This is a genomic window from Streptomyces sp. NPDC019396, from assembly GCF_040632375.1.
GTDB lineage: Bacteria > Actinomycetota > Actinomycetes > Streptomycetales > Streptomycetaceae > Streptomyces.
On record NZ_JBEYBS010000033.1, the window covers coordinates 1 to 53,473 of the forward strand.

Here is a 53,473-nt window from a genome sequence, read left to right on the forward strand (position 1 = left end):
TGCCCCAGCGCCATCCCGGCCAGGCAAGCCGTCAACGTGAGCTGAACCGTCGCCGCCGACGCGTCCAACGCCCCCGTCACCTGAGGCAGCGCCGGAAGGTACATATCCATGGAGAGCGGTGGAAGCGCGGTGAGCCCGCCGAGCACAAGGGTGACGAGGAAGCCCGCACGCCGCGCGGCGACGGCACCGCTCTCACTCTCCGACATCGACAGCTCCTGTCCGGCTTGTCCGTGGTGGGAAGTCGCCCCCCATGTTCTCAGCTCAAACGAAGATACGAACCACCCGGATATGAACCAGTCAGGCCGAGTGCTCAGGCGGGCTTGACTCCGGGATCGCCCGCCTCGGTGACGAAGTCCGTGTGGCGGGCAGGTTGACGGCGAAGGCGAGCGCACTGGCGGCGGCGGTGACGGTGAGGAAGCGGCGGCGGCCCAGGTGGCGGTGGAAGTGGTGGGCGGCGGCGCGGGTTTCCGCCGAATGCTGGTGTTCGGGGGTCATCGACCCCTCCCGAGACGGCTGTTGTCCGTCGCACTGGAGCGAGGGGCGCTGACCCAGGGTTGTCGGGTACACCACATCCACATGTCGGTCGGATGAGATCCGGTCGCGTGCCTCTGCCGTACGCTGCGGGCTCATGGAGGCAAGGCGGAAGAGTGCCGTGGTCACCGGCGCTGGTTCGGGTATCGGCCGAGGTGTCGCGCTCGCCCTCGCGGCTGCGGGCTGGTCCGTCGCACTGGCGGGGCGGCGGGCTGAGCCACTGGAGGAGACCGCGGCGATGGCCGCGTCCCGGTCGGACACGGTGGACGTGCTGTGCGTGCCGACCGATGTCACCTCACCGGAGGCCGTCACCGACCTGTTCACGGCGGCCAGGGAGAGTTTCGGCAGGGTGGATCTGCTCTTCAACAACGCGGGCACGTTCGGCGCGCACGGGGTGCCGGTCGACGAACTCCCCTACGAGGCATGGCGTTCGGTCGTGGACACCAACCTGAACGGGGCGTTCCTGTGCGCGCAGGCCGCGTTCCGCGCCATGAAGGAGCAGGACCCGCAGGGCGGCCGGATCATCAACAACGGATCCATCTCCGCCCATGTGCCACGGCCCCTGTCGACCGCGTACACGGCGACCAAGCACGCGATCACGGGCCTGACGAAGTCCCTTTCCCTGGACGGGCGCCCGTACCGGATCGCCTGCGGTCAGATCGACATCGGCAACGCGGCGACCGACATGACCGAAGGCATGCGGACCGGGATCCTCCAGGCGGACGGTCGTACCGCGGTCGAGCCGGTGATGGACGTGGCCGACGTGGCACGGACCGTGCTGCACATGGCGGAGCTGCCACTGGAGGCGAATGTGCAGTTCGCGACGGTCCTGGCGACGAACATGCCGTACGTCGGACGCGGCTGAGGGCTGCTCCCCGGGTCCTCCAGACCTCCGGTTCCTCGTGCGCATCCGGTGCGTCATCCGGGAGGCCGGCCTGTGGGTCCCGGGCCCGTGAGTCCGGCACGGCGATCCGGGAACATCCGTTGATCACGTGAGGTTCCCCCCACATGACAACGACGCATGACCAAGCCGTACTTCGCTACACCGCGTTCTCCAACGACCCCGAGGGCGGCAACCCCGCGGGCGTGGTGCTGGACGCCACCGGCCTCGACGACGCCGGGATGCTGCGGATCGCCGCCGAGCTCGGTTACTCGGAGTCCGCGTTTCTGACCCCGCCGCCCGCGGAGCTCGCCGGGGAGGGAGGACGGGCTTACACGATCCGCTATTTCAGCCCCAGGGCCGAGGTGCCGTTCTGCGGGCACGCCACCGTGGCCACCGCCATCGCGCTGGCAGAGCGGACCGGTCCGGGCGAGGTGGTGTTCGCGACCAGGTCCGGGACCGTCCCGGTGACGGTGACCGAGGAGGACGGCGCGCTGCTGGCCACGCTCACCAGCGTCGAGCCGCGGGTGGAGGACGTCACCGACGCCGATCTGGCCGAGGCGCTGGCGGCGCTCGACTGGCCGACCGCCGACCTCGACCCGGCCCTGCCCCCGCGTATCGCCTATGCCGGTGCCCGGCACCTGGTCATCGCCGCCGCGAGCCGCGCCCGGCTCGCTGACCTCGACTACGACTTCGACCGCCTCACCGCCCTGATGCAGCGCCTGGACCTGACCACGTTGCAGCTCGTGTGGCGGGAGTCCGGCACCGTGTTCCATGTCCGCGACCCCTTCCCGGTCGGCGGCGTGGTCGAGGACCCGGCGACGGGCGCGGCGGCGGCCGCGTTCGGTGCGTATGCCCGTGAGCTGGGCCTGGTCACCGAGGACGCCGTGCTCACCCTCCACCAGGGCGAAGACCTGGGCCGCCCCGGCGTGCTCACCGTGACGCTGCGTCCGGGGGAACCCCGGATCCGTGTCGGGGGCACGGGAGCGCGCATCGGCTGACCCTCCCGGCCGGGCGGCCGGGGCTGGCCCGGGCCGTGTACCGCCGCCCGGCCTAGTATGAAATGCGGGGGTTCGGGGGTGTATGCCGCCAGACGGAGGAGGACCCGTGACTGAAGCACGCAAAGGTGCCCCGGCCCGCATGGAGTCCCCCCGCTATCTGCCGATCTCCGAGCACGGCCTGATCGGCGACCTGCGCAGCGCCGCCCTGGTGGGCACCAACGGCACCATCGACTGGTACTGCTGCAGCCGCTTCGACGCGCCGAGTGTCTTCGCATCCATCCTCGACGCCGAGCGGGGCGGCAGTTTCGAGCTCGCGCCGGACGTACCGGCCAGGACCAAGCAGTTCTACTTCCCCGACACCAATGTGCTGATCACCCGCTTCTTCGCGGAGGACGGGGTCGGCGAGGTCCAGGACTTCATGCCGGTCACCGATGACGGCGTCGAGGCCGACCGCCACAGGCTGATCCGCCGGGTGGTCTGTGTACGGGGCACCCTGCCGTTCCGCGCCGTCGTGGCGCCGCGCTTCGGCTACGGCGCCCAGCAGCACACCGTGCGCACGGACGGCGGCTGCCCGGTCTTCGAGTCCCCTGCCTTCAGCCTCGCCCTCACGGCCAGCGTGCCGGTGGAGACCGACGGCCGGGATGTGTGGTCGTTGTTCAAACTGAGCGAGGGCGAGACAGCCGTCTTCGCCCTCGACAGGGTCGGCGGCGCGGTCGAGCCCCGGGGCTGCGCCGTGGCCGAGGCCGAGCAGTTGTTCGATGCCACGGTCCGCTACTGGCGGCAGTGGCTTTCGAAGTCCCGCTACCGCGGACGCTGGCGCGAGATGGTCCACCGCTCGGCCCTGACCCTCAAGCTGCTCACCTACGCCCCGACAGGCGCCATCGTGGCCGCGCCGACCACCAGCCTGCCGGAGCAGATCGGCGGCGAGCGCAACTGGGACTACCGCTACGTCTGGATCCGCGACGCCGCCTTCTGCGTGTACGCGATGCTGCGACTGGGCTTCACGGACGAGGCACGGGCCTTCATGGGCTTCCTCAACGACCACGTCTGCGTTTCGCGCTCCGCCGCGGGCCCCCTCCAGATCATGTACGGGGTCGACGGCCGCAAGGAACTCCCCGAGGTGGAGGTCCCCCACCTCGAGGGCTATCTGTGCTCCGCTCCCGTACGGGTCGGCAACAGTGCCGTCGACCAGCTCCAGCTCGACATCTACGGGGCGCTCGTCGACTCCATCTACCTCTACGACAAGTGGGGCGAACCCATCTCCAGCGCGCACTGGGACACCGTCTGCGAGCTGGTCGACTGGGTCTGCGAGCACTGGGACCAGCCCGACGAGGGCGTCTGGGAGACCCGTGGCGGACGCAAGAACTTCCTCTATTCGCGCCTGATGTGCTGGGTGGCGATCGAACGCGCCATGCGTATCGCCCGCCACCGGGGCCTGCCCGCCGACATGGCCCGCTGGGGCACCCAGCGCGACCGTATCTACCGCCAGATCATGGCCCGGGGCTGGTCCCCCGAACGCAAGGCGTTCGTGCAGCACCAGGAGGGCGACGTCCTCGACGCCTCGGTCCTGATGATGCCGCTCAGCAAGTTCATCTCCCCGACCGACCCGAAGTGGCTCTCCACCCTGGACGCCCTGGGCGACGAGCTGGTCTCCGACTCCCTGGTCTACCGCTACGACCCCCAGGCCAGCCCCGACGGCCTGCGCGGCGAGGAGGGCACCTTCTCGATCTGCTCGTTCTGGTACGTCGAGGCCCTGACCCGCGCCGGCCGGCTGGACGACGCCCGGCTGGCCTTCGAGAAGATGCTGACGTACGCCAACCACCTGGGCCTGTACGCCGAGGAGATCGGCCGCACGGGCGAGCAGAACGGCAACTTCCCGCAGGCGTTCACCCATCTCGCACTGATCAGCGCGGCGTTCAACCTGGACAAGGCACTGGGGTGAACGCGCCCGGCGGAAAAGGCGGCAGACGAGTCGGGCTGTACGCCGGGGACTGCCAGCGCAGCTCTATGAGCTGCACAAACGTACAGAGGCGGCCCTTCCATGGCTACCTAAATGGCTACGTACGGAGTCGTCCCGCGCCGGAGGGCTCGCTCGTTCCCTGCCGTCGCGCCGACAGTGCGCAACGGCCCCGGTGTGTACACACCGGGGCCGCCCTTCCGGGTCGGCTGCACGTGAGAGTGCACCGGCCCACTCACCATGCTATGCCTGTGCCGCCTTTCCGGCAGAAGGGATTCTGGGTGATGCGGTCCTTGGTCTGCTCAGACACGCGGAGGTCGTCGCGCAGCTTCGCCCCGGGTGACGCCGAGGAGGCGATTGCCCTCCGTGGTCTCGTACAGGGTCTTCATGATCGCTTCGCGGTAGTTCTTCCGCTCGTGGAGTGGTGCCATGATTCCGCCGACTCGTGCCGGGCACCGTCGAGGGTCCTTGACTCAGATTTCGTCCGTCTGTGTGCGGTCCTGCTCGGAGGACTGACTGGTTGCCAGCCAGGACCGCGCCGGCTCTGCCGCGTGCGTGGTGTCCACGGTGAGGTGGAGGCGGGTTCCGCCGTCGCTGCCGGCGGGGTAGCTGCGCTGTTCGGTGGCGGCGAAGCAACGGCGGAGTACCTCTGCGACCCGACGGGCGGCCTCGGGAGACGCGGCGACGATGCGTACCTCGGTACGCCCGCCCGAAGGTGGTTCCGGTGGCTTCATAGTGGCCTCGTTCGTCGGGGCGATGTGCCGGTGGGCGGGCGCCGTCGCGCCGCACCCACCGCCCCCGGTCAGGAGAGGGCCATGCGTCATCCGGCGGCGCCCTCTTCGGGTCGCTTGCGCCGAGGAGTGGCGCCGGGCGATCCGGCATGCTCTGCCGGCCGTCGGCCCTTTCGGCTCCGCCGGCCGATTCCCGGCATGGCGTCGCCGTAGCGGAATGCCGCGATCCGTTCGTCGTGTTGGCCATTGAGCAGGTGGATCAGCAGCACTCCTATGCCGATCATGACGATGATCACGGACACGGTGATGGCGATCTCCATGACCTCACATCCCTCGGGCGGAACTCACGGGTCCGGGCGGGTCCGGGTTCTCAGCCGCAGCTGAGGCGTGCCCGCCTTCGGTCTCCCACTCCTCTTCCCGGTCAAGCGACTCCTGCACCTCACGTGAGGTGTCCTCTCTCGCCATCAGAGCGCTGGCGGTGGCGAGCCCGCCGGGGGTCGCTGCGGCGGCCATCAGTCGGGCGGCTGCAGCCGCATCGGTCTCCGGCGGGATCACCAGCAGATCCCAGCGACCTGCAGTGTAGGAGAGAAGGATCAGCTTGTGCGGGTCCTGCCCGTCGGCGAACCATCCCACGTGCACCTTGCGCCCGGCCACGGCCACCTTGCGCGGGATCACGGACCAGTGGGTCGGGTTCACCGTGACACGCGTGATCCGGCCCCAGCACGCGTCCAGCACGTCGACGAGGGCGGGGAGTTCACGGGAAAGATCGCGAGAGCGAGGCCACCAGGCGCCGTCCAGGAGACCCGGGGCGGACCCCGCCGGGGTCAAAGACAGACGGGCCAGTGGTGAGGTCACGCGCTCACTGAAAGTCAAACGGTCGATGGTCGCGGTCATGGCGCGGACCTGTCCCCGGGGCTCGTCTTCGAGACGTCCCGGTGTCGTTGCTCCCCGAGAACGACACCGGCGTGGGAGCCAGTGTGCGAAGTACTCCCGGTGCCTCCACTGTACTCCGGGCACGGTCCGGTGAACCCGCACGTGACCAGCGAGCTTCGATGGGAACCCGGGATCTTCGGCGCGCAGGTGAGCCTGGGCGTGGGCTCACGGAGTACGGTGAAACCGGCAGCCGCCCAGACGTCATCCCAGCGATCAGCGAGCGCATGCCAAACCCCCACAGACGGGTGAGTAAACCATGTCCGACGCCGACCCCCCGCGTGAAGCGAAGCTTCTGCCGGACGCGATTCACCATGCCGTGAAACCTGGAACAGCCCTCCTGCGGCTGGAGACCACGCGTGCCCGTCAGGGAGTTCTCGACGGTGCATGGTGGCCGCGTTCCCACGACATCGGCACTGAGCTGCCCAGCCTGATCACCGCGCTGACCGAGCACCTCGGACCCGTCACGCGCGTCGGCCTGGACTCCAATGCCTGGGAAGAACTACCGACACGCCTGATCATCGACGACCGGGTCGTGCACATCGACTCCTTCCCGGTCGGTGACGACACCGTGCTCATCACTCGAGGCGATCGAGACCACTTCTCCCTGCTGGTGGTCCCACCGGACACGACTCCCGACGCGGCACGCGCCGCGATGGCCCGGGCCGTCAGCGCCGACGACAACACGGCCGAGCAAATCCTCATCGACACCCGCACCGGCCGGACCCGCCCGGTCGCCAAGGAAGACCCGCAGACGGGCCAGGAACGCCGCGATACGAGGTGATGCAGATGGCCCTCTTTCTCCTCATCATCGTGGCGACCGTGCTGGGCATCATCGGAGGGGTGGCCGAGGGACTGTTCTGCTGGTCATCGGCGTGATGATGCCGCTGGGATACACCGTGTCCGGTAACCGGTGGCTGAAGCTCCAAGACAGGGTGGCGGAGCTGTCGCACGTGCCCAAGAGGTTCTGGGGGCGGTCACTCGACGTGGCTGGCGTGGCTGATGTCCGGGGCACTCGATGAGTTCTACGCCGATCTGCGCTGGCCCGGCTGGAAGGAGGAGGTCCGGGCGCTGAACCGCAAGCACGGCCTTTCCGTGTTCCCGCCGTTATGGTCTGCCGACGCGCGCCAGGACATCTTCGCTATCAGCCGTCGCGCCGTGCCCATAAGAGAGCTGCTGGGCGTCGCCCGGGATTCATGCCGACAGTTCGACGGAGTTGATCCGGGCTTTCTTGGCGACGTGTGAATCGGTCGTTCTGTCCAGTCGGCGGTAGCTCTCGGGGCGCCCTTCCGTGCCACAGGGCTGTTGGAGAGGTACAGGCGGAAGACGCTCGCCTCGCACCGCAACGTCATAACCGGAGCAAGCCAAGACCCCTGCGCAGAGGGCACTTGCCCAGGCGGGACTGCTGACTCGGCCCGTTCCGGCCCCCTGATCCATGGCTACTTTCATGGCTACGTACGTAGCCGCGAGGTCCCGTTTGGACCGGTGCGAATCGGGTCTGGGGACATCGCCACGCCCCGCCAAGAGAGAGCCTCTGCCCTGGAAAAGCCCAGTTCAGAGGCTCTATGTACGGCCCTCCACCCCCTTGCCAGGGTGGGAGCGGCAGACGAGTCGGGCTGTACGCCGGGTTCTGTCGCCCGGAGACCTCGCGGTCGCCGGGGAGACGGCCATCCATCTAGGGCCGGCGTTGCCACCGGCCTCGTGCGGTCTACCCGCGGACTCGGGCGGGCAGCCCTCGATCGTCCGCGCAGGAGCGCCAAGGCGCTCCCTCTTGACCTTGCTCCGGGTGGGGTTTACCTAGCTGTCCAGGTCACCCTGGACACTGGTGGTCTCTTACACCACCGTTTCACCCTTACCGGGGACCGAGGTCCCCGGCGGTTTGCTTTCTGTGGCACTGTCCCGCGGGTCACCCCGGGTGGCCGTTAGCCACCACCCTGCCCTGTGGAGCCCGGACGTTCCTCGGGAGGCTCCCCGAAGGGGCCCCACGCGGCCGTCCGCCCGGCTCGTCTGCCGTGGTGACCATGGTACCGGTCGGTGCGGATGCCCAGGCCCGCGGCTCGAAGGAACTCCGCGGTGTCCCGCCCGGAGGCGTTCACTTGACCTTGCCGCAGCGTCAGGGTTTCTACTGGGGCCATGCGGATCGGAGAGATCGCCGCGCTCGTCGGCGTCACCCCCCGGGCGGTACGGCACTACCACCACCAGGGCCTGCTGCCCGAACCCGTGCGCCAGGCCAACGGCTACCGGGACTACTCGGTGCGCGACGCCGTGCTGCTGGCGCGGATTCGGCGGCTGACGGAGCTGGGGCTCGGGCTCGACGAGGTGCGGGATGTCATCGCGGACGACGCGGGGCGGGAGCTGGTGGAGGTGCTGAAGGAGCTGGACGAGGACCTCGCGCGGCAGCAGGAGCAGCTCGGCGAGCGGCGGCAGCGGCTCGGGATCCTGCTTGAGCAGGCGCGGGGCGGGCGGGTGACGGCCGAGGGGCCGCTTTCGCCGGAGCTGTCGGCGCTGTTCGAGAACGTGGACGAGGCCATGGCCGGGCGGCCCGCGTCCGCGATGGCAGCCAAGGACCGGCAGATCCTCGCCCTGCTTGACACCGTCACCCCGGGCGACGGGCGCGAGCAGCTGGTCGGGGCGATGCGGCGGCTGACCGAGGGGCCGGAGGCGGTGGAGCGTGTGTACGAGGTGTACGCGCTGCTCGACGCGCTCGCCGCCGCCGCACCGGACGACCCTGGCGTGGAGCGGGCGGCACAGGCGCTGGCGGCCATCATGCCCGACGAGGTGGCGGCGGGGATGACCCACGTCCCCGAGGGCGGGTTCATGGACGCGCTGTACGCCGACTTCTCCGCTGCCCAGGCCGCGGCCGTGCGCCGTGGACTGCACCTGGTCCTGGCACGGGTCCGGTGAGGCCGCTGCTCAGGGGCGTCGCCTACACGGTGATACCCGGCGAACTCGTGCTCGCGGTCTGCCTGTTGGCCGGAGTGCGGCTGCCCGTGCCGGTGCTGGTCGCGGCCGAGGTGGCCGTACTCCTGCTGCTCCTGGCCGAAGCCGCCGTCTTCCTGCGGCTGCGCTGCCAGGGCCGCACCTCCCGCCAGGCCCTCGCTGAGCTGGTCCCCCGCGCCGTGCTGCGGCTCATCGGGCATGAGCTGCGGCTGATGTGGAGCCTCGTGCTGTGGACGGCGCGGCGGCGGGACGGGGTGGGCCCCGGCGACCGGGCGTTCGGCCATGCCCGTGACGGGGCCGCCCTGCTCCTCGGCTTCGCGTTCGTCTGCGTGGTCGAGACCGTCGGGATGTCGTATCTGCTCGCCGACGTGCCCGTCGTCCACGAGATCATGCTGGTGCTCGACGTCTACACCGTCGCCTTCGTGCTCGGGCTGCACGCCGCGTCGGCCACCCGTCCGCATGTGCTCGGCGCGGACACCCTGCGGCTGCGCCGAGCCGCCCATGTCGACGTGCGCATCCCGCTGGAGAGCATCACCACCGTCTCGTACGAGCTGCTCTTCTCCCACGACAAGACAGAGGATGGCGTGCTCAACCTCGCCGTCGGCTCGCAGACCTCCCTCACTCTGGAGCTGTCCGAACCCGTCACGGCCGTCGGGCTGCTGGGGCGGGAACGCGAGGTCCGCACGGTGCGCTGCCACGCCGACGACGCCCGCGCGCTGCTCAGGGCCCTCGCGCGGGCCCGCACCCCGGCGTGAGCGGTACGAGGCACGACTACCCTGGCCCGGGGGCCGCACCCCGCACCCCCGCCGTCGCGTACGTACCCGAGGAGAACCACCGTGCTCGTGCTGTTGCCACCGTCGGAGGGCAAGGCCGCTTCCGGCCGTGGGGCGCCGCTGAAGCCGGAGTCCCTGTCGCTGCCCGGACTGGCCGGGGCGCGGGCGGCGGTGCTCGCCGAGCTGGTGGAGCTGTGCCGGGCAGACGAGGCCAAGGCCCGGGACGTACTCGGCCTCAGCGAGGGGCTGCGCGGGGAGATCGCGAAGAACACCCTGCTGGAGACGGCCGGGGCACGTCCGGCAGGGGAGATCTACACAGGCGTGCTGTACGACGCCCTCGGCCTCGCCACCCTCGACCCCGCCGGGCGCCGCAGGGCCCGCAAGTCGCTGCTGGTCTTCTCCGGGCTGTGGGGCGCGGTCCGTGTGGACGACCGCATCCCCTCGTACCGCTGCTCGATGGGCGTGAAGCTGCCGGGCCTCGGGGCGCTGGGAGCGCACTGGCGGACCCCGCTGGCCTCGGTGCTGCCCGAAGCCGCCGGCGACGGACTGGTCCTGGACCTGCGGTCATCGGCGTATGCCTCGGCCTGGCGCCCCAAGGGCGAGCTCGCCGGGCGCACGGCGACGGTGCGGGTGCTGCACTCCCAGGTGGTGGACGGAGTCGAGAAACGGTCCGTCGTCTCCCACTTCAACAAGGCGACGAAGGGCCGCATCGTACGCAGCCTGCTGGAGACCGGTACGGCGCCGAAGGACCCCGCCGGGCTGGTGGAGGCGCTGCGGGACCTCGGCTACTCGGTGGAGGCGAAGGCCCCGGAGAAGGCAGGCAAGGCCTGGGAGCTCGACGTGATCGTGACCGAGATCCACTGAAGGCCTTCGCGGGGACGCCCGGCGTTCGAGGGTGGGCACTCCGGGTGCCGCAGCGGAGTGCGGCACCCCGTGCACCCCGAACCCCGGGGCGCGAGCAGGCCCAAAGGGTGCGGGCACAGCGGACGTCCGCCCCGCACCCCGCCGGCGGCTTCAGCGCAAGTGCGAGGTCTCGTTCAGGAGCCGCACCGACGCGTTCCCGTCCGCGTAATACGACACCGCCGACAACGACGCCGCGTCCAGCTCCATCCGGAACAGCGCCTCCGGAGGCGCCCCCAGCGCCAGGCGGACGAGCTGCTTGATCGGGGTCACATGCGTGACGAGCAGGACCGTACGACCCTGGTACTCCGCCACCAGCCGGTCCCTCGTCGCGGCGACACGGCGGCCGACCGTGGCGAAGCTCTCGCCGCCGCCCGTGGGAGCCGCCTTCGGGGAGGCGAGCCAGGCGTCGAGGTCGGACGGGAACTGCTCGCGGACCTCCGCGAAGGTCAGTCCCTCCCAGGCGCCGAAGTCCGCCTCGCGCAGGCCCTCGTCCACGCGGACCTCGAGTCCGAGGCGGGCGCCCACGGCCGCGGCCGTCTGACGGCAGCGCCGCATCGGGGACGACACGATGTGCTGGATCCTGCCGCGCGCGGCGAACGCCGTCGCCGCAGCCTCGGCCTGGCGCAGTCCGGCCTCGGACAGCTCGGGGTCGGTTCCCCCACTGCCCGAGAAGCGCTTCTCGGGGGTCAGCGGCGTCTCACCGTGCCGCAGCAGCACGAAGGTGGCCGGCGGCCCCAGGTCCGCGGGGCCCCAGCCGACGGCCGGGGCGTCCTCGTCGGCGTCGGCCGGCGCCGTACGGACCGAAGCGACGGAATCGCCAGACGCGCCCGAAGAGACCGGCGCAGCGACAGCCGCACCGCGCCCCACCGCCACGCTCGCCTCCGACAGCGCCGCCCTGGCCTTCGCCGCACCTGCCGCCGCGTCACCGACGACCCGTGCCGCACCCACGTCAGTGGCCATCGCCGCCCGGGACGCGGAGGGCTCCCACCGCCGCCCCTGCTTCCCCGCGTCCATCGCCTCATTGGCCAGCCGGTCAGCGTGCTTGTTCTTCTCGCGCGGGATCCACTCGTAGCGGACCTGCCCTGCCGGGAGGATCCGCGCCGCCTCGGCTGCGAGCGGCTTCATGTCGGGGTGCTTGATCTTCCAGCGGCCCGACATCTGCTCCACGACCAGCTTGGAGTCCATCCGGACCCGCACCGACGCGCCGGGAGCCAGCTCCTTTGCCGCCGTGAGTCCGGCGATCAGGCCGCGGTACTCCGCGACGTTGTTCGTCGCGACACCGATGTACTCGGCGCGCTCCGCGAGCGCTTGCCCCGTCGCCGGGTCGAGCACGACCGCGCCGTAGCCGGCGGGGCCGGGGTTGCCCCGGGAGCCGCCGTCCGCCTCGACGATCAGCTCACGCATCAGAGGCTCGCGCATCAGAGGCCGGACTCCGGGGTACGGACGAGGATGCGGCGGCAGTTCTCGCAGCGCACCACGGTGTCGGGCGCGGCGGCCCGCACCTCGTTGAGCTCGGTGATGTTGAGCTCGATGTGGCAGCCCTCGCAGCGGCGCTGGAAGAGCCGGGCCGCGCCGACCCCGCCCTGCTGCCCGCGGAGCTTCTCGTACAGCTTCATCAGGTCGGCGGGCACGGTCCCGGCGACGACCTCGCGCTCCTTGGTGACGGACGTGGTGTCGCCGTCGATCTGCTCGAAGGCGGCGTCCCGGCGGCCCGTCGCGTCGTCCACCTTCGCCTGCACGGACGAGACCCTGCCGGTCAGCTCGGTGACCCGCTCCTGGGCGGACTCGCGGCGCTCCATGACCTCGAGGACGACGTCCTCGAGGTCGCCCTGCCGCTTGGCGAGCGAGGCGATCTCCTTCTGGAGGTTCTCCAGGTCCTTCGGGGAGGTGATCGCGCCCGAGTCGAGGCGCTGCTGGTCGCGGGCGGACCGCTGGCGCACCTGGTCGACGTCCTGCTCGGCCTTGGTCTGCTCCCGGGCGCAGTCGCTCTCCTCCGTCTGCGCGGCGACGAGCAGGTCGCGCAGCTGCGAGAGGTCCTTGTTCAGCGACTCCAGCTCGGCGTGCTCGGGCAGCGACTTCCGCTTGTGGGCGAGCTGCGACAGTCGTACGTCGAGGGCCTGGACGTCGAGGAGTCGGATCTGGTCGGCGGGCGCGGCGTTCAGTTGGGGGCTCCAGAGGTGTGGTGGGAGGACCAGGGGTCGGTGACCGTCTTCGAGACGTGGACCCGCAGGTCCCAGCCGTGGCGGTCGGAGATCTCGTCGAGCTGTGCGGCGGCCTGCTCGCACCAGGGCCATTCGGTGGCCCAGTGGGCGGCGTCGATCAGGCCGAGGTGTGACTGCGCTGACTGCTGTGTGGCCTCGGAGGCCGGGTGGTGGCGCAGGTCTGCGGTGAGGTACGCGTCCACGCCCGACGCCCGCACGAGGTCGAACAGGCTGTCGCCCGAACCACCGCTGACGGCGACCCGGCGCACGGTCGCATTGGGGTCTCCGGCGACCCGGATGCCCTGCGCGGTGGCGGGCAGCCGCTTGGCGGCGCGCGCGGCGAACTCCCGCAGGGTTTCCGGGTGGTCGAGTTCGCAGACACGGCCGAGCCCGGTCTCGGGGTCGAGCGGTCCGGTGACCCGGAGGTCGAGCGCGCCGGCGAGGGCGTCGGAGACCCCGGGGTCGGCGGTGTCGGCGTTGGTATGCGCGACATGCAGGGCGATGTCGTGCTTGATGAGGCTGTGCACGACCCTGCCCTTGAAGTGGGATGCGGCGACCGTCGTCGTACCGCGCAGGTAGAGCGGGTGATGGGTGACGATCAGGTCCGCGCCGAGGGCGATCGCCTCGTCGGCGATCTCCTGGACCGGGTCGACGGCGAAGAGCACGCGGGTCACATCGGCGTCGGGCTCTCCGCAGACCGTGCCGACGGCGTCCCAGTGTTCGGCCCGCTCAGGGGGCCAGAGGGCGTCGAGCGCGGCGATGACTTCAGACAGACGGGGCACGGAGGCAAGGCTACCCGCCCCCCGAGGCCGGCGGTCCTGTGCCTGCCTGCTGCGCGACCGCGGAAAGCACGCGCAGCACAAACGTCCCGCCACGCTCAGGCGAACGGAAACATGGCCACACGTATGTGTGAAGACAGCTCTCACGCATTGTTCGGCAGGAAGTCCGAAATCTAGCGTTCGGTGCCGTGGAGGTGACGAACCGATGACAGCGTGTGCCATCGAGGAGGCCGTATCCGGGGACAGCCCCGGGGGCGGCTTCGAGGACGGTTTCGAGGACGACGAAGCCGTACGGGAAGTCCTGCGGCTCCCGGAGACCCGGTTCACGCTCAGCGCGGACGGCTGCTACGCGGCGCGACTCGCGGGGACGGGAGAGGCGCGGTACGCGGAGCGGTGGACGCTCGACGGACCCGAGCCCTACATCGTCGCGCTTCCCCTCGGGCAGCCCGAGGAGCCCGACTCCGAGGTGGCGCCGATGGCCGACGGGCGCGTGCTGATCCGCCGGCGGATCGCCGGACGGCAGGCGTTCTCGCTGCTGTACCCCACAGGACCGGGCACGGGAGAGCTGCTCCTCGGAGTGGTGGATGCGCCCGCGATGGCCCTGGTCCCGCCGTCTCCCGACGGCAACTGCCTGTACGCCCTGGCTCCGGGCGAGCGGACGACGGCGGTATGGCGGGTGGCGGGCGGCGCGTTCGGCGCCGTGCGGGTCGCCGAGGTGCCGGGCCGCTGCTCGGGTGGGGTGTGGCTGGACCGCGGAGGCCGGATACTGGCGCTCGACCGGGAGCTGGGCGGGGTCACCAAGGCGGTGACGGTGGACCTGGAGCGCGGCGGTGAGGTGAACCCGCTGCTCCAGATCACCGAGGACAGCAACGACCGGCTGCTGCTCGCGGACCCGGAGAGCGGCCTCCTCCTGATCCGTTCGGACGCGGCGGGCCACGACCGCCTGGGCTGGGGCGTACTCGGCAGCCGCCAGCCGGTGCGGTTCCCCGAGTGCCTGCGGCTGGCGGACGCGGCGGTGACCCCGTTCGCCATCCAGCCCGGCCAGGTCCTCAGCCCGGAGAACTGCACCGTGGCCCTGCGGATCGACGCGGCGGCGGGCAGCTGGCTGGGGATCTGGCGGCCCGCGGCGCGGCGAATGGTCCAACTCGGCTCCCCGGATGGCTGGTTGCCGGGAGCCGGGACATGGACCCGGCAGGGCGAGCTGCGCCTTCCCTGCACGACGGCCCAGACGCCCTGCGCGGTGACCTCGGTACCGATGCCCGAGCTCCCGGACCGACCCCTCGCGCCCGCGGTCCCCGTCCCGTCGACGCATGCTGAACCCGCAGGTGGGGCAGGCTACGCAGGCGGCGGCACCGGTGCGCACGCCGTCGCCTGCAAACCCGTACCGCTTCAGCAGGCGGCCCTCGTAGGGCGTCTGACCCCTGGTTAGACTTTTTAGCCAGGGGCTACGCGCCCGCACCGTCCGGACGCGGACGGTGAGGTTCCCCGCGACAGGACACCAGCGATGAACGACGGGGTGAATTCCCACATGTCTGAAGCCCGAACCGACCCGACCCAGGCGCGACCGCAGGGGCCGGCCGCGGACCAGGCCGAAGCAGGCGGCGGCGCCGGAAAGCACCGAGGGGGTGCCGCGCCATCGGAGAGCTCGGCGACTCCGGCACACGGCCGCCACCGCCGTCCTTCGGGTGGCGGCGGTTCGGCGTAAGCGGGGAGGCAGGGGGCCATCACGGCGGTGGGAGACCACCGGCGGTGACGGCCCTTACTGCTGTGCGCGTACGCACCTGGGACATCACCATGAGCTCATGACTCAGGCGGCGGGGGCAGGCGCTTGAAGGGTGTCGCCTTCTCCGGGAGTCCGCCGTTGTCCTTGCAGCGAAGTTCCTTGGCGACGGCCAGGGTCGCGGCATGGAGGACAAGAAGCGTGGCTTCACTGTCGGCCTTGGAGATGTCCGTAAAGTTCCTCGGGTGCCTGTTCATCAGCTCGCCGGTGACAAGAATCGGCAGGGACATGGACCCGCTCAGCCTTGGACTGCTGCACTTGAACGTGACGCGGCTGCCGAGTGAAGTCACCCACGCTTCTTCCCGGCCCAGTTGGAACCTTTCCACCGAAAGCGATGGGGATGGCTCGCGCTGCTCCCGGGTCGGTTTCACGCTCGGTGAAGGCGAAGCCGGCGAGGGAGAAGGGGATTCGCGGGGCGGCCACGCGGCGTACTGCGCCTTCAGGTACATGCCCAGCGTAATGGCATACCGATTCGCCTCCGGGAGTGTCATATGACAGAAATCCACCCTGTCGGTGGTCCCCTCGACGGTGACGACGCGGGCGTCATCGATCAATGACTCCGCCAGACCGGCCACCCCTCCCTTGGGCACGGACTGAAATCGCTTCTCGCCCATCAGCGACTCCAGTCCGGTGGCCGCCTCACCCGTGAACACACCGTCACAGGCTTCCCGCGCCGTCACCATGGGACGCCCTTCAGGTGGGTCCTTGAACCCGCCACAGCCGGCCACCAAGAGACACAGCACCCACGCAGTGGACCCGTAAAGCGGCCTTCTTCCTATCGCCACGACGGCTCACTTATCCTTCTCGATCTCCGGATCATTGCCCAGCCTGTTCTCCCAGAAGCAACCGAGCCCATACCCCAGGTCAACATCGTCCACTAGGTCTCGGGGGAACTGATCACCTTCAGGGAAAACGCTCTCGTGCTGGTCCAGGAAATGCTTGACCGGAGACTTCGCCGTCTGGTCACCGCCTACCCAGACCTCTTCCGTCTTCTCCCCGGTCGCCTTCTCCGTCGCGTCCTTGAAGTCCTCTTCCGACTTGTGGCCCCAGTCGGTGATGATGTTGCCTGCGGTCGTCTCCAGCACACCGGTTCCGGTGTCGACCGCCAGAGGCACGAGAATCGCGGCAGTTCCAGCGGCAGCGGCCGTGGCCGGAAGGAAGGCGACACCCGCGGCGATCGCGGCGGTCGTGCCGAACTCGATCCACGCGCTGCGCTTCTCAAGGGACTTCTGGTAGTCCTCCAGCTTCTTGTCGCCTTCGGCCGCGATCTGATCGGTGCGCGACTGGTCCAGCGTTCCCTGTACTTCGGCTCCCACCTTCGCGGCCAGACGTGCGTCCGCCTTGCTGATCGACCCGTCGGCGTCGACGGTCGACTCGAGCACGCTGGCCGTGTACACGCCCTCCGCGATGGACAGAGTCGCGTACGCATCGGGGTGCTGCCCCAAGGTACTCAGGAACTTGCGTACGTCGTTCTTCTCGAACTCCGCGTGCCCTTCCGGGTTCTTCTCGGGGGCGAAGACACTGTCCTCGTCGCCGCCGTCCAGTCCCCAGTTAATGTCGTTGATATACCCCGCACCCATGCGCCCGAGGCTTTCCGCCATGGGCTCCTGCTCCTTCAGCAGGCCGGCGTCCTCTCCGTAGAGCGAGACGACCTCCTCCATGATTCCCACGGAGGTTTCGTCGCGGGCGACCTTGGGGTCGGGGGCGTCCCAGGGATACCCCAGCGTCGCCGACTCCAGTGCGTGGCCGAAGGCCTTGGACACGTAGTCGGTGTCGTCGACTCCGCCCTTCGGGAATGCCCCGAATTCGACGTCGGGGTGCGCCTTGTAGTCCTCGTTGGCGAAGTAGTCGAGGTAGTTGCCGATCTCCTCGCCGTCCGCGTTCTTCCCGAGATCGGGAGTGCCGCCTTTGACGGTGCCGTCCTCGTTGTAGAGGGTGGGTTCGGCGGAGAAGAACTGCTTTGACGCCTCCGGGCTGTGGCCGAGTGCTTCGAGGACGCTCACGACGGGGTCGAAGCCCGCGCCGTTGAGCCCGGAGGGGTTGTAGGCGTACGGGCCGGTGTCGCTGAACGCGACGCCGTTCGTGTCGAACCCGGCAGGGTTCTTCGCGTGGAGCTGGACGACGTGCTCGGCGATGGGGTTGAGGAACTTCGGGTCGTAGTTGCCGTAGCGGAGGATGCCGCCCAAGAGCTGGTATCCGTACGCCGTCCTGGGGGTGCTGAACGCGCCTCGGTCCTCCAGCACCAGCTGTTCGGTGCCGAGTTTCCGGAATTCGGCGCTCCAGGTCGGGGCGAAACCGGCGTCGTGGCTTGCGGTCGCAAGGCTGAGGCCGAGGTTCTGCTGGAGGGCCTTCACCCCGCTCAGGCGGGCCTTGTCGACCTCGTCGTCCGGGTAGACGCTGTCCGCCATCTGGCCATAGAACTCAAGCGTCTTCTGCGGGCCCAGAGCGCTGAAGAAGTTCCGCGTGAAGACCTTGGACGCGTGGTTGTCCTTGAGCAGCTCGTTGAGCTGGGCCAGCTCGGCGTTGCTGAGGCTCTTGCCCTTCGCCGCCAGGGCGGCGGCGCGAGCGGCTTCCTCCATGTCCAGGCTGGTGTACTTGGGGGCGGTGAAGTCCTGGCCGTCGGCCAGGTTCGCCGTGAGTGCGCGGTTCAGCGACTGGTCGATGTCGTCGCAGGTCTCGACGATGGCGTCGATCCGCTTCTGCCATGACACGACCGCCGCGCGCTCTTGGTGCAGGAGCCGTTCGTAGTCCGGGTCGCGGCGTGCCGTGTCGTTGTGTTCCAGCGAGTGGCGCGGGCCCACCTTGCCACTCGCGTTCACATGGACTCCGGCCCGTGGAGCCTCGTCGTCGCGGATGCTGACGAGTTCGTCCCTGGCGTGCTTGAACGCCGCGTATCCCTCGGCGAGCAGCCGGTGGATGCCCCTCGCCTCAGCGACCGCGTCCTCGCACTCCTTCGCGGACTTCGCGATGAACTGCCTGCCGACGCCCGCGTTCACACCCTCCCAGTCCGCCTTGTCGGCTTTGGCCTTCATGCCGCGCCGGGCGTCCTCGGCGAGCTTCTTCAGCCTGGTGACCATCTCGGACCAGTCGTCGACCGCTTCCTTGAGCTGGCTCACCGGCGCGTGGACGATGTTGTCGAACGTGAGCACGTGTCCGCCCCCGCCTACTTCAGGTAGTCGTTGAGCTTGGACACGGGCGTGAGGGAACCGGCGATCTCGGCGTCGTCCTTGGCGTGGGTCGCTTTGGTGTAGTCGAGGTGGTTGGAGATCCGTGCCAGGGCGTCCCGGAGGGTGCGGAGCTGCTTCTCCCACCGGTCATGGACCTTCAGCAGCCCGGAGCCACTGGCGAAGTGCCCGTTCGTGAGGGCGATCGCGGCGGTGAAGGTGGCCGGCCGCGCGTGGTCGCCGTCGACCCCGAGGCTGCCGTAAAGCTCGTAGGCATCGTGGCCGATCGCGCCCAGGTCGTCTCGGTTCACGCTCAGGTCCCGCGAAGCCTGCGGCCGGGCAGCAGTCAACCCCTCTTCGGACGTCACAGATCCCCCCGTTGTCACACAGCCGACTTGATCACGGTCTCAGTACGACTGCCGACCATAACGGAGAGTCGTCGGGTGACTACGTGGTCGCCGATGTTCTCCCCCAATCCTTCACTCAGTGGTCCCGATGCCGCTTGAGCCCCACCACTTCCGCCGCCGCGAACGTCTCGCCCTCCCTGGACTCGTAGTAGGGGGAGAGCAGTCCGTCCAGCTCCTCGTACGAGAACGTCTCCTTGACCGCGTCGAACTTCGCCGCCACCCTGGGCCGTTCGACCACCGCGACCATTCCTCCGTGGACCACGAGGAGCTGGCCGTTGACCCGTGCCGCGGCGGGGGAGGCCAGATAGCCGACGAGCGGGGCGACGTGCTCGGGGGCGAGGGGGTCGAGCCGGCCCTCGTCCGGTTCGGCGAAGCCGGCGAAGACGTCCTCCGTCATTCGGGTGCGGGCGCGCGGGCAGATCGCGTTGGCCGTCACCCCGTACTTGGCCAGGGCCAGGGCGGTCGAGGTCGTCAGGCCGACGATGCCGCCTTTCGCCGCCGCGTAGTTGGGCTGCCCCGCCGAGCCGGCGAGGAACGCCTCGGACGAGGTGTTGACGATACGGCCGTACACCGGGGCGCCCGCCGCCTTGGAGCGTTCGCGCCAGTGGGACGCGGCGAAGTGGGTGGTGTTGAAGTGGCCCTTGAGGTGGACCCTGATCACCGAGTCCCAGTCGTCCTCGCTCATCGAGAACACCATCCGGTCGCGCAGGATGCCCGCGTTGTTGACCAGGATGTCCAGCTTTCCGTACGTGCCGGTCGCCAGGCCGACCAGCTCGCGGGCCGTCTCGTGGTCCGCGATGTCGCCGAGGTGCGCCACCGCCTGCCCGCCGAGCGCGCGGATCTCCTCCGCGACCGCCTCTGCGGGGGCGGACGACGCCTCGCCGGAGCCGTCCCGGCCGGGCTGACCGTAGTCGTTGACGACCACGCTCGCGCCGAGCCGGGCCAGCTCCAGCGCCTCGGCGCGGCCGAGGCCGCGGCCCGCGCCCGTGACGATGGCCGAGAGGCCGTTCAGGGGATGTGACATGGGCCGGCCCCCGCTCACAGCTCGATACAGGTACGCAGGGCCTCACCCGTGCGCATCTGGTTCAGCGCCTCGTTGATCTCCGGCAGCTGCACCCGGTGCGTGATCAGTGACTCCAGGTCGATCCGGCCCGCCCGCCAGAGCGCGATGGCGCGCTCGTAGGAGCGGAGCACGTCCCCTCCCCCGTACATCGACGGCAGGATCCGCTTCTCGTCGAAGAACAGCTCGAACATGTTGAGCTGGAGGAAGTCGTCCATGGCCCCGGCGCCGACGATGCACAGGGTGCCGCCGCGCCGGGTGGTCTCGTACGCGGTCCTGGCGGTGGCCGATTTGCCGACGACCTCGAAGACGTAGTCGAAGCCCTCGCCGCCGGTGATCCGCTGCTTGGCGTCACCGAGCGCGTCCGGGGCGACCGCCTCCGTCGCACCGAAGCGCAGGGCCGCCTCACGCCGTGACTCCACCGGGTCGACGGCGACGATCTGCGCCGCGCCGCGCACCCGCGCACCCTGGATGGTGGAGATGCCGACGCCGCCGCAGCCGATCACGGCGACCGACGAACCGGCCTCCACCTGCGCGGTGTTGATGGCCGCGCCGAGTCCGGTGGTGACCCCGCAGCCGATGAGGGCGGCGATGTCATACGGCACGTCGTCGGGTATCGGCACGGCGCAGCCCGCGTCGACGACGACCTCTTCGGCGAAGGTGCCGGTGCCCGCGAATCCGAAGACATCACCGCCCGGGCGGCGGAAGTTGGGGGTTCCGGCGTTCATGAACCCGGCGAGGCACAGCTGGTTCTGGCCGCGCTTGCAGGCGGGGCAGACACCGCAGGCGGGCAGCCAGCACATCAGCACCCGGTCGCCCTGCCTGAGGCCCGTCACCCCGTCGCCGACGTCCGTGATCTCACCCGCGCCCTCGTGGCCGGGGACGAAGGGAGCGGGCTGCGGGAGGACTCCGTTCATCGCGGAGACATCCGAGTGGCACAGCCCGGTCGCCCTGATCCGGATCTTCACTTTGCCGGGACCAAAACCCACCGCCTCTACGTCATCGAGGACTTCGAGTTTGTCCTGGCCGATCTCGTGCAGTACGGCTGCGCGCATGGTGCGGCTCCCTTCAGGAGGGCCGGAGATCCGGAAAGAGGTCCAGAGTTCAGAGAGACCACAGAGGTCAGAGAGATCAGGGCGATCAGGGGAGTTCGACGAGTGTGTCCGCCAGCACCGGGGCGTCGTCGCGTTCCACCGCCGTCACCGACGCCTGGACCGTCGTGGCGTCCTTTCGCCACATCCGGATACGCAGGGTCTCCCCGGGGTAGACCACCCCGGCGAAGCGTGTGGCGTACGAGCGGACGCGGTTGACGTCACCGTCGAGCAGCGTGTCCACGACGGCCTTGAGCGTGATGCCGTAGGTGCACAGGCCGTGCAGGATCGGCCGGTCGAAGCCGGCGAGCTTGGCGAATTCGGGGTCGGCGTGCAGGGGGTTCCAGTCGCCGGAGAGCCGGTAGAGCAGCGCCTGGTCCTCGCGCACGGACCGTTGGACCACCGTGTCGGGCTCGCGCTCGGGCTTCTCCGTACGCGTGGAGGGTCCGCGTTCGCCGCCGAAGCCGCCCTCGCCGCGTACGAAGATCTGGGCGTCGCTCGTCCACAGCGGGCCGTCCGCGTCGGCGGCTTCGGTGCGCAGCACGAGGATCGCCGCCTTGCCCTTGTCGTAGACGGCGGCGACCCTCGAGGTGCTGGTGGCACGGCCTTTGACGGGGATGGGACGGTGCAGCGTGATCTTCTGGCCGCCGTGGAGTACGGCGGCGAGGTCCACGTCGATACCGGGGGCGGAGAGGCCTCCGACGACACCCATGCCCGCGCCCGCGACGGTGGCGAAGCTGGGCAGGACGTGCAGCCGTGACTCAAGGGTGTAGCGCAGCTCGTCCGGGTCGGTCGCCGCGCCCGGCCGGTCCTGGGGCGAGCCGGCGCCGAGGCCGAGGTGGTAGAGCTGGATGTCCTTGCGGTCCCAGCTGATCTCGGTGCTGCGCGGCTCTGCGGCGAGTGCCTTCGCGGGGTCGATGGGCATCGAGGTGCTGCTCCTTGGCTCCGTGTAGCGCAGTGGCTGTGGAAGACCTCGATGCGGCCGTCCGCACCGTCGGCCGCACCGAGGCCGTTACGGGTCCGGCCGCACCCCGCATCCGTTCTAGAACGCGTTCTAGGCCGGCTGGCCCTATGTATAACGCACCCCTGACGACTTGTGAAGGCTCCTGACGGAGCATCAGATCACGTGTCGTCGCCGCGCACCTCGGAGCACGTCCACCGCCGAGCCCTGTGCCGACGGAGCCAGAATGTCACGCACTGCCCCTGTCCGCGTGACACGGGAGAAACCCGTGACTGCCCGTCAAGTGCGCATGAGCCCTCCGCCTGCACCTCGGGCCGGGCGGTGGACCGCCGGGCCGCTGCGTACCCTGATGGCGGCCTGGTCCTGGCGGCCGGGGCCGGCTCCGCGGTGGTGGTACCGCAGCCCGCACGGGCCGTGCGGGCCGTCACGTACGCCTTCATCACCAACCGCATTGACACCCCGGTACCGTTGGTCGACACCGCCACCACACGGTCATGGCACCGCGGGCGGACTGACGGTGTCACCGCACAGCACCCGCGTCTGCATCACCGACGTCCGACGACTCGGTGGCAGTGTTCGGCACCGCCACCATCACGGGAGGCGGGACCCTCGCGATCCGTACGGCCCCAACCACCACCACGCCAGGCGGGCCGAGGCCAGACGCGAGCCCCGCACCACGGCCGCCCGGACCACGGCAACCGCCCCTGCCCACACTAGTAGCCCCACCAGTAGCGGAAGTCACTCGCGGCCGAGGGGCCGAAGCCTGCCGGATGATGCTGCGTCACCGTGCCAGTTCACAGCTCCCGGGCAGGGTTCGGTCCCTCGCCGCGCCCCCGGCCCAGAAGTATTGCATGGTGCAAAGGTTCGCCTCTAGGGGGCTTGTAGGCCCTACTTGGACGGAGCGACCGCCTTCTCCACGTCCGCCAGGGTCGCCGCGTCCACGAGGCCGGTGTCCTCAAGGACCTCCATGTGGTCGAGCACGGTCTGGTTGGCCTGCCGGGCGTGGCGGCGGATCAGGTCGTTCTGCGTGGCGGCCCTGACCTCGGCGATGGTGGCGAAGATCTTCCCGTGTGAGGCGCGCAGCAGGTTGGCGAAGAGCCGGTCGAACTCGGCGCCCTGCGCGTCCTCGAGCTGCTTGACCCAGCCCTGCTGCTCCTCCGTGGCCTGGTCGGGCAGCTGCACCCCCAGAATCCTCGCGTCCTCGCGTACGAGCTGGTCCAGCTTGCTGTGCCCCTCCAGCAGATGCAGACCCGCGCGCTTGACGGCCTCGCTGGAGGCCTGGGTCTGTGCGAGGCGGCCGGCCGGGATCTCCCACAGGCCCGCCTGACGGACCTTGACCAGGAACGTCTTGTCCACCTCGGTGACCGGCTGCGGTCCGGCCTGCGCCGCCGCCTGCGAACCATCCGCCTCCGTCGCTCCGGAACCGCCGGTATGGCCGGAACCGGAGTGCCCGTAACCCGAGCCCGAGCTGCCGGACTGGCCGTATCCGCCGTTCTGCGCCGTGACGCCGATCGGGCTCTGCGCGCCCGCCGCCTCGCTGTCACCACCGCGGGTCATGATCAGCACGGTCGCGATCACGGCGCAGACAGCCACGATGACGGCGATCGTCCGTATCGGGACACCGATCTCGGCGGAGTGTCGGTTCGGACGCATGGGGGTGCCTCCCGTTCGGCATGGAGCAGTGCTGCTGCTCGTGTTCGTTCATGTCGTCGGGAGCTGTGATGTCGGTGCGGCTGGCACGGCGCGCAGCCACCAGTACGGGCGTGGACGCCGCAGCGTTCACCGGGCCGAAGCCCGGCACGGTGAACGGCACGATAGAAAGGAGGCATGACCGACATGGGGCAGTCTCCGCAGTCTCTGCCGTCTCCACAGCTCATCCCCGGCATCGGCGGCGCCGACGACACCGATGACGTGGACGCGGTGACGCGTTCGGTGCTGACCGCCTCCCGGCTGCTGGTGGCGGTCTCCGCCCGTTCTCTGGCGGCCGTGGAGGAGCGGGTGACGCTCCCCCAGTTCCGGCTGCTCGTGGTGCTGTCCTCCCAGGGCCCCGCCAAACTCGTGACGCTCGCCGAACGACTCGGTGTGAACCCCTCCACAGCGATGCGCATGATCGACCGACTGATCGCGGCCGGACTCACCGCCCGCGAGCCCAACCCCGACAGCCGCCGCGAGACCGTGCTGCGGCTCACGGACGAGGGCCGGGCACTGGTCGAGGACGTGATGGCCAGGCGGCGGCAGGAGATCGCGGGGATCGTGACGCGGATGGCCCCGGAGCAGCGGATCGCCCTGATCGACGCGCTGACCGCGTTCAACGAGGCGGGCGGCGAACCGGACGCACCGGCCGGCCGCCTTGCCGCTGCCACCGGTTCGTACCCCCTGGGCTGGGAGGACACCCCGCTGCCGCAGGGCGGTTGAGCGACGGCGGCAGTCCTGCGGCCGCAGGTGAGTGGTGTGGATCAGGGGTTGCGCTGAAGCACGCCGGGGCGGGGCCCGTGACCTGTAGGGCGGGTCGTGCCCGGTGACGACTCCGCAGGGTCGTCACCGTTGCGGACGAGGGTGTGCATCCCGGCTTCAGGCCCGCAGCACCGTCACCACCGCCGCCCCGCCCAACCCGATGTTGTGCGCGAGCCCCGTCCTGGCCCCCCGCACCTGCCGCGGCCCCGCTTCTCCACGCAGCTGCCAGGTCAGCTCGGCGGCCTGGGCGAGACCGGTCGCACCGAGCGGATGGCCCTTGGAGATCAGCCCGCCGGACGGGTTGACCACCCAGCGGCCCCCGTAGGTCGTCGCCCCCGACTCGACCAGCTTCCCCGACTCGCCGACCGCGCACATGCCCAGTGCCTCGTACGTCAGCAGTTCATTGACCGAGAAGCAGTCGTGCAGCTCGATCACGTCGATGTCCTCGATACCGAGGCCCGATGCCTCGTACGCCTGCCTGGCCGCCGCCCGCGACATGGGCCGGCCCACGACATCGACGCATGAGCCGGAGGCGAAGGAGTCCTCGGTGTCGGTGGTCATGGCCTGCCCGGCGATCTCCACGGCTTTGTGGTGCAGCCCGTGTTCGACCACGAACCGCTCGGACACCACAAGCACCGCCGCCGCCCCGTCCGATGTCGGCGAGCACTGCAGCCGGGTGAGCGGCTGGTGCACGGGCTTGGCGGCGAGGATCTCGTCCACCTCGTACACCTCGCGGAACTGGGCGTACGGGTTGGCCGCCGAGTGGCGGTGGTTCTTGGCGGCCACGGCGGCGAGCTGTCTCGGTGTGGTGCCGTGGCGTTCCATGTGCTCACGTGCGGCGTTGCCGAAGATCTGGGCAGTGGGCGGGGTCATGTCGAATCCGTGCCGGGCGGCCATGATCCCGTAGTGGCGGGCCACCGGGGACGTCCTGAGGTCGCCGTCGCCGCCTCCCCCGCCGCCCAGCGAGCCGCGCTTCATCTTCTCGAAGCCCAGCGCGAGCACGCAGTCGGCTAGCCCGCCCGTGACGAACTGCCGCGCCATCATCAGGGCTGTCGAGCCGGTGGCGCAGTTGTTGTTGACGTTGTAGACGGGGATCCCGGTGAGGCCCAGCTCGTAGACCGCGCGCTGACCCGCCGTCGAGGGCTGGAAGCAGTAGCCGACGGCGGCCTGCTGGACGAGGGAGTACGGGACGGCCGCGTCGTCGAGAGCGGCGGCGCCCGCCTCCCGGGCCATGTCCCAGTAGTGCCAGTCCCGGGATTCGGGCTTCTCGAACCTGGTCATTCCGACGCCGACGATGTACGCCTTCATTTCCTTCTCCCGACCCTTCCGTTCAGTCTCGCGGCAGGCCGAGGATGCGCTCGGCGACGACATTGAGCTGCACCTGGGTGGTACCACCCGCGATGGTCAGACAGCGGCTCATCAGCAGGCCGTGCAGGGCTCGTTCACCCGGGCCCTCCCGCACGGCTCCCGCAGGGCCGAGGAGTTCGAGGGTGAGCTCGGCGACCTTCTGCTGATGCGTGGTCTGGATGAGCTTGCGTACGGAAGCGCCCGCGCCCGGCTCGAGGCCGTCGACCTGCCGCAGGGTCGTCCGCAGCCCGATGCAGGCGAGGGCGTGGGCCTCGGCGGCGAGCGCACCGACACGGGCGACACAGCCGCGTCCGTCACCACCCCCCTCGTCGTCCAGTCCCGGCACTCTGGCGATCAGCTCCTCAAGGCCCGTGTCGAAGGTCAGCTGGTCCGCCATGTGCACGCGTTCGTTGCCGAGGGTGTGCCGGGCGACGCGCCAGCCCCCGTTCACCTCGCCGACCACGGCGTCCGCGGGCAGCAGCGCACCGTCGAAGTACACCTCGTTGAACAGGGAGTCCCCGGTGATCTCCTTCAGCGGGCGGATGTCGATGCCGTGCGTGGCCTTCATGTCGATCAGGAAGTAGGTGAGGCCCTTGTGCTTCGGTGCTTCGGGGTCGGTGCGGGCCAGCAGGATCCCGTGGTCGGCCCACTGTGCGGCGCTCGTCCACACCTTCTGGCCGGTGACACGCCAGCGGCCGTCCGGCATGCGCTCGGCGCGGGTGCGCAGACTGGCGAGGTCGGAGCCCGCATCGGGTTCACTGAAGAGCTGGCACCACAGCAGCTCGCCGCGCAGGGTCGGCAGCAGGTAGCGGAGCTTCTGCTCCTCGGTGCCGTACGCGATGAGGGACGGCACCACCCAGGTGCCGATGCCGAGTTCGCTCAGCTCGACCCGGGCGGCCCTCAGCTCCTGTTGCACGGCGAGCTGCCGGACAGGACCGGCGCCGAGGCCGTACGGCGGCGCCAGGTGCGGGGCCGCGTAACCGGTGGGGGCGAGAGTACGGCGGGCGGCCCGGGGGTCGAGACCACGGGCGGCGGCGATGGCGGCGCGGGCCTGTGTCCGGTACGGCACGGCCTCGGCGGGCAGTTCGAGGCGCAGCTCGCGCCGGGCGCCGCCGGCGGCGAGCCGGGCCGCGCGCTGCCGGTGGGCGTCGCCGGGGCCGAGCAGCTGGCGGGCGACGACGGCCCGGCGCAGATGGACATGGGCGTCGTGCTCCCAGGTGAAGCCGATGCCGCCGAGGATCTGGATGCAGTCCTTGGCGCAGGTGTACGCGGCGTCGAGCGCGGTGGCGGCTGCGAGGGCGGCGGTGAGCCCACGGCCGGCAGAGTCCTCGTCGGCGGCCCGCGCCGCGTCCCAGGTCAGCGCCCTCGCCTGTTCGAGCCGTACGAGCATGTCGGCGCACAGGTGCTTGACGGCCTGGAACTGCCCGATGGGCCGCCCGAACTGCTCGCGCACGGCGGCGTGTTCGGCGGCAGTGCCCAGCGCCCAGGCGGCGGTCCCGCAGGCCTCGGCCGCGAACACCACGGCGGCGAGGTCGGTGACCAGCCCGGGGTCGATGTCCAGGACGCGTCCCTCGGGGACGCTGACGCGCACGGCGGTCACCTCGGCGGTGGGCCGGGTCGGGTCAGCGCTCTCGTGCCCGCGGATCGACAGCTCGGCGGCGTCCACCACGACCCATCCTGTGTCCGTGGCCAGCAGCACCAGGTCCGCCTGTCCCGCGCCGAGCACGGGAGGCGCGGTCCCGTCGAGCCGGTATCCCGCGCCGGTGCGTACAGCGGTGAGAGTCCCCGGACCGAGGGCGACGGCCCCGGTGCGCCGCCCGCTCGCGAGGTCACGTGCGAGTCCCCGCACCGGGTCCTGCACCCGCTCACCGCGCCCCGCCCGCGCCAGCACGGCGGAGGCCAGCACGCTCGGCAGATACGGCCCGGGGAGAGCTGCCCGCCCGGTCTCCTCCAGCACCACGGCGAGATCGAGCAGCGTGCCGCCCCCGCCGCCGCACTCTTCGGGCAGATGCACCCCGAGCAGCCCCTGCCCCACGGCCGCGTCCCAGTACCCTGGTCGCCCCCCGGCACCGGAACCCGGTGTGTCCAGCAGCTTCCGTACGGCTTCGGGGGGCACTGACCGCGCCAGCCAGCGGCGCACGGAGTCGGCCAACTCCCCGTGTTCCCCGGTGATTCCGATGCTTCCGGAGCGTGGTGTGCCCATGCCCGGCAGAGTAGAACACGTTTCATTCTGACGGAAGGTCAGAGGCGCTGATGTCGAACGGCCGCGACGGGGTGATGCGACTCGTGCTGGTTCCCGATGGCGCGAATCAGCTGAGATCAGTGTCCGGCCGGCGGCTGGGGCGGAACCGGTCCTCGATGGCCTGCAGTTTGTCCTGCTCGAGGGTTTTCGCCTCGGCCTTCCGCGCGTCCCGGGCCGTGCGGGCGGCCGCGGCCGCGGTGGTGGCGAGGCTATGGGCGGTGGAAGCGGCATTGGTGGCACGGTTCGCGGCGCTGGAGGCGATCGCGGCCTGGCGCTTGGCCTCCGCGGCCTCCGACTGTGCGGGTGGCACCGGCCTCCTGGAGATCATGGCCCGCGAACGAAAGTCAACGTCGGTGACCAGACCGCCTGCACCGGCACCCTCGTCGACCTACAGTGGGTCCTGACCGCGGCCACCTTCTGATGCGGCGGGGATGATCTCCGCTGCGGTTCGTGTCGGCGTTCGTCATGGCATGGAGCCTCGCCGCGAGAGCACGGCCCTCGTATCGGCGATGCCCCCCATCTAGGCGATGACCACCGACGCGTACGCACCGCCGGCGCGGTGAAAGTGGGTCCATGAACACTTTCATGGACAGCACGGAGATCGTTGTGCGGGTACGGCATGCGGACGGCCGGTGGTCGGCCAGGACGGTCTGGGTGGTGGTACTCGACGGGGAGGCGTACGTCCGCTCGGCCTTCGGACTGCGCAGCGCCTGGTACCGCCGGGTGCTGCGGCACGCGGACACGGAGGTGGAGGTGGCCGGGGCCCGGCTGTCCGTCACCCTCCAGCCGGTGGATGACCCCGAGCTCGTCCAGCGCGTCTCCGGTGCCTACCGGGCCAAGTACGGAATGAGCTGGCCCGGCCCCGTGGAGTCGATGAACGCGCACGAGGCCGCGGCCACCACCATGCGGCTAACGGATGTCGGGCAGGTCCCGCAGTTGCCTGCGTGAGGTGAGCCCGAGCTTGCGGAAGATGTTGCGCAGGTGCGCGTCGACCGTCCGCGGGCTGAGGAACAGCTTCGCCGCCACCTCCTTGGAGGTGGCGCCGTCGGCGACCAGGCGCGCGATGTGCACCTCCTGCATCGTCAGCTGGTCCGATGCCTTCGCCGTGCGGCTGCGGGCCTGTTCGCCCGTGGCGCGCAACTCACCGGCGGCGCGCTCGGCGAACGCCTCCATACCGAGGTCGGACAGCGACTCGTGCGCCAGCCGCAGCGCGGACCTGGCGTCACGCCGCCGGCCCTGGCGGCGCAGCCACTCCCCGTACAGCAGATGCGCCCGGGCCCGGTACACGGCCGGCGCGCTGCCGTCGAGCAGGCCGATCGCCTCCTGGTAGGCGGACTCGTCCTCGGTCACCAGGGCCCGCGCATAGGCCTCGACACCGAGACCCCACGCGTGCCGGCCGGCCTGCGTCCGCTCCGTGAGGGACGCGAGGGCCACGGCGGCTGCCTCGGTCTCGCCGCACCGCATGGCCGCCTCGACCAGCTCGGGCAGGGCGAGGCCCGCCGTGCCGACGGCGCCGTACTCGACCGCCTGCCGTGCCGCCTTCAGCGCGGCCGGATAGTCGGCCAGGCCGTTGCTGAGCACGGCCGTCGCCCACTGCACACTGAGGCTCATCCGCTGGTCCACCGACGCGAACAGATCGACGGCTTCCTTGCGCCGCCCGCGCAGCGCGGCCAGATGGAGGCGTGGGTAGACCAGCGGCGCCGCGCCGGTGGCGTCGGCGATCGCCTCTTCCTCGGAGATCAGCTCCATCGCCGCACCGAAGTCGCCCGTGTGCACGCTCGCGGTGGCCTGCATGGCCAGTCCGATGGGCAGCGCGTGGAAGGAGCCCGACTCCCGGCCGGCCGCGACGGCGCGGGTGGCGATGCCGTACAGGGAGTCGAAGTTCCACAGCTCGGTGGCCACCATGAATCCCAGTGACGGCCGCCTGGCCCACACCTCGTCGTCGGCGTCGCCGACGACCGGCCTGAGGATCTCCCCCGCCGCCGGATGCCCCTCGCTGACCAGGCTGATCAGGCCGGTCAGGACCGCTGCCGCGCCCGACACCGGCCCGCCCGGCGGTGGGGCCTTCCTGGCGGCTTCCACCACGTGGTCGAGGCCGCCGAGCAGAAGTCCCATCTCGATGGCGTCCAGATAGCACTCCCTCGACCGGGCGGGGTCGGTGGCCGCCAGCGTGGCGGCGGCACGCAGGAGATACGCCGTGGGGCCTTCGTCCCCCCGGCGGCGCACGAACGACAGCCTGCCGCGGAGCAGGTCGGCCCTGGCGGCCTGGCTCGGATCGCCGGTCCCGATGGTGGTGAGCAGGTCGGCCGCCGTGTCGAAGTCGCCCACCGAGAGCTTGGCCTGGACCGCGGCGAGGACCCGCTCGACGCGTTGGACGGGGCTGATCGTGAGCGCGGCCGAGCGTTCGAGGAAGGCCGCCGCAGCCGCGACACCGCCGCGTTCCTGGGCGCGGGTGGCGGAGGTTTCGAGCTCGGCGGCGACTTGCTCGTCCGGGCCCGCACTGGCCTGGGCACGATGCCAGGCCCGCCGGTCGGGGTCGGTGACCGGGTCGGTCACGGCGGCCAGCGCCTCGTGCGCCCTTCGCCGCTCGTCCGGTGCCGCGGCGCGGTAGGCGGCCGAGCGTGCGAGAGGGTGGCTGAACCGGATCCGGGTGCCGAACTCGACCAGCGCGGCGGACTCAGCGGCGGCGGTCGCGTCGATGCCCAGGCGTTCGGCCGCACGCCACAGCAGGCCGGGGTCGCCGATCGGGTCGGCGGCGGCGACGGTCACCAGCAGCCGGGCCGCCGGCGGCAGGAGTTCGAGCCGGGACCGGAAGCTCTGCTCGATCACGCCGGGTACCGACTCGGGCTGGGCGAATCCGCCCGCCATCCCGGCGAGCCCGGCGGTCCTGGGCAGCTCCACCAGCGCGAGGGGGTTGCCGCGCGCCTCGGCGAGGATGCGGTCGCGCACCCGCTCGTCCAGCGGGGCGCGGACCGCCGCGGTCAGCAGCGCGCGTGCTTCCGATTCGCCAAGGCCCTGAAGCGAACGGCCGGGCAGCTCGTCCAGTTCGGGCAGCCGGCTCGGCTCGCGCGCCGCGAACACGAGGGCGATCGACTCGGCCGAGACCCGGCGGGCCAGGAAGGCCAGCGCCTTGGCCGATGCCTGGTCCAGCCACTGTGCGTCGTCGACGACGCACAGGAGCGGGCGTTCGCGCACGGTCTCCACCAGGAGGCCCAGTGACGCGACGCCGACCAGGAACGGATCGGGTGCACCGCTGTCGAGGCCGAACGCGATCTCCAGCGCCTTGCGGTGCGGCGCGGGCAGCGCGGTCAGCCGGCCGGTGACGGGCGCGAGCAACTGGTGCAGCGCGGCGAACGGCAGCTCCATCTCGAACTCGGCGCCGGACGCCCGCATCACGAGGAACCCGGTCGCCGCCTCGTCCAGATGACGCAGCAGCGCGCTCTTGCCGATGCCTGGTTCACCGCGCAGGACCAGGGCGCCGCCCCGGCCCTCCCGTGCCGCTTGGAGGAGGGCGTCGAGCTGGCGTATCTCGTCCTGACGGCCGAACAGCACATCCGTATATGTCTCGGGCATGTCTGAAAACCTATGCGGTCGTACGCCACAGGGGAATTCGGGAACGACGGCAGGGGTGTTCGGGAAGGACCGCGGGGGCCACGCACGACAGCAGGGGGTCACGGACGACCGCAGAGGGTTCGCACACGACCACGGCCGCCTGCGGAACGACCGCAGTCGCCTACCGCTCTCCCGCAGGACGCCGTATAGGCGATGACTACCGACGCGAGCGGTGGACGCCCGCTGCGAGTGTCTAGCCATGACCCGCACCGCAACGCAACGGACCACCACCAGCTGGATACCGCTGGCGGTCTTGGCCACGGCCCAGTTCCTGGTCGTGCTGAGCACGTCGATCGTGAACGTCGCCCTCCCCCAGATCCGGGCCGGCCTGGACCTGTCGGACACGGGCCAGGCATGGACGGTCAACGCCTACGTACTCGTCTTCGGCGCGCTGCTGCTGCCGGGAGGACGCGCAGGCGACGTCTACGGCCTGCGACGCGTGTTCCTGCTCGGCACCGAACTGTTCGCCGCCTCCGCCCTGGGCGCGGCACTGGCGCCCACGGCGATCGTGCTGATCGCCTGCAGGGCGGTGATGGGCATCGGCGCCGCACTGCTGGCGCCCACGGCGCTGGCCCTTGTGCTCACGCTCTACTCCGGCAGGGAGCGGCGTGGCACCGCGCTCGGAGTGTGGGGGGCGGTCTCCGGTGCCGGCGGGGCGGCGGGCGTGCTGCTGAGCGGGCTGCTCACCAGCCTGTACGGCTGGCGTGCGGTGTTCGTCGTGATGGTGCCCCTCGCCCTGGCCGTCCTGGTGGCCACCCGACTGCTGGTCGGCGCCGACCGGCCACGCGGTGGAAGCCTGGACGCGCCGGGTGCGGTGACGGTGACGGCGGGGCTGGTCGCGCTCACCTACGGCCTGTCGGGCCCTTGGCCGCTCGCCGTGATCGGTCTGGCGCTGCTCGGACTGTTCGTGGTGCTCCAGAGCCGTGCCGCCGAACCGCTGCTGCCGGCGCGGATGAGCGTGGTGGCGGTGCCCAACGTGCTGATGGCCCTGCTGGGCGCGGTCTGGCTCGGCCTGTTCTACTTCCTGCCTCTCTACCAGCAACGCACGCTCGGGTACTCGCCCTTGGAGGCCGGGCTGACCCAGCTTCCCCTGGCCCTCATGATCACCCTCTCGTCATGGGTGACCGGGAAGGTCTCCGGCCGCGGAGTGCTCCCCGCGGGCCTGCTGGTCCTGGCGGCCGGACTGGCCTGGCTGTCCCGAACCCCGGCCGACGGCAGCTTCCTTGCGGACCTGCTCGGCCCGACGCTCCTCATCGGCACCGGGCTGGGTGTGGCTTTCGTCCGGCTCACCGCGATGTCCTCCACGGGTGTTCCGGCCGCCGACAACGGACTGGCCGGCGGGCTTGTCAACGCCACCCGGCAGATCGGCGGAGCCATCGGTCTGTCCTTCCTGACCCTGCTCCCCTCCTTCGGCGCGGCCTTCCTGGCCTGCGCCGCCCTGACTCTGCTCATCTCGGCTCTCTCCACGCGAAAGGCATGACCATGACTCTGGAAAAGCCCTACATCAGCGGCCACTTCACCCCCGTCACCGACGAGATCACCGGCCGCGAACTGAAGGTACGCGGCACCCTCCCGCCCGAGCTGAACGGCCGGTACTTCCGCAACGGCCACAACCCCAAGCCGGGCGTCACCCCCACCCACTGGTTCCGCGGCGAGGGCATGCTCCACGGCGTCCGCCTCAAGGACGGCCGGGCCGAGTGGTACCGCAACCGCTGGGTGCAGACCCCCTTCCTGGACGGCGTGCCGTTCACCGGAACCGAGCTCGAGGTCAGCGCCGCCGCCACCAACATCATCTTCCACGGGGGCCGTTACCTGGCTCTCCAGGAGGCCAACCTGCCCTGGGAGGTCAGCGCCGACCTCGACACGATCGGCGTCTACGACTTCGGCGGCAAGCTCACCAGCTCGATGACCGCCCACCCCAAGGAGGACCCGGAGACCGGCGAGCTGCACTTCTTCAGCTACAGCCCCTTCCCCCCGTACCTGACCTACTACGTGGCCGACGCCTCCGGCGCCATCGTCAGGTCGGAGGTCGTCGACGGCTCCGGACCCTCGCTCATGCACGACTTCGCCATCACCCGCGAGCACGTCGTCTTCATCAACTCGCCGGTGGTCTTCGACCACTCCGAGCACTCCGGCATCCCCTACCGCTGGCACGACGACGTCCCGCTGCGCCTGGGCGTGATGCCGCGCGCCGGGGGCAGGACCACCTGGTTCGAGGTCCCCGACCAGGCGGCGCTGCTGCACGTCGCCAACGCCTACACCGACGCACGGGGCCGGATCGTCCTCGAAGCACCGCGCTTCGACCGTTCCGCCTGGGAGAGCTCGTGGAAGTGGTGGGTCGGCGCTCCCGGCTACGGCACCAGCCCCGACGCCGGCTCGACCTTCCACCGGTGGATCATCGACCCGGCCACGGGCAAGGTCACCACCGAGTCACTCAACGATCTGGCCACCGAGTTCCCGTCGATCAACGAGGCCTACCTCGGTTCGGACTACCGCTACAGCTACACCATCGGCTTCCCGGGTGCGGGGCTGCCGGGCTACCACACCCTCAAGCTGGACTCACGGACCGGCGAGGAGAAGCTGCTCGCCCACGGTGACGGGCGGATGCCCGGCGAGGCCGTCTTCGTGCCCGCCGAGGGCGGGACCGCCGAGGACGACGGCTACCTGCTCACCATCGTCAGCGACCTCAAGGCCGACGCCTCCGAACTGCTCGTCCTGGACGCAGGCGACCTGAGCACCGTGGCCGCCGTCGAACTCCCCCGCAGGGTGCCCGCCGGCATCCACGGCGACTGGATCCCCGACTCCGAGCTGCCGGGCTGACCCGCCTCAGCCGCCTGACCTGACCCACCCGAAGCCGCCCGGGCCGCCGTTGACTCCCCCCTCAGCGGCGGTCCGGGCCCCCGACACCGAGGAAGCGCCATGCCCTACCCCACGACCATCGACGAGAACGCCCCCATCGTCGCCGACCACACCATCCGGATCGCCGCTCCTCTCGAGCGGGTCTGGCAGCTGCACACCGACATCGGCTCCTGGCCCGCATGGCTGTCCGCCATCACCGAGGCCCGGCTCGACGGCCCCGTCGCCCCCGGCGCCACCTTCCACTGGGTGACCGCGGGCCTGTCCATCGACTCCACCGTCTACGCGGTCGACGCATCGCACCGCATCCTGTGGGGCGGCCCCGCGCACGGCATCACCGGCGTGCACGAGTGGACCTTCACCGAGGACGTCGACGGCGTCGTGGTCCGCACCCGGGAGTCCTGGGCGGGCGCGCCGGTCGACTCCGACCGTGACAACCTCGCCGCCGCGCTGAACGAATCCCTCGGCACCTGGCTCGACGCCCTGAAGAAGGCGGCGGAGTAGCAGTGGCCGAGCCTCTCTTCCTCACCGATCTGATACTGGCTCTCGTGCTGGCGGTCACCGGCGGCCTGCTGGGCCGCCGGGCCGGCCGAAGCCAGGCGCAGCCCGCACCACAGCGGGACGGGGCACGGCGGAGTCCGCTCGTCCTGTACGTCACCGCCGCGGTCGTCGCCGCCCGGCTCGCGGTCGCGGTACTGCTGCTGGCGACCAGCGGGTGGCAGCTGGTCACCCACCGCTTCCTGGTCGGCCTGCCGGTCGTGGTGCTGCCGCTGGTGTGGGCGCTGGTGCGGCGCACCGCCGTTGCCGCGCACACCACGGCGATGGGTGCCTGGCTGTCCTTCTACTTCCTGTACGTCCCGCCCGGTCCACAGGATCTGCCGGTCGCGGCCGGGGCATCGGCACTCGTGCTGGCCACGACGATCGGGGCCTCCCTCCTGCTCGGCGACCGGCGCTCCCGTGGCGGCCGCCTGGCCCGGCTGCCCTGGCTCTCCGGGGCAGCCGCCATGGTCACCGCCACCGCGCTCGGCGGCCTGTTCCTGGTCAGCGGGTCCGCGACGACGGACTGGGGCGGCGGCCCGGAGCGCGCCGGGCACTCCGTGCACGCCATGAGCCACGGACACGGGCCCGGGGCCCCGGCCATGCGCTCCGTGGACGCGCTGACCGGCCCGCGCGACGGCACCCCCGACGCCCGCTTCACCCTGACCGCCGCGCACGGCACCGTACGGCTGTCGTCGGGAAGGACGGTCGACGCGCTCACCTTCAACGGAACCAGCCCTGGCCCCGAACTGCGCGTATCGAAGGGCAAGCTGGTCGAGGTCACCCTGGTCAACAAGAACGTGACCGAGGGCGTCACGCTGCACTGGCACGGCGTGGACGTACCCAACGCGGAGGACGGGGTGCCGGGCGTCACCCAGAACGCGGTCGGCCCCGGCGGGAGGCACGTCTACCGCTTCGTACCCGACCGCACCGGCACGTACTGGTACCACACGCACCGGGACGCCGAACGCTCCGTGGAGCGCGGTCTGTTCGGTGCGCTGATCGTGGAGGACGGCCAGCAAGGCGTGCAGCACAACGTGTTCACCCACCTGTGGCCGGGCGGAGAGGACCAGATCGGCGCCTTCGGCACAACCGACAGTGCCGAACGCCGCGCGGTCCCGGCCGGCCGCCAGGTGGTGCTGCGGCTGATCAACAGTTCCAAGGAGCCGCACCGGATCCTGCTCGGTGGCACCCTGTTCCGGGTCACCGCCCACGACGGCAACCCGATCGGCGAACCGGGAGAGCTGAAGCCCGGCACGGACCTGTTCCTCGCTGCGGGCGGCCGCTACGACGTGGCCTTCACCATGCCGGACGGCGTGGTGACGCTACGGCTTGACACCTCTGAGATCCCCAACCAGGCGGCCCTCGCCTTCAGCCCCGACGGGCGCGCCGAACCCGCCGCGCTGGAGCAGGGCGACCTCTTCGACCGCCTGTCGTACGGCGAGCCAGCCGGTCAGCAGCCCGAAGGCGGCCCGTACGACCGCGACTTCGACCTCGTACTGGACAACGGCTTCGGCTTCGTAGGAAGCTCGTTCACCTACACGGACACGATCAACGGCCGTCTCACCCCGGCCGTTCCGACCCTGGTGGTCCGCGAGGGCGACCGGGTGCGGATGCGCATCACCGCCCGGGGGATCATCGACCACCCCATGCACCTGCACGGCCACCGGATCCGGGTGATCTCGCGCAACGGCGAGGCGGTCACGGGCAGCACCTGGTGGACCGACACCCTGAACGTCGCCCCCGGCGAGAGCTACGAGATCGACTTCAGCGCCGACAACCCCGGTGTGTGGATGGACCACTGCCACAACTTCGAACACGCCGAGAGCGGCATGATCATGCACTTGGCCTACGACGACGTCACCACTCCCTACCACGGCCCGACGCACTGAGAGGTGCGCGTCATGGCAACCGTCGTTCATCGCCCCCGGCTTTCCGGCCACGCGGTACACAGTCGGGGAGCACGCAGGCGGCCGAGGTGGTCCGGGCGGCAGGACTACGGCCCGTCCGGCGCCTCCTCCCAACGGAAGTCCGCGAGGGACGCCTGCTCCGTGGCGGGTTCGACACCCCGGCTGCGGCGGACGGCTCCCAGGAGCAGCTGCAGACCGCCCAGCCCCATGAGCACCAGCAGAACAACTCCCCCTGCGAAGAGCACCACCCCCCACACGGTCAGCCCCAAGAGCCCCCAGGCCATCCTGCCGAGATCCATGCACCCGCACGCAAGCATGCGAGCAGTGTGCCCACTCCCAGGGGCCCACGGGCCGGAGCTTGTCCAAAAGGCATTGTGGAATTGACGGTTCCGAGACGCACGGTTCCGAGACGCATGCGCTTCGAGAGACCCTCACACCGCCGCACTCCGACACCGGCCCGCCGGACACGACGGTGCGCTCCGGCTGCCTCGGCTGACGGCACTCCGCGGGCGCACCTCTCCCGGACCCACCCGCCTCAGCCGGAGAACGAGAGGGGCACGCCACCGCCCTCCTTGACCGCCTCCACCGCCGCCTGGTGCACATGACGCGCGGCCCTCTCGTCGGATGCCGCGACGGGGCTGCCCTCGAGGCCGTACCACTCCGAGGCGCCGGTGTGCTGCACGGTCACCTGGGCCTGGCCGTCGATCCACGTGGTGTGGACGGTCAGGTCGCCGGTGATGGGGCCGCCCTCGGTGGTCATGACACCGCCCGAACCGGCGATGATGCCCTGAGTGGTCCACGTGGCCCAGGTGTCCATGGCCCCTCCGCGATGGTCCCGCTCCTGGTGGTGGGTGTACGGCGGGATATACCCGCCCGTCCACGTTCTCATCGCCCGCGCCTGTGCGCGCGGCGAGCACGGAACGTAAGCGCGCGGCCGCACACTGGTGACCGGAATCGGGCAACTGCCCCCTCACGGACGGAAGCCCGAGCCGCCACGGCCGGTATCCGGCGGCGACCCGGTGGCCGAGGACGGACGGGGCTGGCGCTGATGGAGGCCGTGGACGGGGGCTGCTTCCGGTGGAGTCGGTGACGAACCGGTCGGGGTGCGCCGGCGCTGCCGGACGGCAAGGTGGTCCGGTTCGAGTGCGACGCGAAGCCCTGAGCGGATCTGCCGGACCTGTCTGCGAGCCCGTGGGCCGGGCACGCCTACGATGTGAGCCCAGCCCCAGCCCAGCGCACGCCCCCCGAGCCGGAGGAACCATGGCCCCCGCCGCCCCCAAGCCGGAGACCCTCGCCGCCTTCGAGGCCGCCAAAGGCTTCATGCCCGTACGCGAAGGGCTCGCGCTCTACGAGGCGGCGGTGTCGGCGTCCGAGGCGCTGGGGCTGCCGTTGCTCGAGGTCGGCACGTACTGCGGGCGCTCCACGATCCTGCTCGCGGACGCCGCCCGCGAGGCCGGGACCGTCGCCGTCACGGTCGACCACCACCGGGGCAGCGAGGAGCAGCAGGCGGGCTGGGACTACCACGACCCCACCGTCGTGGACCCCGAGGTCGGGCTGATGGACACGCTGCCGACCTTCCGGCGGACGCTGCACGAGGCGGGCCTCGAGGACCACGTGATCGCGGTGGTGGGACGGTCGCCGCAGGTCGCGAAGATGTGGGGCGGCAAGGTCGGTCTGGTCTTCATCGACGGCGGCCACACCGACGAGCACGCCACGAACGACTACCAGGGCTGGGCGCCGCACGTGGCCGAGGGCGGGCTGCTGGTGATCCACGACGTCTTCCCAGACCCCGTGGACGAGTGGACCGGCCAGGCCCCGTACCGGATCTACCTGCGGGCGCTGGACTCGGGCGCGTTCACGGAGGTCTCAGCCACGGACTCGCTGCGGGTGCTGCGCCGCACCGGCCCCGGCATCTGAGCGGGCCGACTGCACGTGATTCCGAAGAAGACGCCGCTTGCCGCGTCCGGAGCCCTCGTCGCGGCTGTGTCCGTGTGCCTGACCGGCTGCGGCGGCAGCACTGGCAGCGGCAGCGCTCCGACCCGGTCCCCGGTTCCGGCGCGTACGACACCCACGCCGCCGCCCGCCGGGCCGTCCGGCGCCGCCCCGTCGGCGACGCATGCCCGTCCACTCGCCGGGAAGGTCGTGGTCGTGGACCCCGGCCACAACCCCGGCAACGCCAAGCACACCCGTGAGATCAACAAGCAGGTGGGCATCGGCACGGGCCGCAAGGAGTGCGATACCACCGGAACGGCCACCAACGACGGTTACAGCGAGGCCGAGTTCACCCTCGATGTAGCCCGCCGGCTGCGCACCCTGCTGGAGCAGCAGGGCGCGACCGTCCGGCTCACCCAGGACGGCCACAGCCCTTCATACGGCCCCTGCATCGACGAACGCGCCCGTATCGGCAACAAGGCGGCGGCCGACGCCGTCGTCTCCCTCCACGCGGACGGCTCCGGCAAGGGCAACCGCGGCTTCCATGTGATCCTCCCGGCCAAGGTGAAGGCCGGGGACGCGGACACGGCGGCGATCGTGGGCCCGTCGCGCCGGCTCGGCGAGCACATCGCCGGGGCCTTCGAGAAGGCGACGGGCAGCGCGCCCTCCAACTACATCGGCAACGGAACCGGGTTGGATGTGCGCGGGGACCTGGGCGGTCTCAACCTGTCGACCGTACCGAAGGTGTTCATCGAGTGCGGGAACATGCGGGACGCGAAGGACGCGGCGCTGCTGAAGAGCCCCGATTGGCGGCAGAAGGCGGCGCGGGGACTGGCGGACGGCATTCTCGCGCACCTGTCCGCCTGAGGCGTCGAGAGCGGAACAGCACTCTGCCACACCGCCAGGTGACGATGTGGCAGAGGCGGGGAGAGGCGGGTCGCCGCTACCGCGGGCCGGGGCGGTGGCCGTGGTTCGGACGGCCGTGACCGTGACCGGGACGACCGTGGTCCGGGCGGTCGTGGTGCGGCGGCCTCGGCGTGGGCTTGGGGTCGTTCCTCCTGACCGTGGTGGTCGCGGTGGCGGTGCTGGTCGCCGCGGTACCGCCACCGGTGACCGTGACCGTGTTGGTGACCTGCGACGAGGCATCCGCAGCGATGGAGACCCTCAGAGTCAGCACCGGGTAGCTCTCCCCCGCATCCAGGACATCGCCACGGGTGCACGTGAGCGTGGCGAGGACACAGGTCCAGCCGGTGCCGGACAGGCTCACCGCCGTCAGCCCGGCCGGAAGAGTGTCGGTGACGGTGACCGTGCTGCCGTCGGTGGGCCCGTCACCGCTGTTGGTCACGGTCAGCGTGTACGCACCCCGGCCACCCGCCCGGAACGTCCCGCCCGTGGTGACCTTCAGCAGCGTGAACGCGGGGGCCGTCGGAGCCGGCACCACCGCGATGGCCACGTCCCGGGGCCCGTCGCCGACGGCGACCGTGTCCACCACCGTGTTCGTGGCCGCGTCGATCACCGACACGGTGTCGCTGTCGCGGTTGCTGACATAGACGCGCGTGCCGTCCGGCGACACCGCGGCACCGAAGGGGACGTCACCTACGGTGATCGTGGCCACCACCGTGTTCGTGGCCGTGTCGATCACCGACACGTCGTCACTGTCGCGGTTGGCGACATAGACGCGCGTGCCGTCCGGCGACACCGCCACACCGTAGGGGAAGTCGCCGACCGTGATCGTGGCCACCACCGTGTTCGTGGCCGTGTCGATCACCGACACGTCGTCCGAGTTGCCGCCCGCGACATAGACGCGGGTGCCGTCAGGGGTGATGACCTCACCGACGGGGAAGTCGATGACGCCGATGGTGGTCACGACCGTGTTGGTGGCCGTGTCGATCACGGACACGGTGTCGGAGATGGAGTTGCTCACATAGGCGCGGGTGCCGTCCGGCGAGACGACCACGTCCTGGGGGCCCGTCCCGACGCCGACGGTGGCGACGACGGTGTTCGTGGCCGTGTCGATCACCGAGACGCTGCCGGAATTGGCGTTGGTGACGTAGACGCGGCTGCCGTCCGGGGAGACGGCCGCACCGAACGGGGTCTGGCCCACGGGGATGGTGGCGATGACGCTGTCCGTGGCCGTGTCGATAACCGACACGTCGTCGCCGAGGGCGTTGGTGACATAGACGCGGCCGGCGTCCGGTGTCACCGCCACACCGTGGGGTCCGTCGCCGACGGAGATCGTGGTGACCAGGGTGTTCGTGGCCGTGTCGACCACCGACACCGTGTCCGAGCCGAAGTCGGCGACGTAGGCGTAGGTGCCGGGCCCTACGGCATGGGCGGGCTGGGGAGCCAGTACGGGCAGGGCGAGGCCGGCCACCAGCACAAGACCGGCCACCAGCATACGCAGCAACGCACCCGACCCTCGCCGGCGCGCCTCACGGTCCGATGGCGGCACCGGTGACAGGCGGTCGCCCACCATCCCGGAACCCACTTCCATATGACGGTCCGTCACGACAAGCCTCCCGCTGGCCGGAAACAAGGTCACTACGCCGGCAGCACCGAAATACCGACATATCGCAACAGAGCATGCCAGTTCATTGCATTCCACCGCCTCTACCGACACACAGACCCGCGCCCCCACCCGGACGTCCGGGTGGGGGCGCGTGAGCAGCAGCCGGTGTGCGGCTACCGCTGGTGAGGTCCGGGGCGATCCCGCCCGTGGTCAGGTCGGCCGTGGTCAGGTCGGCCGTGGTCAGGTCGGCCGTGGTCAGGTCGGCCGTGGTCAGGTCGGCCGTGGTGCGGCGGCTTGGGCGGCTCCGGACGCCGGACCGTGGTGCTCGCGGTGGCCGTACTGGTCGCCGTGGTGCCTCCGCCGGCGACGGTGGCCGTGTTCGTGACCCTCGTCGGCGCGTCTGCGGCGACGTTCACCGTCAGGGTCAGCGGCGGGTAGCTCTCACCTGCGTCGAGGACATCGGTCCGGGTGCAGGAAAGCGGGGTGAGCGTGCAGGTCCAGCCGGTGCCCGACGGAGACACCGCCACGCCCTGAGGGCCGTCGCCGACGGGGACCGTGGCCACCACGGTGTTCGTGGACGTGTCGATCACCGACACGTCGTCGCTGTCGTTGTTGGCGACATAGGCGTAGGTGCCGGGCGGCACGGCGTGGGCGGACTGCGGTGCGAGCACCGGCAGGGCGAGCCCGGCTACAAGGACCAGACCGGCCACCAGGGCCCATACCAGGCCACCCCACCAGTGCGGCCGGCTTCGAGGTGGGGGTGCCGCCGCTTCTTGAGCGATAGTCACAAAATCCTCCCATTCTGTCCGAATTGCCCGTCCGGGGCGCGGAGTTCACTCCCGATATCACCTGATACCGACAGAACGGAACAGAGCATGATATCTAATATCATTTTGCGCGTTATCGACACACAGCGGCGTCCCCACCGGGGTACGAGGGTGGGGACGCCGGTCGATGTGACCGCCTTGGCCATCGGGGGCCCGGCCGGTGGCCGTAGTTCGGGCGGCCCTGGCCATGGTCGGGACGACCGTGCCCGCCGGCCGGGCGGCCGTGCGAAGGCTTCGATTCGGGGATGGGTTCGGGCTCGGCCCGCCTGACGGCGGAGGAGCTGGCGGCGGTACCGGTGGCGGTGGTGCCGCCGCCCGTGACCGTGGCCGTCACCCCTGACTCCCGCTCGACTGACGGTTGGTCACCATGCTCCTCCCTACGGCAACATGCAGCGCCAAGACGGATCAGATGATGACAGTTCGTCATATTACGGACGGCCAGTGACGCACGCCCCCACCACCCGGGCCCGGGGCGGCCGTATTCGCGGTGCGGTCCTGGAAGTGAAGCCCCCGTGAGAGCCCCGTGGATGTTGTTCCGCGAGAGGGCGGCTTGATCAACGATCAGTTATTTGATCGGAATAAACGGGTCTGACGCTCCCGCTGTCGGTTATAGGTTGGAACCTATGATGAGGTACCGCACCTCTACTACCAGCTCATCAGCTCTGACGCGACAGACGCGAAAACCGACGAAGGACCTTAGACGTGAACATCCGCTCCCTCACTCGAGGCGATGGCGTGGTGATCGGAGCAGCGGTGGTGCTGTTCATCGCCTCGTTCCTCAACACTTCCGACTGCTCCGGCTCCGCGTGCGACCTGGTGCCCAACGCGTGGGGGCTGGCCTACTTCCTCGGTTGGGGCACGTTCTTCCTCGGCATCGCCGGGGCCGCACTGATCGTCGTCTCGCACCTGCTGCCGCAGTCGCAGCCCCGTAAGGTCGCCGGCCTCGACCTGGCCCAGGCCGGTGTCGTGCTGACCGTCGCCACGGCCTGGCAGCTGCTGATGTGGATCTTCGAGTCGCAGGCGGCGGGCAGCGGGCTCATCCTCGGCCTGATCGCCGCGCTGATCCTCGCGGCCGGCGCCGTCGCGGGCCCGCTGGTCCCCGCGCTCCAGGCCCCGCTGTTGCCCGCCCCGAAGCCGGCGGCGCCTCAGCCCTTCGGCGCCCAGCCGCAGGCCGGCTACGGCTACCCGGGCACTCCGGGCGGCCCGGGCGGCCCGCAGCAGGGCGGCGGGTACGGCTACCCCGGGGCCCAGGCCCCGCAGGCCCAGCAGTCGCCGCAGCCCCAGCCCGCTTATGGCGGCGGGCAGCCGCAGCCCCAGCCGCAGCAGGACGGCGGCCAGGCCCCGGCCGGCGACTTCACCCCGTACTGGTTCGCCGTGCCGGTGGCCCGTCCGCTGTACGCGGAGGACGGCTCCATGGCCCCGATCGCCGAGCTGGCTCCCGGCACCTGGTACCTCGCGGTCGAGCAGCGCGGTCAGGCCCTGGTGGCGCAGACCCAGGACGGCCGCCGCGGTGTCCTCCAGGACACCACCGGTATCCAGCGCGGCTGACGCGACGTCGCACGCCAACGGCCCCTCGCCCATCCGGTCTTCCGGGCGAGGGGCCGTTGGCGTACTCTGACGAGCCGTCAGAGAGGGGATCCGGTATGAGGCTCGGACTCGCACTCGGCTACTGGGGGCGCGGGCCGAACCCCGCTCACCTCGAACTCGCCCGCGAGGCGGAACGGCTCGGCTACGACTCGGTCTGGACCGCGGAAGCCTGGGGCTCCGACGCCTTCACCCCGCTGACCTGGATCGCCGCCCACACGAGCCGCATCCGGGTGGGCACGGCGATCGCCCAGATGGCGGCCCGCACCCCCACGGCCACGGCCATGCACGCGCTCACCCTGGACCATCTCTCCGGCGGACGGATGCTGCTCGGGCTCGGCCTCTCGGGACCCCAGGTGGTGGAGGGCTGGTACGGCAGGCCCTTCCCGAAGAGCCCGCTGACCGCGACGCGGGAGTACGTCGAGGTGATCCGCCAGGTACTGCGCCGCGAGGGCCCGGTCGAGCTGGCCGGGCGCTTCCACACGCACCCGTACGAGGGCGACGACGGCACCGGTCTCGGCAAGGCCCTCAAGCCGATCACCCATCCCCTGCGGGCGGATCTGCCCGTCCTACTGGGCGCCGAAGGTCCGAAGAACATCGCCCAGACGACGAGGATCGCCGATGGCTGGCTTCCCCTGTACTGGTCACCGACGCGGACGGACGTGTACCAGGCGTCGCTGGAGCACGTCCCGCCCGGCTTCGTGATCGCCCCGATGGCACGGGCCGCCGTGTGCGACGACGTCGCCGAAGGGCTGCTGCCCGTGAAGGCGATGCTCGGCTTCTACATCGGCGGCATGGGCCACGCGGCCCGCAACTTCCACGCCGATCTGATGGCGCGCATGGGATACGAGGAGGAAGCCCGCCACATCCAGCGGCTGTTCGCCGAAGGCCGCCGCGAGGAGGCGGTGCTGGCGGTCCCGGACACCTTCGCCGACGAGATCTCGCTCATCGGCCCGCGTGAACGCATCGCGGAACGCCTGGAGTTGTGGCGCAAGGGCCCGGTCACCGACCTGCTGGTGACGGCGCCGGATCCTCACACCCTGCGGGTGCTGGCGGAACTGAACGGCTGACCCTGGACCGCTCAGCCGGAGCAGCCGGTGACGATCCTGAGCGTGGCCACCCCCGGCCCGGCAGCCCCACCGGGGATCCGGGGGCCAGCCCAACCCCGTACTTCGGTGCACTGCGGATGCGCCGGGCGCTGGGGGAGCGAGCGCGTCCGGTCGCGGTCGAACAGGGCGGGCACGAGATGTACCTGGGCAACGACAACGCGCGCGGCGACCGGGCGGTCACCACCGACCTGACCACGGGCGAGCGGCCCGCGCGGGACACGTACTGCGCGACCTGAACTGCTGCGGCCGGCGGTCAGTCCGGCGGCGGTGCGACCGGGAGCACCCGGTCGGGTCGCCCGGCCTCGGCCGCTTCGGGGTCCGCGTACACGTGCAGCGTGTCGCCGTGCCGACGTACCTGCGGATAGTTCCACAGCTCCGTGGGCTCGGGGACGAGCACTCGGGTCTCGGCCAGCTCGGCGTCGTGGATGACCAGCGACATGATGGCGCAGCACAGGGTCCCCATGGCGAGTGCCTGCTCCGGGTGGCCGTCCGGGCCCTCGGCCTGGATGACGTAGTGGCGGTCGTCCAGCCAGTAGCCGCCCCAGTCCAGCGAAGCCCCGTGCGCGGCCGGTACGCCGTTCACCCAGAGGCTCATCCTGCCCCCGCGTTCCTGGTCCCGCATGACCACGGCCCGGTGCCGGTCGTCGGATGTGAAGTCGATGTGGAGCGCGACACCGTCGAAGTCGCAGAACGAGTCGCAGGCTCCCGGAACCGGGCCGGTGCGGTGGCGGAGACGTTCGGCGGAGAGGTCGGGGTCGAGAGCGCAGGTCTCCGGACCACGGCACGAGCGGTCGGTGCGGCGGGTGCAGCCGAGGGAGAGCGCGGCACAGTCACGGGGGGACGCCTGGGCCAGCAGGCGGGCGAAGTGGTCCTGGTAGGTGCGGTCACCGAGGCGGCGGCGCAGCTCGCTCTCGTACCACCACCACACGATCAGGTCAGTGCCCAGCGGCGAACGGCTCAGCCATGGCTGCCACTTCCCGACCCAGTCCGTCGCATGGGGCGACAGGCGGGTGAACTTCCGCCTGGCGGCGGCTCCGGCGCGGCGGATGCGCTCGGCATCACCGGGAGCCTGCGCGATGTGCTCGTCCTCGGCCCGCTCTGCGGCATCGTCCGCCCGCTCCCGTGTCGACTTCTGCTCCTGCTCCTGTGCCGGTGCCTCAGGCGCGGCCGATGCCACGCCCTGCGCACCCGCGCTGCTCTTCCGTCTGTTTCTGCCCCAGCGCCACTTCACCACTGCCCCACCCCACCGGCTTCCGAACTCCACCGCCAACGCCAACGATGGTAGAAGGGGCACACCACGCACTTCTGCGCATTCAGGGAGCCGTTCCGTCACCGCGAGCCCCCGCGTCCGGCGTCTCAGCCGCCGCTGAGCTGCCCCACGGAAGGCACCTGTTCCTTCACCGTGGCTCCCACACTCTGACCCGCGTCCTTGACGTCCTGGAGGACGTTCTGCGCGGACGCGATGTCCGCATCACTCGCCTGGCCCTTGCGGAGCTTGCTCCCCAGCTCCTTGAGCGAGTCGATCCCTGCCGCCAGCGGGGCAACCGCCTTCGAGAGCAGTGGGTCGGCCTTGGCGTTGTCCACCGCCGCCCTGAGCCGGTTGTAGGCGAACGTGCCCGCGAGCCCCGCCTTGACCAGGGCCAGTTTCCGGCCCTCCGCGCCCTGTTTGAACGCGCCGGCGCGGTACGGCTTGATGATCCACTGGTAGGTCGCACCCGCGGCGAGACCCGCGTTGGCGACGAAACGCGCCTTGGCGTACTTCTGCGCCTGCACCGAGGTGCTTGGTGACGCCGTGCCGCTCGCACCTTCGCCGCTGCCCCCGCAGGCCGCGGTGGCGGTGACGGTGGTGAGGACGACGACGAGGCCGCAGCAGAACACGGCTGGACGGTGACGCATGGCGTACCTCCCTCACCTCACTCGTCAGCTTCGCCCCGGGCCGGGTGATCCGCCACTCGGGTGAGGCCGGCCCCGGGTTTGGCTCAAGGAAGAACGGCAATCCGGAGTCCATGTCCCCACGACAGAGCAGTGGCACGCACCAGGCGGCGAGGATCATCGCCATCGTCGCCGACGTCATGGCCGCCATCATCGGCCTGTGGATCATCATGTACCTGTTGGACGCCAACCGGACCAACGACCTGGTGGAGTTCCTCCAGGAGACGGCACGCTGGCTGGCCGGCTGGTCGTACGACCTCTTCACCTTCGACGCCGACTGGGCGCGGGTGGTGGCGGGTTACGGCCTCGCCGCGCTCGTGTACCTCTTCGTCGGTCACGCCGTGGCGGGTCGGCTGCGGCGCTGAGCGCGCCGCTGGAGCCCCGCAGCCCCCTCGGATCACGCTGCCGAACCGCATCGGGTTTCGCCGAACCCGCTCAGCGCCGTGCGTTCACGCCTGACAGCACTCCGGCTCGAGTCCGCGCGGCAGACGTTCCCCGCCGAACACCGCGGTGGTCGCCTCGTCTCCCCCCAGGGCGGCCACCGCGAGCAGCAGTGAGCCCGCAGTCCAGCTGGTGAGCTCCTCGGGCCACACGGCCTTGTCCTCGAAGACGTAACCCGTCCAGTACATACCGCCGTCGGCGCGCAGGTGCTGGATGGACTGCAAGATCTCAAGGGCTCGGTCGGACTCCCCCATCGCCCAGAGTGCGAGGGCCAGTTCGCAGCTCTCGCCGCCCGTCACCCAGGGGTTCGGCAGGACGCAGCGGACACCGAGCCCGGCCACCACGAACTCGTCCCAGCGCTCCTCGATGCGTTCCTTCGCCTGCGCGCCGGTGACCGCGCCGCCGAGCACCGGGTAGTACCAGTCCATGGAGTAGTGCGACTTGTCCAGGAACCGCTCGGGGTGGCTGCGGATGGCGTGCCCGAGCGCACCGGTCGCCAACTCCCAGTCGGGCTGCGGCTCTTCGCGCTCCTCGGCGATCGCGAGGGCGCAGGTCAGCGCGTGGAAGACGGAGGAGTTGCCGGTCAGCAGCGCGTCGGGGACGGCGTGGTCGCCGGCCTCGACGGGCTCGCGCTTCCAGCCGATCTGCCCGCCGGGCTGCTGGAGCCGCAGGACGAACTCGACGGCGGCGTAGACGGTCGGCCACATACGGTCGAGGAACATGTCGTCGCCGGTGGCCAGGTAGTGGTGCCAGACGCCGACGGCGATGTACGCGCAGAAGTTGCTCTCGCGGCTGCGGTCGGTCGGCTGGCCGGCGTCGCCGTCGTGGTAGGCCGCGTACCAGGAGCCGTCCGGCAGCTGGTGCCGGGCCAGCCACTCGTAGGCGCGGGCGGCGGCATCGTGCTCACCGGCCGCGTCCAGTGCCATCGCCGCCTCGGTGTGGTCCCAGGGGTCCAGGTGGTGGCCCCGGAACCACGGGATCGCCCCGTCCTCGCGCTGGACCGCGCGGATCCCGGCGACGGTCTCGGTGGCCTGTGAGGCCGTCAGGACCCCCGGCAGGACGAGGTGCTCGGTCCTCCCCGGTGAGGTCACTGGCCGGCCGCCGCGGTGCCGGACTTCGCCTCGTTCAGCGTGGGGGTGTGCGGCTTGGTCGCGTACACCACGAAGCTCTTGCCGATCAGCGGGTTGAGCGCGTTCTCCGCGACCCGGGTGGCCAGTGGTTTCTTCATGATGTCCCAGACCAGCAGCTTGTGGTACGCGCGGACGGGCAGCGCCTTGTCGTTGTCCACGCCGAAGGCGCACTTCAGCCACCAGTACGGGGAGTGCAGCGCGTGCGCGTGATGGGACCCGTACGGCTTGAGGCCCGCCTCGCGGATCTTGCCGATCAGTTCCTCGGCCTTGTAGATGCGGATGTGGCCGCCCTCGACCTCGTGGTACGCGTCCGAGAGCGCCCAGCAGATCTTCTCGGGGCCGTAACGGGGCACGGTGATGGCGATCCGGCCGCCCGGCTTGAGCACGCGGACCATCTCGGCCAGCACGCCCTTGTCGTCGGGGATGTGCTCCATGACCTCGGAGATGATCACGACGTCGAACGAGTCGTCGGGGAAGGGCAGGTTGAGCGCGTCGCCCTCCATCGCGGTGGCGGTCGCGCCGGCCGGAGCCTCACCGGCCTCCTTCATCGCCGCGAACCACTTGGCGACCTCGCGGATCTCCTCGCCGTTCTGGTCGAGTGCGACCACCTGCGCGCCGCGCCGGTAGCACTCGAAGGCGTGCCGCCCGGCCCCGCAGCCCAGGTCGAGCACGCGGTCGCCCGGGGCGAGCGGGAAGCGGGAGAAGTCGACGGTCAGCACGGGGTCTGCCCTTCCGGGTGGGTGACAACGCCCTGGTGCGGGGCGCGGCTTGCTGTGGCGGTGCGAAGAGGGCTTACGGCCCTGGTGTGCGGGAGGGTCGTGGAGCCCGAGCGGGTCACCGAGCGCTCCCGACGGCCGCGGAGGCGGCCTTCGCCCGCTGTGCCTCGATCGCCTCGCGGTACAGCTCCGCGGTGCCCTGCGCGGCGCGCGCCCAGGTGAAGCGGGCCAGCACCCGCTCGCGTCCCGCGGCGCCGATTCGGCGGCGCAGCTCCGCGTCGCCCAGCAGCCTGCCGAGCGCGGTGGCGAGCGCGTCCGCGTCGCCGGGCGGGACCGCCAGGCAGCTCTCGCCGTCCGGGCCCGCGACCTCCGGGATCGCCCCGCCCGTCGTGGCGACGAGCGCGGTTCCGGTGGCCATGGCCTCGGCGGCGGGCAGCGAGAAGCCCTCGTACAGCGACGGCACACAGGCCACCTGTGCCCCGCGCACCAGATCCACGAGCTCCGCGTCCGTGATGCCCTTGACGAACCGCACGGCGTCCCCGAGCCCGTGCCGCTCGATCATCCGGGCCACCGGCCCGTCCTCTGCCCGCTTGCCGACGACCACCAGATGCGCGTCCGGGTGCTCGGCGCGCAGCTTGGCGAGGGCCTCGACCAGGAAGACGAGCCCCTTGAGCGGCACGTCCGCACTGGAGGTGGTGACGATCCGCCCGGGGACCTCGGCGACCGAGGGGTCGGGCGAGAACAGGTCGGTGTCGGCGCCGACATGGACCACTCGCAGCCGCTCCGGGCGCACCCCGAGGTGGTCGATGATCTCCTGCCGGGAGCTGCCTGACACGGTGAGCACGGAGGGCATCCTGCGGGCGACCCGCTTCTGCATCCGCGTGAACCCGTACCAGCGCCGTACGGAGGCCCGGCGGCGCCAGGTGGGCGCGGCGTCGAGTTCCAGCCGGCGGTCGACCGTGATCGGGTGGTGGATCGTGGTGACGAGCGGGGCGCCCAGGTCGCCGAGCAGCCCGTAGCCCAGGGTCTGGTTGTCGTGGACGACGTCGAAGTCCCCGCGGCGGGCGGCGAGCAGGCGCCGCGCACGCAGCGAGAAGGTCAGCGGCTCAGGGAAGCCACCGGTCCACATGGTGGCCACTTCGAGGTGGTCGATCCAGTCCCGGTACTCGCCGCGGCCGGGCGTACGGAACGGGTCGGGCTGGCGGTACAGATCAAGGCTGGGCAGCTCGGTGAGGACCACGCCCTCGCCTTCGTCGACCACGGGGTACGGCTGTGCGCCGATCACTTCGACGGAGTGCCCGAGGCGGGCGAGCTCGCGGGAGAGGTGGCGTACGTACACACCCTGACCGCCGCAGAACGGGTTGCCCTTGTAGGTCAGGAGAGCGATGCGCAGCGGGCGGTCGGCATCGACGGCAGCACCAGCACCGGCAGCGCCCGGACGGGGCCCGGCAGCTATGGCCTCAGCGGTCACTCACGGCCCCCTTCTTACTGCCCCTTTGCCGGACTGCGCTTCTGCCGGAGCGTAACCGCTCGCGCTAATCTAGAACAAGTTACAGACTTGATCGTTCTTGATCGTTCAAGGAGCATCGAATCTACCGGCAGGTAGCCCTGCTGTAAGGCCTGGAACAGGTGATTCGCGCCACGGGTGACCGCGCTGGCATGCTCTGCGCATGCCGGGCCGCCCGGAGCTCACGGGGGACGGGAGATACGCGGAGACATGATCGCGGAAACCAGGGCAGCAGTACCAGCGGCCCCGCCCCTGACCGAGCGCCAGGAGGCCCGCCGCCGACGCATCCTGCACGCCAGCGCGCAGCTGGCCAGCCAGGGCGGTTTCGACGCCGTCCAGATGCGCGAGGTCGCCGAGGCGGCGGGGGTCGCGCTCGGCACGCTCTACCGCTACTTCCCCTCGAAGGTGCACCTGCTGGTCGCCACCATGCAGGACCAGCTCCAGCACCTGCACACCACGCTGCGTAAACGCCCGCCCATGGCGGACAGTGCCGCCGAACGGGTGGCGGAGACCCTTATGCGGGCCTTCCGCGCCCTCCAGCGGGAGCCGCACCTCGCGGACGCGATGGTGCGGGCGCTGACGTTCGCCGACCGGAGCGTCAGCCCCGAGGTGGACACGGTCTCGCGGCAGACGACGGCGATCATTCTGGACGCGATGGGGCTGGACGATCCGACGGCGGAGCAGCTCTCGGCCGTTCGGGTGATCGAGCACACCTGGCACTCGGCGCTGATCACCTGGCTGTCGGGACGGGCGTCGATCGCGCAGGTGAAGATCGACATCGAGACGGTGTGCAGGTTGATCGACGTGACCTCCGGGCGCTCCGCCCAGGAGTGGCCGGGGTAACCGCACCCCGTGTGACAGGGGTGCCGGGGTAACCGCACCCCGTGTGACAGGGGTGACCGCACCCGTGCGGCATCGGTGCCCCGTGCCGGGTTTCGCGGTGTGCCCCCACCCCGCGCGGTGGGGGCCGGAGTGTCCCTGGGCCGCGGGGTGTTCGTGGGTCCTTCCTCGTGACGGTCAGGCTGCCCCTTGGAAAGGAGCGGCATGGCCGCCGTGGCCGCTCCTGGGCTGGAACGGGGTACAGTGGCGATACCGAGCGCACCTCGCACGTCGACATCCATGTCGGAGTCGCCCTCGGGGAACGGCAAGGCCGGAACATACCGCGTCCGGTCGGAAATGAGCCGCCCCATATGGCCCTGTTGAGTCTCGGAGTGCTCGCCTCCTCCCGCAAGGAGAACGAGTTCCGGCTACCGCTCCATCCACGCCATCTCGACCGGATTGCCCCGGACGTACGCGAGAGGATCTTCCTCGAACAGGGCTACGGCCGACGGTTCGGCGTCGCCGACGACGCCCTGCGTCCACTCGTGGCCGGCATGCTCTCCCGCGAGCAACTCCTCGCCGAGTGTGACGTTCTGCTGCTGCCCAAGCCGATGCACGACGACATCGCCGCGCTGCGCGAGGGCCAGGTGTTGTGGGGATGGCCGCACTGCGTGCAGGACGAGAAGATGACCCAGATCGGCATCGATCGACGGCTGACTCTCATCGCCTGGGAAGCCATGAACCACTGGACTTCCACGGGCGCGTTCAGCGTCCATGTGTTCCACAAGAACAACGAACTTGCCGGTTACTGCTCGGTGCTGCACGCCCTTCAACTCGGCGGGCTGACCGGCAGCTACGGGCGCCGCCTGCGTGCGGTTGTCATCAGCTTCGGCGCCACGGCGCGCGGAGCGGTCACGGGCCTGGGCGCCATGGGGGTTACCGACGTCACGGTGCTCACACAGCGCGCGGCCGCAGCGGTGGCCTCGCCGATGCCCTCGGTCGTGATGGGCCACTTCGCGGAGCAGGAGAACGACCCGTCGCGCCTGTGGGCATTCACTGCATCCGGTTCCGTGCCGCTGGCGGAATATCTGGCCGGGTTCGACATCATCGTCAACTGCATCCTGCAGGACACCGACGCGCCGCTCATGTTCGTTACCGACGAGGAACTTGCCCTTTTCCGGCCGGGGACCTTCTTCATCGACGTCGCCTGCGACGAGGGCATGGGCTTCGAATGGTCCCGCCCGACGACCTTCGGCGAGCCCATGCACGTGAGGGGGCCCGGCTGTCACTACTACGCGGTGGATCACAGTCCGTCCTACCTCTGGAACTCCGCCACCTGGGAAATCAGCGAGGCGCTCCTTCCCTACCTGCGCAAGGTCATGAGCGGCCCTACGGTATGGGACACCGACGCCACAGTCGAAAAGGCCATCGAGATTCGCGACGGCGTGGTCCAGAACCCGAAAATTCTCTCCTTCCAGCACCGGTCAGCCACCTACCCCCACGCCCCCGAGATCCCGGCGACTCCGCTGACTTCAGAGATCAGCACTTCGGGACACCCGCCCACCCCCACGACCCGACCACCGCTGCCCGGCACCGCCATGAGCCAGCCAAATTCTGGAGGTAGTGCCTCGTGCTGATTGCTCAGCGTCCGTCGTTGGCCGAAGAGGTCGTCGAGGAGTTCCGGTCCCGGTTCGTGATCGAGCCGCTGGAGCCGGGCTTCGGTTACACCCTCGGCAACTCGCTCCGCCGTACGCTCCTGTCCTCGATTCCGGGTGCGGCGGTCACGTCGGTCCGTATTGATGGTGTCCTGCACGAGTTCACGACTGTGCCGGGCGTCAAGGACGACGTCACCGACCTCATCCTGAACATCAAGCAGCTGGTCGTCTCCTCGGAGCACGACGAGCCGGTCGTGATGTACCT

49 protein-coding genes, 1 other RNA gene and 4 pseudogenes are annotated in these 53,473 nt (G+C 70.6%); 24 read left to right on the top strand and 30 right to left on the bottom strand.

Annotated elements, in window-relative coordinates; all coding sequences use genetic code 11:
• Positions 1-206, bottom strand: a pseudogene (locus tag ABZ532_RS27955) (Bcr/CflA family drug resistance efflux transporter); the annotation flags it as partial.
• Between the two features lie 91 nt (positions 207-297).
• Entirely contained in the window at positions 298-495 is a 198-nt protein-coding gene (locus ABZ532_RS27960; protein WP_361289561.1) for a hypothetical protein, read from the bottom strand.
• Positions 496-628: 133 nt separating this feature from the next.
• Here ABZ532_RS27960 and ABZ532_RS27965 point away from each other — a divergent pair, with 133 nt between their 5' ends.
• The 3 genes from ABZ532_RS27965 to ABZ532_RS27975 all read left to right on the top strand — a co-directional run bounded on the left by ABZ532_RS27965 (position 629) and on the right by ABZ532_RS27975 (position 4,354).
• The gene (locus ABZ532_RS27965; RefSeq protein ID WP_361289564.1) at positions 629-1,396 is read left to right on the top strand and encodes an SDR family oxidoreductase; all 768 of its coding nucleotides are present in this window, start codon (positions 629-631) and stop codon (positions 1,394-1,396) included.
• Between the two features lie 143 nt (positions 1,397-1,539).
• Positions 1,540-2,412: a PhzF family phenazine biosynthesis isomerase gene (locus tag ABZ532_RS27970; RefSeq protein WP_361289568.1), complete on the top strand. Its 873-nt coding sequence runs from the start codon at positions 1,540-1,542 to the stop codon at positions 2,410-2,412.
• Between the two features lie 139 nt (positions 2,413-2,551).
• Positions 2,552-4,354, top strand: a complete 1,803-nt coding sequence (locus ABZ532_RS27975) for a glycoside hydrolase family 15 protein (RefSeq protein WP_361289692.1) — start codon at positions 2,552-2,554, stop codon at positions 4,352-4,354.
• A 317-nt stretch (positions 4,355-4,671) separates the two neighbouring features.
• Here the strand turns inward: ABZ532_RS27975 and ABZ532_RS27980 are convergent, their stop codons facing one another.
• The 4 genes from ABZ532_RS27980 to ABZ532_RS27995 form a co-directional block, all read right to left on the bottom strand.
• Positions 4,672-4,800 (bottom strand): hypothetical protein, encoded by a 129-nt coding sequence (locus tag ABZ532_RS27980; RefSeq protein WP_361289571.1) that lies wholly within the window; start codon positions 4,798-4,800, stop codon positions 4,672-4,674.
• 42 nt (positions 4,801-4,842) lie between these two features.
• Positions 4,843-5,103, bottom strand: a complete 261-nt coding sequence (locus ABZ532_RS27985; RefSeq protein WP_361289574.1) for a hypothetical protein — start codon at positions 5,101-5,103, stop codon at positions 4,843-4,845.
• Between the two features lie 86 nt (positions 5,104-5,189).
• Positions 5,190-5,420, bottom strand: a complete 231-nt coding sequence (locus tag ABZ532_RS27990) for a hypothetical protein (RefSeq protein WP_361289577.1) — start codon at positions 5,418-5,420, stop codon at positions 5,190-5,192.
• Between the two features lie 4 nt (positions 5,421-5,424).
• The gene (locus ABZ532_RS27995) at positions 5,425-5,994 is read right to left on the bottom strand and encodes a DUF5994 family protein (RefSeq protein WP_361289580.1); all 570 of its coding nucleotides are present in this window, start codon (positions 5,992-5,994) and stop codon (positions 5,425-5,427) included.
• Between the two features lie 295 nt (positions 5,995-6,289).
• On the opposite strand from ABZ532_RS27995, the gene ABZ532_RS28000 reads away from it, so the two are divergent.
• Together ABZ532_RS28000 and ABZ532_RS28005 are read left to right on the top strand one after the other, a co-directional pair.
• A complete protein-coding gene (locus ABZ532_RS28000) occupies positions 6,290-6,814 on the top strand; it encodes a DUF5994 family protein (RefSeq protein WP_361289583.1) in 525 nt (174 codons plus the stop codon).
• A gap of 203 nt (positions 6,815-7,017) precedes the next feature.
• Positions 7,018-7,275: pseudogene (locus ABZ532_RS28005) on the top strand (DUF2625 family protein); the annotation flags it as partial.
• Between the two features lie 358 nt (positions 7,276-7,633).
• Here ABZ532_RS28005 and rnpB read toward each other — a convergent pair.
• An RNA gene (rnpB, locus tag ABZ532_RS28010) (RNase P RNA component class A) lies at positions 7,634-8,036 on the bottom strand.
• 127 nt (positions 8,037-8,163) lie between these two features.
• On the opposite strand from rnpB, the gene ABZ532_RS28015 reads away from it, so the two are divergent.
• The 3 genes from ABZ532_RS28015 to yaaA all read left to right on the top strand — a co-directional run bounded on the left by ABZ532_RS28015 (position 8,164) and on the right by yaaA (position 10,607).
• Positions 8,164-8,934, top strand: coding sequence for a MerR family transcriptional regulator (locus tag ABZ532_RS28015; RefSeq protein WP_361289585.1), 771 nt, complete (start codon positions 8,164-8,166; stop codon positions 8,932-8,934).
• Positions 8,931-9,725, top strand: a complete 795-nt coding sequence (locus tag ABZ532_RS28020; protein ID WP_361289588.1) for a hypothetical protein — start codon at positions 8,931-8,933, stop codon at positions 9,723-9,725. The genes ABZ532_RS28015 and ABZ532_RS28020 overlap by 4 nt, the downstream gene beginning before the upstream one ends.
• Positions 9,726-9,806: 81 nt before the next feature.
• Complete coding sequence (yaaA, locus tag ABZ532_RS28025) at positions 9,807-10,607, top strand: peroxide stress protein YaaA (RefSeq protein ID WP_361289591.1); 801 nt, start codon at positions 9,807-9,809, stop codon at positions 10,605-10,607.
• 150 nt (positions 10,608-10,757) lie between these two features.
• Here yaaA and ABZ532_RS28030 read toward each other — a convergent pair whose 3' ends face one another.
• Genes ABZ532_RS28030 through ABZ532_RS28040 form a run of 3 tightly spaced genes read right to left on the bottom strand, consistent with a single transcriptional unit; the run spans position 10,758 to position 13,629 of the window.
• Positions 10,758-12,050 carry a bifunctional RNase H/acid phosphatase gene (locus tag ABZ532_RS28030; protein WP_361289694.1) on the bottom strand — a complete coding sequence of 431 codons (1,293 nt, stop codon included), beginning with the start codon at positions 12,048-12,050 and terminating at the stop codon, positions 10,758-10,760.
• A gap of 14 nt (positions 12,051-12,064) precedes the next feature.
• Positions 12,065-12,808, bottom strand: coding sequence for a C4-type zinc ribbon domain-containing protein (locus ABZ532_RS28035; protein WP_361289697.1), 744 nt, complete (start codon positions 12,806-12,808; stop codon positions 12,065-12,067).
• A complete protein-coding gene (locus ABZ532_RS28040; RefSeq protein ID WP_361289595.1) occupies positions 12,805-13,629 on the bottom strand; it encodes a Nif3-like dinuclear metal center hexameric protein in 825 nt (274 codons plus the stop codon). The genes ABZ532_RS28035 and ABZ532_RS28040 overlap by 4 nt, the downstream gene beginning before the upstream one ends.
• Positions 13,630-13,831: 202 nt before the next feature.
• Between ABZ532_RS28040 and ABZ532_RS28045 the strand changes: the two genes are divergently transcribed.
• Positions 13,832-15,055, top strand: a complete 1,224-nt coding sequence (locus ABZ532_RS28045) for a hypothetical protein (protein WP_361289598.1) — start codon at positions 13,832-13,834, stop codon at positions 15,053-15,055.
• 371 nt (positions 15,056-15,426) lie between these two features.
• Here ABZ532_RS28045 and ABZ532_RS28050 read toward each other — a convergent pair whose 3' ends face one another.
• The 7 genes from ABZ532_RS28050 to ABZ532_RS28080 form a co-directional block, all read right to left on the bottom strand.
• Positions 15,427-16,089 carry a hypothetical protein gene (locus ABZ532_RS28050; RefSeq protein ID WP_361289601.1) on the bottom strand — a complete coding sequence of 221 codons (663 nt, stop codon included), beginning with the start codon at positions 16,087-16,089 and terminating at the stop codon, positions 15,427-15,429.
• Between the two features lie 108 nt (positions 16,090-16,197).
• Positions 16,198-18,555 carry a hypothetical protein gene (locus tag ABZ532_RS28055; RefSeq protein WP_361289604.1) on the bottom strand — a complete coding sequence of 786 codons (2,358 nt, stop codon included), beginning with the start codon at positions 18,553-18,555 and terminating at the stop codon, positions 16,198-16,200.
• Positions 18,556-18,569: 14 nt separating this feature from the next.
• Positions 18,570-18,938, bottom strand: a complete 369-nt coding sequence (locus tag ABZ532_RS28060) for a hypothetical protein (protein WP_361289607.1) — start codon at positions 18,936-18,938, stop codon at positions 18,570-18,572.
• A gap of 115 nt (positions 18,939-19,053) precedes the next feature.
• Complete coding sequence (locus tag ABZ532_RS28065) at positions 19,054-20,001, bottom strand: 3-oxoacyl-ACP reductase (RefSeq protein ID WP_361289610.1); 948 nt, start codon at positions 19,999-20,001, stop codon at positions 19,054-19,056.
• Positions 20,002-20,015: 14 nt separating this feature from the next.
• Complete coding sequence (locus tag ABZ532_RS28070) at positions 20,016-21,092, bottom strand: Zn-dependent alcohol dehydrogenase (RefSeq protein WP_361289612.1); 1,077 nt, start codon at positions 21,090-21,092, stop codon at positions 20,016-20,018.
• An 85-nt stretch (positions 21,093-21,177) separates the two neighbouring features.
• Positions 21,178-22,053, bottom strand: a complete 876-nt coding sequence (locus tag ABZ532_RS28075; protein WP_361289615.1) for a MaoC/PaaZ C-terminal domain-containing protein — start codon at positions 22,051-22,053, stop codon at positions 21,178-21,180.
• Positions 22,054-22,977: 924 nt separating this feature from the next.
• Positions 22,978-23,742 (bottom strand): DUF4142 domain-containing protein, encoded by a 765-nt coding sequence (locus ABZ532_RS28080; RefSeq protein WP_361289617.1) that lies wholly within the window; start codon positions 23,740-23,742, stop codon positions 22,978-22,980.
• A gap of 183 nt (positions 23,743-23,925) precedes the next feature.
• On the opposite strand from ABZ532_RS28080, the gene ABZ532_RS28085 reads away from it, so the two are divergent.
• Complete coding sequence (locus ABZ532_RS28085) at positions 23,926-24,504, top strand: MarR family transcriptional regulator (protein ID WP_361289700.1); 579 nt, start codon at positions 23,926-23,928, stop codon at positions 24,502-24,504.
• A 156-nt stretch (positions 24,505-24,660) separates the two neighbouring features.
• Here the strand turns inward: ABZ532_RS28085 and ABZ532_RS28090 are convergent, their stop codons facing one another.
• From ABZ532_RS28090 to ABZ532_RS28100, 3 genes are all read right to left on the bottom strand, one after another.
• The gene (locus ABZ532_RS28090; RefSeq protein ID WP_361289620.1) at positions 24,661-25,851 is read right to left on the bottom strand and encodes a lipid-transfer protein; all 1,191 of its coding nucleotides are present in this window, start codon (positions 25,849-25,851) and stop codon (positions 24,661-24,663) included.
• Positions 25,852-25,873: 22 nt separating this feature from the next.
• Complete coding sequence (locus ABZ532_RS28095) at positions 25,874-28,093, bottom strand: acyl-CoA dehydrogenase (RefSeq protein ID WP_361289623.1); 2,220 nt, start codon at positions 28,091-28,093, stop codon at positions 25,874-25,876.
• A gap of 106 nt (positions 28,094-28,199) precedes the next feature.
• Positions 28,200-28,442, bottom strand: coding sequence for a hypothetical protein (locus ABZ532_RS28100; protein ID WP_361289626.1), 243 nt, complete (start codon positions 28,440-28,442; stop codon positions 28,200-28,202).
• A 263-nt stretch (positions 28,443-28,705) separates the two neighbouring features.
• On the opposite strand from ABZ532_RS28100, the gene ABZ532_RS28105 reads away from it, so the two are divergent.
• Complete coding sequence (locus tag ABZ532_RS28105) at positions 28,706-29,080, top strand: DUF2255 family protein (protein ID WP_361289629.1); 375 nt, start codon at positions 28,706-28,708, stop codon at positions 29,078-29,080.
• Here the strand turns inward: ABZ532_RS28105 and ABZ532_RS28110 are convergent.
• Entirely contained in the window at positions 29,042-31,705 is a 2,664-nt protein-coding gene (locus ABZ532_RS28110; RefSeq protein WP_361289632.1) for an AAA family ATPase, read from the bottom strand. The two genes, ABZ532_RS28105 and ABZ532_RS28110, sit on opposite strands and share 39 nt — an antisense overlap.
• Positions 31,706-31,943: 238 nt before the next feature.
• Between ABZ532_RS28110 and ABZ532_RS28115 the strand changes: the two genes are divergently transcribed.
• The 4 genes from ABZ532_RS28115 (at position 31,944) to ABZ532_RS28130 (ending at position 37,029) form a co-directional block, all read left to right on the top strand.
• Positions 31,944-33,224: an MFS transporter gene (locus ABZ532_RS28115; protein WP_361289635.1), complete on the top strand. Its 1,281-nt coding sequence runs from the start codon at positions 31,944-31,946 to the stop codon at positions 33,222-33,224.
• Positions 33,225-33,226: 2 nt separating this feature from the next.
• Entirely contained in the window at positions 33,227-34,564 is a 1,338-nt protein-coding gene (locus tag ABZ532_RS28120) for a carotenoid oxygenase family protein (protein WP_361289638.1), read from the top strand.
• A gap of 99 nt (positions 34,565-34,663) precedes the next feature.
• On the top strand, positions 34,664-35,104 hold the full coding sequence (locus ABZ532_RS28125) for an SRPBCC family protein (protein WP_361289641.1): 441 nt from the start codon (positions 34,664-34,666) through the stop codon (positions 35,102-35,104).
• A 2-nt stretch (positions 35,105-35,106) separates the two neighbouring features.
• The gene (locus ABZ532_RS28130) at positions 35,107-37,029 is read left to right on the top strand and encodes a multicopper oxidase family protein (RefSeq protein WP_361289644.1); all 1,923 of its coding nucleotides are present in this window, start codon (positions 35,107-35,109) and stop codon (positions 37,027-37,029) included.
• 104 nt (positions 37,030-37,133) lie between these two features.
• Here ABZ532_RS28130 and ABZ532_RS28135 read toward each other — a convergent pair whose 3' ends face one another.
• Complete coding sequence (locus ABZ532_RS28135) at positions 37,134-37,346, bottom strand: hypothetical protein (protein WP_361289647.1); 213 nt, start codon at positions 37,344-37,346, stop codon at positions 37,134-37,136.
• A 236-nt stretch (positions 37,347-37,582) separates the two neighbouring features.
• Entirely contained in the window at positions 37,583-37,864 is a 282-nt protein-coding gene (locus ABZ532_RS28140; RefSeq protein ID WP_361289703.1) for a hypothetical protein, read from the bottom strand.
• 443 nt (positions 37,865-38,307) lie between these two features.
• Between ABZ532_RS28140 and ABZ532_RS28145 the strand changes: the two genes are divergently transcribed.
• Together ABZ532_RS28145 and ABZ532_RS28150 are read left to right on the top strand one after the other, a co-directional pair.
• Positions 38,308-38,964 (top strand): class I SAM-dependent methyltransferase, encoded by a 657-nt coding sequence (locus ABZ532_RS28145; protein WP_361289650.1) that lies wholly within the window; start codon positions 38,308-38,310, stop codon positions 38,962-38,964.
• Positions 38,965-38,979: 15 nt separating this feature from the next.
• Complete coding sequence (locus ABZ532_RS28150) at positions 38,980-39,846, top strand: N-acetylmuramoyl-L-alanine amidase (protein ID WP_361289654.1); 867 nt, start codon at positions 38,980-38,982, stop codon at positions 39,844-39,846.
• A gap of 76 nt (positions 39,847-39,922) precedes the next feature.
• Here ABZ532_RS28150 and ABZ532_RS28155 read toward each other — a convergent pair whose 3' ends face one another.
• Positions 39,923-41,488, bottom strand: coding sequence for a beta-propeller fold lactonase family protein (locus ABZ532_RS28155; protein WP_361289657.1), 1,566 nt, complete (start codon positions 41,486-41,488; stop codon positions 39,923-39,925).
• A 173-nt stretch (positions 41,489-41,661) separates the two neighbouring features.
• Positions 41,662-42,276, bottom strand: a complete 615-nt coding sequence (locus ABZ532_RS28160) for a hypothetical protein (RefSeq protein WP_361289660.1) — start codon at positions 42,274-42,276, stop codon at positions 41,662-41,664.
• Positions 42,277-43,017: 741 nt separating this feature from the next.
• Between ABZ532_RS28160 and ABZ532_RS28165 the strand changes: the two genes are divergently transcribed.
• The 3 genes and pseudogenes from ABZ532_RS28165 to ABZ532_RS28175 all read left to right on the top strand — a co-directional run.
• Positions 43,018-43,863 carry a hypothetical protein gene (locus ABZ532_RS28165; protein ID WP_361289663.1) on the top strand — a complete coding sequence of 282 codons (846 nt, stop codon included), beginning with the start codon at positions 43,018-43,020 and terminating at the stop codon, positions 43,861-43,863.
• A 95-nt stretch (positions 43,864-43,958) separates the two neighbouring features.
• Entirely contained in the window at positions 43,959-44,969 is a 1,011-nt protein-coding gene (locus ABZ532_RS28170; protein WP_361289666.1) for an LLM class F420-dependent oxidoreductase, read from the top strand.
• A gap of 92 nt (positions 44,970-45,061) precedes the next feature.
• A pseudogene (locus tag ABZ532_RS28175) lies at positions 45,062-45,244 on the top strand (alpha/beta hydrolase); the annotation flags it as partial.
• A gap of 17 nt (positions 45,245-45,261) precedes the next feature.
• Here the strand turns inward: ABZ532_RS28175 and ABZ532_RS28180 are convergent.
• Positions 45,262-46,185 (bottom strand): hypothetical protein, encoded by a 924-nt coding sequence (locus tag ABZ532_RS28180; RefSeq protein ID WP_361289669.1) that lies wholly within the window; start codon positions 46,183-46,185, stop codon positions 45,262-45,264.
• A 179-nt stretch (positions 46,186-46,364) separates the two neighbouring features.
• The gene (locus ABZ532_RS28185; protein WP_361289672.1) at positions 46,365-46,904 is read right to left on the bottom strand and encodes a hypothetical protein; all 540 of its coding nucleotides are present in this window, start codon (positions 46,902-46,904) and stop codon (positions 46,365-46,367) included.
• A 110-nt stretch (positions 46,905-47,014) separates the two neighbouring features.
• On the opposite strand from ABZ532_RS28185, the gene ABZ532_RS28190 reads away from it, so the two are divergent.
• Positions 47,015-47,305: a hypothetical protein gene (locus tag ABZ532_RS28190; RefSeq protein WP_361289675.1), complete on the top strand. Its 291-nt coding sequence runs from the start codon at positions 47,015-47,017 to the stop codon at positions 47,303-47,305.
• An 84-nt stretch (positions 47,306-47,389) separates the two neighbouring features.
• Here ABZ532_RS28190 and ABZ532_RS28195 read toward each other — a convergent pair whose 3' ends face one another.
• The 3 genes from ABZ532_RS28195 to ABZ532_RS28205 all read right to left on the bottom strand — a co-directional run bounded on the left by ABZ532_RS28195 (position 47,390) and on the right by ABZ532_RS28205 (position 50,698).
• Entirely contained in the window at positions 47,390-48,472 is a 1,083-nt protein-coding gene (locus ABZ532_RS28195) for a prenyltransferase (protein WP_361289677.1), read from the bottom strand.
• The gene (locus ABZ532_RS28200; RefSeq protein ID WP_361289680.1) at positions 48,469-49,230 is read right to left on the bottom strand and encodes a class I SAM-dependent methyltransferase; all 762 of its coding nucleotides are present in this window, start codon (positions 49,228-49,230) and stop codon (positions 48,469-48,471) included. The genes ABZ532_RS28195 and ABZ532_RS28200 overlap by 4 nt, the downstream gene beginning before the upstream one ends.
• 115 nt (positions 49,231-49,345) lie before the next feature.
• Complete coding sequence (locus ABZ532_RS28205) at positions 49,346-50,698, bottom strand: glycosyltransferase family 4 protein (RefSeq protein ID WP_361289683.1); 1,353 nt, start codon at positions 50,696-50,698, stop codon at positions 49,346-49,348.
• Positions 50,699-50,944: 246 nt separating this feature from the next.
• On the opposite strand from ABZ532_RS28205, the gene ABZ532_RS28210 reads away from it, so the two are divergent.
• The 3 genes and pseudogenes from ABZ532_RS28210 to ABZ532_RS28220 all read left to right on the top strand — a co-directional run.
• Entirely contained in the window at positions 50,945-51,577 is a 633-nt protein-coding gene (locus ABZ532_RS28210) for a TetR family transcriptional regulator (RefSeq protein WP_361289686.1), read from the top strand.
• Positions 51,578-51,924: 347 nt separating this feature from the next.
• The gene (locus tag ABZ532_RS28215) at positions 51,925-53,190 is read left to right on the top strand and encodes a N(5)-(carboxyethyl)ornithine synthase (protein ID WP_361289689.1); all 1,266 of its coding nucleotides are present in this window, start codon (positions 51,925-51,927) and stop codon (positions 53,188-53,190) included.
• Positions 53,184-53,473 (top strand): annotated as a pseudogene (locus ABZ532_RS28220) (DNA-directed RNA polymerase subunit alpha); the annotation flags it as partial. The gene ABZ532_RS28215 and the pseudogene ABZ532_RS28220, both read left to right, overlap by 7 nt.

Bases quoted from the DNA above. Each gene is read 5' to 3' on its own strand.
- ABZ532_RS28105 (WP_361289629.1), top strand. From the start codon at position 28,706: ATGAACACTTTCATGGACAGCACGGAGATCGTTGTGCGGGTACGGCAT.
- ABZ532_RS27985 (WP_361289574.1), bottom strand. From the start codon at position 5,103: ATGAAGCCACCGGAACCACCTTCGGGCGGGCGTACCGAGGTACGCATC.
- ABZ532_RS28000 (WP_361289583.1), top strand. From the start codon at position 6,290: ATGTCCGACGCCGACCCCCCGCGTGAAGCGAAGCTTCTGCCGGACGCG.
- ABZ532_RS28210 (WP_361289686.1), top strand. From the start codon at position 50,945: ATGATCGCGGAAACCAGGGCAGCAGTACCAGCGGCCCCGCCCCTGACC.
- ABZ532_RS27995 (WP_361289580.1), bottom strand. From the start codon at position 5,994: ATGACCGCGACCATCGACCGTTTGACTTTCAGTGAGCGCGTGACCTCA.
- ABZ532_RS28190 (WP_361289675.1), top strand. From the start codon at position 47,015: ATGTCCCCACGACAGAGCAGTGGCACGCACCAGGCGGCGAGGATCATC.
- ABZ532_RS28030 (WP_361289694.1), bottom strand. From the start codon at position 12,050: ATGCGTGAGCTGATCGTCGAGGCGGACGGCGGCTCCCGGGGCAACCCC.
- ABZ532_RS28075 (WP_361289615.1), bottom strand. From the start codon at position 22,053: ATGCCCATCGACCCCGCGAAGGCACTCGCCGCAGAGCCGCGCAGCACC.
- ABZ532_RS27990 (WP_361289577.1), bottom strand. From the start codon at position 5,420: ATGGAGATCGCCATCACCGTGTCCGTGATCATCGTCATGATCGGCATA.
- ABZ532_RS28140 (WP_361289703.1), bottom strand. From the start codon at position 37,864: ATGGACACCTGGGCCACGTGGACCACTCAGGGCATCATCGCCGGTTCG.
- ABZ532_RS28045 (WP_361289598.1), top strand. From the start codon at position 13,832: ATGACAGCGTGTGCCATCGAGGAGGCCGTATCCGGGGACAGCCCCGGG.
- ABZ532_RS28215 (WP_361289689.1), top strand. From the start codon at position 51,925: ATGGCCCTGTTGAGTCTCGGAGTGCTCGCCTCCTCCCGCAAGGAGAAC.
- ABZ532_RS28050 (WP_361289601.1), bottom strand. From the start codon at position 16,089: ATGGTGACGGCGCGGGAAGCCTGTGACGGTGTGTTCACGGGTGAGGCG.
- ABZ532_RS28185 (WP_361289672.1), bottom strand. From the start codon at position 46,904: ATGCGTCACCGTCCAGCCGTGTTCTGCTGCGGCCTCGTCGTCGTCCTC.
- ABZ532_RS28090 (WP_361289620.1), bottom strand. From the start codon at position 25,851: ATGAAGGCGTACATCGTCGGCGTCGGAATGACCAGGTTCGAGAAGCCC.
- ABZ532_RS27960 (WP_361289561.1), bottom strand. From the start codon at position 495: ATGACCCCCGAACACCAGCATTCGGCGGAAACCCGCGCCGCCGCCCAC.
- ABZ532_RS28125 (WP_361289641.1), top strand. From the start codon at position 34,664: ATGCCCTACCCCACGACCATCGACGAGAACGCCCCCATCGTCGCCGAC.
- ABZ532_RS28080 (WP_361289617.1), bottom strand. From the start codon at position 23,742: ATGCGTCCGAACCGACACTCCGCCGAGATCGGTGTCCCGATACGGACG.
- ABZ532_RS27980 (WP_361289571.1), bottom strand. From the start codon at position 4,800: ATGGCACCACTCCACGAGCGGAAGAACTACCGCGAAGCGATCATGAAG.
- ABZ532_RS28145 (WP_361289650.1), top strand. From the start codon at position 38,308: ATGGCCCCCGCCGCCCCCAAGCCGGAGACCCTCGCCGCCTTCGAGGCC.
- ABZ532_RS28065 (WP_361289610.1), bottom strand. From the start codon at position 20,001: ATGTCACATCCCCTGAACGGCCTCTCGGCCATCGTCACGGGCGCGGGC.
- ABZ532_RS27970 (WP_361289568.1), top strand. From the start codon at position 1,540: ATGACAACGACGCATGACCAAGCCGTACTTCGCTACACCGCGTTCTCC.
- ABZ532_RS28085 (WP_361289700.1), top strand. From the start codon at position 23,926: ATGGGGCAGTCTCCGCAGTCTCTGCCGTCTCCACAGCTCATCCCCGGC.
- ABZ532_RS28135 (WP_361289647.1), bottom strand. From the start codon at position 37,346: ATGGATCTCGGCAGGATGGCCTGGGGGCTCTTGGGGCTGACCGTGTGG.
- ABZ532_RS28120 (WP_361289638.1), top strand. From the start codon at position 33,227: ATGACTCTGGAAAAGCCCTACATCAGCGGCCACTTCACCCCCGTCACC.
- ABZ532_RS27965 (WP_361289564.1), top strand. From the start codon at position 629: ATGGAGGCAAGGCGGAAGAGTGCCGTGGTCACCGGCGCTGGTTCGGGT.
- ABZ532_RS28170 (WP_361289666.1), top strand. From the start codon at position 43,959: ATGAGGCTCGGACTCGCACTCGGCTACTGGGGGCGCGGGCCGAACCCC.
- ABZ532_RS28015 (WP_361289585.1), top strand. From the start codon at position 8,164: ATGCGGATCGGAGAGATCGCCGCGCTCGTCGGCGTCACCCCCCGGGCG.
- ABZ532_RS28115 (WP_361289635.1), top strand. From the start codon at position 31,944: ATGACCCGCACCGCAACGCAACGGACCACCACCAGCTGGATACCGCTG.
- ABZ532_RS27975 (WP_361289692.1), top strand. From the start codon at position 2,552: ATGGAGTCCCCCCGCTATCTGCCGATCTCCGAGCACGGCCTGATCGGC.
- ABZ532_RS28070 (WP_361289612.1), bottom strand. From the start codon at position 21,092: ATGCGCGCAGCCGTACTGCACGAGATCGGCCAGGACAAACTCGAAGTC.
- ABZ532_RS28110 (WP_361289632.1), bottom strand. From the start codon at position 31,705: ATGCCCGAGACATATACGGATGTGCTGTTCGGCCGTCAGGACGAGATA.
- ABZ532_RS28095 (WP_361289623.1), bottom strand. From the start codon at position 28,093: ATGGGCACACCACGCTCCGGAAGCATCGGAATCACCGGGGAACACGGG.